A 57,671-nucleotide genomic window follows, 5' to 3' on the forward strand; every position below is an offset into this window, starting at 1 on the left:
ACCATGCCAGCAGCAATCGCTATGGTTTGGAGATGGCTATATAATTCTGACTATGGGCTGCTAAATTATCTTTTATCCCTCTTTGGAATTAAAGGTCCACAGTGGGTAAGTGATCCGAAAGTTGCACTATATTCAATAATTGTCGTAGCAATTTGGAGTGGGCTCGGTTATAACATGGTTATTTTTCTTTCAGGGCTTCAAGGGATTCCAAAAACATATTACGAAGCAGCGGAAATAGATGGTGCTGGGCCAATCAGGGTCTTCTTTAAAATAACACTACCGTTACTTTCCCCAGTTATATTCTTCGTAACAATCATGTCCTTTATTGGGGCATTCCAAGTGTTTGATTTAATTTTTATGATGATTGGGAAAAGCAGTACAGCACTGGAAAGTACTCAATCAATCGTCTATTTATTTTACCAGCACGCATTCGTGTTAAATGATAAAGGTTATGCTGCCGCAATTGCAGTTTTACTATTAATCATTATTTTAATCATTACAGCGATTCAAATGGTTTTACAAAAGAAATGGGTTCATTATGATTGAAGGAGGAGTAACCATTGGAGAAAGCAAGACTTCAGATCACAAGTAAAACCATCTTAATTCATTTAATTCTAATTGTCGGCGCCTTGGCGATGGTCTTCCCTTTTATATGGATGTTACTAACTTCATTAAAAACTTATGCTGAGTCGATTCATGTTCCGCCTGTTATTGTTCCAAAGCATTTCCAGTGGGTGAATTATAAAGATGTTTTTGATTTACTACCATTCTTTAAATTTATGTTTAACACGCTAATCATTACAGTGATTCGTACTATTGGACAATTATTATTATGTTCTTTAGCTGCATACGCATTTGCGAGAATTGAATTTCCAGGAAGAAATATTCTTTTTTTAGTAGCTTTATCGGTTTTAATGGTACCAGGACAGGTCTTTTTATTGCCACAATATATGATCATGGTGAAATTAGGCTGGTTAAACACTTTACAAGCAGTAGTGGTTCCAGGTCTATTTAGTGCATTTGGTACATTCCTTTTAAGACAGTTTTTTATGGGGTTACCAAAGGAATTAGAAGAAGCAGCTAGATTAGATGGCTGTAATCATTTCCAAATTTATTGGAAAATCATGCTTCCTTTAGCAAAGCCAGGTTTAGTTGCTTTAGGTATATTTACAACGCTATGGAGCTGGAATGAATTAATGTGGCCAATGATTGTTAATAGCTCACCTGAATCAATGACGTTATCCGTCGGTTTGTCATCACTGCAAGGACAATATCTAACAAATTACCCAGTATTAATGGCAGGATCATTCTTAGCAATTTTACCAATGCTAATTTTATTTATGATTTTGCAAAAACAATTTATTGAAGGAATTGCAGTTACAGGAAATAAATAAAAATCTTACAAAGCTTGGAGGAAACTGATTATGAAAGCAGCTTTAATAGGAGCAGGAAGTAGAGGATTTTATGCATATGGATCATATGCACTACAGTATCCACATGAAATTCAATTCATTGCTATAGCGGAGCCAAATAAAGAAAAAAGAGAAAAGTTTGCGGAAGCTCACAATATCCCTGAGAATATGAGATTTGAAGACTGGACTGAGCTGTTAGAAAAAGAACAGCTATGTGAGGCTCTACTAATTTGTAGCCCAGACCGTAATCATTATAAGCCCGTTATGAAGGCAATTGAAAAAGGATATAGCATTTTATTAGAAAAACCAATGTCACCAGAACCAATTGAGACACTAGAAATAGCAGAAGCAGCAGAAAGGCATAATACATTATTAACGGTTTGTCACGTTATGAGGTATGCGCCATTTTATCAAGCATTAAAAGAAATTGTTGATCGAAAAGTAATCGGTGACATCGTATCAATCCAGTGGAACGAGAATGTAGGTTATTTTCACCAAGCTCATAGTTTTGTACGTGGTAACTGGCGTAATTCTTCTGAATCTAGCTCAATGCTCTTACAAAAAAGCTGCCATGATATGGATATGCTTGCGTGGCTCATTGGTACTGAGTGCAAGAGTGTATCTTCATATGGAAGTTTAACTTACTTTAAAAAGGAAAACGCACCAGAAGGTTCAACATATCGCTGTTTGGATGGTTGTAAGGTGGAAAAGGAATGTCCTTATTCAGCGGCTAAATGGTATTTACATGACCGTGATGTTTGGCCAGCAAATGTCATTTCAGCAAGTTCTAGTCTTGATAGTAGACTAAAGGCAATTCAAGAGGGACCATATGGTCGCTGCGTATATCACTGTGACAATGATGTTGTTGACCATCAGGTAGTTAATTTATTATTTGAAAATGACGTAACAGTTGCATTTGCTATGACTGCATTTACAAATGAAACGTTCCGTAACTTTAAAATTATGGGAACAAAAGGCGAAATAGTTGGAAATGATGCTAAAAATGAAATTGAAGTTAATTATTTTTCAGGTAAGAAGGAATTAATTAAGCCCTCAACTGTAGATGGTGGCCATATGGGAGCCGATACAAGTATTATGGCTGATTTCATACAACGCGTAACTAAGAAGGACAAAGGCAGCTTAACATCAGCGATCGTGTCAGCTAAAAGTCATATGATCGCTTATGCAGCAGAGGAATCAAGAGTTTCGGGAACAATGGTTTCACTAGGTGATTATATGAAAAAATTAAAAATGACAGAAGAGAGAATTTTGTAGAAATTTCTGTTGCGACATAAGGTGGTATCTTTTTCAATATTATGTATAATAGATGTATATTTAACTGGTTATGACAAAGATACCACCTAAAGGAGCTAATCATGGTAGAAAAGGATTCTCGACTTCCGCTTTATTATCAATTAATGGATATTTTATTAGAAAAAATCGAATCAGGCGAACTTGCTGAGAACGATCAGCTACCATCTGAACGAGAATTATGCGATACGTATCAAGTTAGCCGAACAACGGTAAGGCAGACGATGCAAGAGCTTGAAAAACAAAGCTATATTTATAAAGTTCATGGCAAGGGGACATATGTTTCTCCAAGAACGTATAACCAAAGTCTTGTAAAATTTTATAGTTTTACAGAAGAAATGAAAAAGGCAGGGAAATTCCCAACGACAACGGTCGTTTCTTTTGAAAAAATCAATTGTGATAGTAAAGTAGCAAAGGTCATGGATATACCGGTAGAAGAAGAGGTATTTAAGATCGTTCGGTTAAGACTTGCAGATCAGGAACCGATGTTATACGAGACCTCCTATGTACCCGTAAAGGATTTTAAAAATCTTTCTAGTGAAGAATTGCAACATACGCCGATGTATGAAATCTTCAGAACCCAATATAATGTGAATATTTCTAGCGCTTTAGAAAGCTTTATGGCTGTTAGTGCAAATAAAGTGGAGTCAGAAATGCTAAACATAATCGAGGGTGCACCATGTCTAATGCTTAAACGTGTAACTTATGATCAAAGCAAAGTAATTGAGTATACAATTTCTATTGCAAGAGGGGATAAGTTTACTTATACAGTAGAGTTGAAATAGATACAAGAAGTATCTATTTAACCTAACTGGTAATGATGACATTAACAGTAAAACAGGAGGAAATAGTATGGAGCTATTAAAATCGAGTGAAAATGAGAGAATGAATGTCGGCGCAAGCCATACAGCAAAAGAAATAGCCCAGCAACCTAGATTGTGGAACGAAACAAAGGATATTCTTTTATTTAATAGAGATCGAATTCTTACATTTTTAAAGAGCATTGAAAATAAACACGAACAGTTACGCATTATTTTAACTGGTGCTGGTACATCTGCATTTGTTGGTGACACAGTCCTTCCTTATTTAAAACAAATCGTTAACAACAAAAAAATAGTAGTAGAGAGTATTGCTACGACAAATATTGTGTCAAATCCATACGCTTATTTAAGCAAGAAATTTCCAACAATCATGATTTCCTTTGCTCGATCAGGAAATAGTCCAGAGAGTTTGGCTGCTATTCATTTAGGGGAACAAGTTATAGATGATTTTTATGGAATTGTTTTTACATGTAATCAAGATGGATTACTGGCTCAAAAGAAGAAAAATGATCATAACCATTTGGTCATCTATATGCCAGAAGAAGCAAATGACCAAGGATTTGCAATGACGAGTAGTTTTACAACTATGCTTTTCTCGGCTCTACTACTTTTTAATATTGAACAGGTTCATACATGGGAGAAGAAAGTTGATGAACTTATACATGCTGGTCATTCAATTATTAGCGGGAGCGAGGAAAGTATTAAACAACTGGCGAATTCGTCTTTTCAAAAAGTTGTTTATTTAGGCTCAGGGGTTTTTGAAGGTTTAGCAAGAGAAGCGTCATTAAAATTATTGGAGCTAACAGGCGGGACAATTCCTTCTACTTTTGATACCTCACTAGGTTTTAGACACGGCCCTAAATCCATTTTAGATAAAGATACTGTTGTATTTGTATTTTTATCTTGTAACCCTTATACAAGGCAGTACGATCTTGACATTTTAGAAGAGATTTATAAAGAAACGAATCGAGGGAAAGTAGTGGCGATTTCATCTTTAAAAGATCAGGTAGCGGAAGAATATAGTGATCTTTTCTTTCATGTAGATCTACCGAATATTAGTGAAGATATTTTTCTAGCTTTCCCTTTTATCTTATACGCGCAAACTTTTGCTATGTATAAATCTATTAATCTCGGCTTTTCTCCAGATAACCCTTCTCCATTAGGAGTAGTTAACAGAGTTGTTAAAGGAGTTACGATTCACCCTTTTACAAATGAGATGAAGAATGGAGGAGATTTATCTTGATTACATCAAGAAGTACGGTACTTTTAGAGGCACAATCCAAAGGTTACGCAGTTCCAGCATTTAATATCCACAACCTAGAAACAATGAAAACAGTTTTAGAAACAGCCCAAGAGCTACGTTCACCGGTTATGATCGCAGCTACGCCAAGTACAGTTAGTTATATGGGGGAAGAATTTCTAATTAGTATGATGGAAGCCACAAAAAAAAGATACGATATTCCAATTTGTTTTCATTTAGATCATCATGAAAAAGTTATGGATATTAAAGCTTTAATTGATAGTGGAATTCACTCAGTCATGATTGATGCCTCTCACTATGACTTTGAAGAAAATATTCGAATCGTTCGTGAAGTAGTCGATTATGCTTCTTCATTTGGAGTTGCTGTGGAGGCGGAACTTGGCCGTCTAAGTGGAGTAGAAGATGACCTTGAAGTGGATGAAAAGGATCAAATTTATACAAACCCAGCTCAAGCTAAAGAATTCGTTTCTAGAACAGGAATTGACTCATTAGCCGTTGCTATTGGGACGGCCCACGGTTTATATAAAGGAGAACCTAAATTAGATATTGAACGATTAAGTGCAATCCAAAGAGAAGTTGATATTCCGCTAGTTCTACATGGGGCTTCGGGCTTACCAGATGAATTAGTACAAAAAACGATTAAAAGTGGAATATGTAAAGTAAATATTGCAACTGAATTAAAAATAGCTTTTGCTAATGGATTACGTGGTTACTTAAAAGAACACCCAGATGCCAATGACCCTAGATATTACTTTAAAGATGCAGTAAGAGAAATGAAAATAGTCGTTGCTGATAAAATTAAAATGTGCGGTAGTATGAATCGGGGTTAGAAATATGATTGCTACAATTACATTAAACCCTGCTATTGATATTCGGTATAGTCTTCCCGTCTTCCATTTAGATGGTGTAAATCGTGTTACAGATGTAGATAAAACAGCTGGTGGAAAAGGACTTAACGTTTCACGTGTATTATCTCAGCTAGGGGCTAAAGTCACTTGTACCGGGTTTTTAGGCGGAAAAGTCGGCGAGTGGATAGCTGATCAACTCCCAATTTACAATTTAACTAATCGTTTTGTAGGAATAAATGGAGAGACAAGATTTTGTTTAGCAATAGAATCAAAAGAAGGTCATACAGAAATTCTTGAACAAGGGCCTGAGATATTGGAGAATGAAAGAGAAGAATTTTTGAAAAATTTTGATACTATTCTAAAATCGAATAACTATATTGTAGGTTCTGGTAGCTTGCCATACGGGATCAACTCTAATTTTTATAGATACCTAATAGAAAAAACAAAACAAAAAGGGAAGTATTTTCTTTTAGATTCAAGTGGAGAATCACTAGCACATGGCATAAAGGGAAAGCCTTTTTTAATTAAGCCGAACAGAGAAGAGTTTTGCAAGTTGATTGGGTTAAACCAATTATCAATTGAGGATATGATCTTGCATGCCCGGGATATATGTCAAAAGGGTACCGAATACGTATTACTTTCTTTAGGAAAAGAAGGTGCTCTTTTAATTAGCAAAGATGTCACACTGCAGGCAATTGTTCCAACTTTGACAGATGTGCATCAAGTTGGATCAGGAGATAGCATGCTTGCAGGCTTTACCTTTGCGCATTCGAAAGGTTATTCAATTAAAGATATTTTAAAGTGGTCATGTGCCTGCGGGATAGCCAATGCTGCCTCAGAGCGGACTGGATCAGTAGAATTAACTAAAGTTCAACATTACTTTAATCTCATTAAGGTGAAGGAGTTAACAGGGGGTGATTAAGGTGGAAAATATAGTTTGTTTTGATATCGGGGGTACATTTATCAAATTTGGACTAATAAATCGTGATGGGCAAATGGTCTACAAAGATAAAGTACCAACACCTAAAAATAATATACAAAAGCTGCTTCCTGAACTTTTAGTTGAGAAAGTAAAAAAGCTTCAAAATGATTTTTTAATTGTAGGAATCGGAATCTCCTCGTGTGGTCTTGTAAATCATGAGACAGGTGAAATTTTATTTTCCAATAATATACCCGACTATTCAGGAATGAAGTTGGGCGAAATACTTTTCAATTTATTAAAATTACCCGTTAGTGTTGAAAATGATGTGAAAAGTGCTTGTTTCGGTGAAAAGTGGAAGGGTGCAATTCAAGGGAAGAAAAATGTAGTTTTTTTAACATTAGGAACAGGTATTGGAAGCACCATTATTATAGATGGGAATATTGTAAGCGGATCCCGTCATTTAGCAGGAGAACTAGGTCATACCGTCATCATTAATAACGGACGCTCTTGTGGATGCGGACGGAAAGGGTGCTTTGAAAGATATGCTGCTACTTCAGCGTTAGTAAGTGACTTTATTGATGAAAAGAACAAAATTGGTGAAGTTATAGAGAAAATCTCTGGAGAAGAAATCTTGTCTTTAGTAGAAAAAGGAGATCCAATTGCTACTGGCGTATATAAAAGGTTTATCCGTTATATAAGCATAGGTCTTTCAAATATAGTTCACCTTCTGAACCCAGAGGCAATTATTATTGGGGGAGGAATTGCTGAGCAGGGAGAACAGTTTATTCAGGACATCAACTCTGAGATTAAAAAGGAAACCATGCCGATTTATCATCAAGAAACAACCGTATTTCCTTCGATTCTTGGAAATGATGCAGGGCTGTATGGAGCATGTTACTTAACTTTAAAAAAATTAAACTACTTACACGTATAAGTATTAAACAAACAGGCAGCATCCTATTTTGGTGTTGTCTATTGTTCTTTTGAAAAAGTATACCTGCGAATAATAGAGGGGGAAGTGTTATGAAAGCAATTAAGGTAGATAAGGTTTATACACCCGATAAAGTAATTGAAGCTGGCTATATACTAATAAAAAACGGAAAAATAAATGGAGTAACAACGAATAGACCTGCCTGTGAAATATTAGATTATTCTACTTTTGCAGCCATTCCAGGCATGATTGATTTACATATTCATGGGATTGCTGGGAATGACACGATGGATGGGAGTATTCACTCATTACAAGAAATGTCTATGTCACTTGCACGTCATGGAGTTACAGGATTTTTGCCAACTACTTTGACTCATGATTTCGTAAAAATTAAAAAAGCTGTAAAAATCGTAAGTGAGGCGATGGGACAGACAGAAGGAGCGGAAATCATTGGATCATATGTAGAAGGCCCATACATTACTACTGAGCACCGTGGTGCACATCCGGTCAAGTATATTCGTGAACTAAATACTGATGAGTTGGTTGAACTCATAAAAATTTCCAATAATACGGTCAAAGTAATCACAATAGCTCCAGAAAAAGAGCATGCAGAGAAAGCTATTAAATTGTTAACAGATAAAGGAATTCACGTGTCTATGGGTCATACAAATGCAGACTACGACACAACGAATAACGCAATTGAACATGGGGCAAGAATTTCTGTTCACACTTTTAACGGCATGAGGGGATTTAATCATCGTGATCCTGGATGTCTTGGTGCCGTTCTAACAAATGATCAATGTTATTGTGAATGTATAGCAGATTTACAGCATGTCCACCCTGGAGCAATTAATCTTTTAGTCAAAGCAAAAGGGACAGAACGTATTTTTTTAATAAGTGACTCAATGGCGGCTGCTGATTTACCAGATGGATCCTATAATCTTGGTACATTAGACGTTATAGTGGAAAATAAAATTGCTCGAACAGTAGAAACAGGTTCATTAGCAGGAAGCACGACTAATTTAATGGAGTGTTTAAAAAATGTAAATGACATTTTAGAGGTGCCTTTAGAAACTATTTTACCGATGGTCAGCCTTAACCAAGCAAAATTACTTAAAATTGATCATGAAGTTGGAAGCATAGAGTGTGGGAAAAAAGCAAATATCGTCTTAATTGATTGTCAGTTTAAAGTTCAGGCTACTATTGTGAATGGAGAATTTGTATTTAGGAATATTCATAAAGAATATGGTGGGTTTTAATAAAGATGTAAATTTAGAAAATTGAAGTATGTACAGAAGAAATTAATAAATAATAAGGATGACCTTACTATAAGTGATGAAATGATCATTTTTGGGTGGGTCATTTTGATTATTGAGTTTACGAAAATTAGTAATTGAGATGAAATAATGATGATTTCAAACGTGGACTATTGCCTAAAAGATAAAAACGTGGTAGATTAATACAGTATATATAAATAAAAAACAAAGAGGTCATATTTTCCCTACTTTAATTTTACTATACAAATCCTCTTGAGTCAACCCCCATTTTTATCTTTTAAAGGAGTGCATGAAATGAACAACGAACTTCAAAAAGAACAAGTAAGAGTAAATGCTGTATTAGATCTAATCACGGACAAAATTAGTAAATTAACAGACGAAACAGCCCAACGTAGAAACGAAGTAATCAATGTTCGTAAAAATTTCTGGGATGAGGTTAAAGTCAACACAGATAGTTTTGATGACTATTTAGAGACGGTTATTAGTTTAAGACAACAATCTCAACTTTTGGCGATCGGCCAAATTAATCATAAGCAATCTTCTAACCGACTATCAGCACTTCGTCGGATGAAAGAGGTTCCTTATTTTGGTCGCATTAACTTTACAGAAGAAGGTGTGTCTGAAACAGAGCGTATTTATATTGGCGTTTCAACACTAATGGACGAAACTGGAGAGAATATTTTAGTTTATGATTGGAGGGCCCCAGTATCAAGTGTTTACTATGATTATCCACCTGGTCCTGCTGAGTATGATACACCTGGGGGAAAAGTGAATGGCGTATTAGACCAAAAATGGCAATACATTATCCGCAACGGTTTAATTGAATCAATGTTCGATACAAGTCTCACTATAGGTGATGAGATTTTACAGCATGTGCTTGGTAAAGGAACAAACAAGCATATGAGAAGCATAGTAGCCAGCATTCAAAAAGAACAAAATCAGATCATTCGTTATGACAAAGGTAGATTACTGATTGTTCAAGGGGCGGCTGGTAGTGGAAAGACATCTGCAGCTCTACAAAGGATTGCATATTTGCTCTATAAATATAGAAATTGGATAAAAGCAGATCAAATTATTTTATTTTCTCCTAACGCAATGTTTAATAACTATGTATCGAGAGTTTTACCTGAACTAGGCGAAGAAAATATGCAACAAGTTACATTCCAAGAATATTTAGTTCATAGGCTAAGTGATGCGTTCCAAGTTGAGGATAATTATGAGCAATTAGAATATGTGCTAACTGCTATCAATGATCCTTCCTATAAGACTAGGACTTCAAGCATTCAATTTAAAGCTTCAACTCGTTTCTTTGAGACAATTAAGGCATACAGACAATCACTGGAATCATCTGGAATGGTCTTTAGAGGATTTAAATTTAGAGGTAAACCAGTTGTTACAGCTAAACAAATATATGAAAGATTTTATAGCACCGATCCTTCTTTAAAATTTAACAACAGATTAGAGAAGTTGACGGAATGGTTAAACAAGCAAATCAATGAAATGGAAAAGCTAGAATTGAAAAAAACATGGGTACAAGATGAAATCGAGTTACTCAGCAAAGATGATTATCAAAAAGCATATAAGTACTTACAGAAAAAACAATTTAAAGATAATTCATTCGATGATTACGAACAAGAAACTAAGGTATTAGGTCGAATGGTTGTGCGTAAAAAACTAAAGCCACTACGTGAATGGGTTCGAGGATTGCGTTTCATTGACATAAAAGGAGTCTATAAACAGTTATTTTCTGATCCAACTCAAATTGAACAATGGATTGAAGGAGATACCCCTGAGAATTGGGAAGACATATGTCAGTTAACGTTAAATATGTTAGATGAAGGCAAATTGTTTTATGAGGACGCTACACCGTATTTACTTTTAAAAGAATTAGTGCAAGGCTTCCAATCAAATGTTTCGATTAAATTTGTACTTGTAGATGAAGCTCAAGATTATTCTCCTTTCCAATTTGAATTTTTGAAGAGATTGTTTCCTTCTGCAAAAATGACGGTACTAGGCGACTTTAATCAAGCAATCTTTGCTCATGCCAGTGAGATGGGTGATTTTAATGTACTTAAAGGCTTATATGGGCCAGATGAAACAAAAGTGATTAATCTGACACGCAGTTACAGATCAACAAAACCAATTGTAGAGTTCACACGTAGACTTATACCTGGAGGCAATCTAATTACGCCTTTTGAACGAGTTGGGGATAAGCCTGTGTTAACACAATTATCTAATCGAGAAGATTTGCACAGCCATATTGCATCTAAAATCGAAGACTTAAAGAAAAGTGAATTTAATACAATTGCGGTCATTTGCAAATCTGCCGAAGAAAGTTTAGATGCATATGAAGCATTAAAAGATGTAGAAGGAATCAAGCACGTGAAGAGAAACTCAGTTGAATATGAACAAGGTGTAGTCATTATTCCTGCATATTTGGCAAAAGGAATTGAATTCGATGCAGTGATTATTTATGATGCATCAGCTCAAGTTTATGGAGATGATCGTCTCCGAAGACTATTCTATACTGCGTGTACACGAGCAATGCATCAATTACATCTATATAGCTTAGGTGAAGCGACTCCTTTTTTATCTAATATTAACTCAGAGTTCCTACTACTAAATCAAACCATAGTACATGACTAAATTTCAGACTGCCCGTCAAACGCTTGCAATCAGTCTGAAAATCAATGTAAAAAAAACTTCCCTTAAATTAGTTAAGGGAAGTTTTTTTACATTGAACATTGTATCCTCTAGCTTGTAATTATTCGTAAAGAAAATTTTTATTTAAAGTTCATACTTAATTCATAATTAGTCGATATATTCATCTTGTAATAAGTCGTAAAGGAGGAAGTGAATTGGAATATTTAAATAAAAAAATAATTACCCCGAATAATGGAGATTTGGCAGTAGAAGCGAGTGGTTTAGTTAAAACATTTGGTGATAATCGTGCGGTTGATGGAGTGGATTTAAACGTTCGTGCGGGAAGTATTTACGGTGTACTTGGACCAAATGGTGCAGGGAAAACAACCACAATTAGAATGTTGGCTACACTACTTAGACAAGACGCAGGTACTGCAAGCATATTCGGTCATGATGTATTAAAAAAGGCTCATATTGTACGTCAATTAATTGGAGTTACTGGTCAGTATGCTTCAGTTGATGAGTCACTAAGTGCTACAGAGAATCTTATTATATTTTCAAGATTACTAGGTCTAGGTAGAGCGGAAGCGCGAAAGAAAGCAGCGGATTTATTAGAGGAATTTGGCTTAACAGAGGCAGCAAAACGTCCATTGAAAAATTTCTCAGGTGGAATGCGTCGTAGATTAGATTTGGCAGCAAGTTTAATTGCTCAGCCACCACTTATCTTCTTAGATGAACCGACAACTGGTTTAGACCCTCGTACAAGAAATCAAATGTGGGATACTATTCGTCGTTTAGTAAAAGAAGGTTCAACAGTTCTATTAACAACACAATATCTTCAAGAGGCGGATGAACTAGCAGATCGAATTGCAGTAATAGATCGTGGTCATGTAGTTGCAGAGGGTACTGTTGATGAATTGAAAGCTTCGGTTGGTAGTTCATCGTTACAATTAAAAGTTCAAGATTTAAGGGATGTTCAAAAGGCGCGTCAGACAGTAGAACATGTACTAAAAGTAAAATCCAATATCGCATTAGTAGAAGGAAAGATTACTGCCCCTATGGCGGATGCTGACCGAGTAACCGACCTTCTAATTGCCCTACGTGATGAAGGCATCCATCTAACTGAAATGAGTGTACAAAAGCCGACTCTTGATGAAGTATTCCTTACGATTACTGGTAACAGCGTTGAAAATGATGGAGCAAAGGAGTCAGATAAAACAAAAGAAATGGAGGGAGTGAGGGTATGAGCACATCAATAAAACCGGCTGCTTATCGTCAATTAAAAAATAAAACTAGCTTTAGTCAATCAGTAAAAAATTCATTTACGATGGCTTATCGTGGTCTACTAAAAATTAAGCGTACACCAGAACAATTATTTGATGTTACGTTACAACCTATTATTTTTACACTTATGTTTACTTATATCTTTGGTGGAGCAATCTCTGGGGATGTTAAGAGTTATTTACCAGTAATCATACCAGGAATCTTAGTGCAGACGGTCATTACTACTTCGATTGTTACAGGTGTACAATTGCGTGAAGACATGGATAAAGGTGTATTCGATCGATTCAAGTCGCTGCCGATTGCACGTATTGCACCACTGGCCGGAGCTTTATTGGCGGATACGATTCGTTATACAATCGCTACAGTTCTTACCTTCACAATGGGATATATAATGGGATATCGCCCTGAAGGTGGCTTGGGCTATGTAGTTTTAGCGGGGCTACTTGTAATTGTATGTTCATGGGCGATTAGTTGGATTTTTGCGTTTTTTGGAGTAATTGCACGTACAGCATCAAGTGTACAAGGGATTTCTATGCTAGCACTATTTCCATTAACATTTCTTTCAAATGCCTTTGTACCAGTTGATACAATGCCAAATTGGCTTCAATGGTTTGTAAAAATAAACCCAATTTCACATCTAATCACTGCTGTCAGAAATCTTACGAACGCAGGAACTGCAGGTTCAGATCTAATCATTTCGCTTATTGGAGCTGCTGTAATTGTAGCAATTTTTGCACCACTTACTGTAAAAGCTTATATGCGTAGAACATAATAGAAGGTGTTCCATTAGTTTTTTTTCTAATGGGGCACCTTTTCCTGCATTTTCTACTTGAAAATATTGAATAGCATGTGTAACATAATCAAGGTACAAATATATAAATAACTCATATAATCATGGGGATATGGCCCATAAGTTTCTACCGGACGACCAATATAATCGACCGACTATGAGTGAAAGCACATCTAGGGTTCCGCATTATTGTAAGTAAAATGGCTGGTCCGAGCGATGTGGGCACTATCCGTGCTACACCATTAGGGATAAAAACCCAGAAGGACAGGTTTCACTTGAGAGAAACATACTCAAGTGGAATCTGTCCTTTTTTGTTTTATAAAGAGTAATAACTGTACGCCAATCAATATAGATAAATTCAGCAATGACAAGGGAGAGAATCAGATTGTTAAGTAAACAAAAAGCATTTACATTAGGTTTTCAACACGTCATGGCTATGTATGCAGGTGCAGTTGTTGTGCCTCTTATAATAGGTGGCGCGCTTAAACTTACGCCAACTCAGATCGCTTATCTGATTGCAGCAGATTTATTTACTTGCGGTATAGCAACAATCCTGCAAAGCATGGGGACTAAACACATTGGTAGCAGATTGCCGGTCGTTTTAGGATGTACCTTTACGGCGGTAGGTCCAATTATTGCAATTGCATCCTCTTCAAATTTACCGACAGCATACGGTGCAATAATTATTTCCGGGATCTTTGTTGTATTAGCTGCTCCTTTTTATGGCAAGCTTTTAAAATTTTTCCCTACAATTGTAACAGGATCAGTTGTAACGATTATTGGACTTTCCCTAATTCCAGTGGCTATGAATAATGTAGCAGGAGGACAAGGGAGTCCAGACTTTGGTCAAGTACACAATTTATTACTTGCCCTTCTTACACTTATCGTAATTTTAGTCATTAACAGATGGGCTAAAGGATTTTTACGTACAGTTTCTGTACTTGTTGGTTTGGTTGTTGGAACAATTGCTGGCTACGCAATGGGAATCGTTCATTTTTCAAGCGTATCAGAAGCATCGTGGTTTAGTATCGCTCAACCATTCTATTTTGGAGCACCAAAAATCAGTATTACAGCTATTATCACAATGATTATCGTATGTATTGTTAGTATGGTCGAATCAACTGGAGTCTATTTCGCAGTTGGAAAAGCGACTGACCAAAAGGTTAAACAAGATCAAATCGTAAATGGATTGCGTTCAGAAGGTCTTGCAATTATGCTCGGTGGTATATTTAATGCATTTCCTTACACAGCTTTTTCACAAAATGTTGGTTTAATCTCACTTACAAAAGTTAAATCGAGGGAAGTTATTTATGCTGCTGGGAGTATTATGGTTGTTCTTGGATTATTACCTAAACTAGCAGCTTTAACGACTGTTATTCCAAATGCCGTTCTTGGAGGCGCTATGATTGTTATGTTCGGATCTGTCGCGGCTGCCGGTATATCAATTCTTTCAGAAGTCGATTTAGGTAAAGGAGAAAACCTATTAATCGCAGCTTGTAGTATAGCAGTAGGATTAGGTTCAGCCACACTTCCACAAATGTTCGACCAACTACCTGACTTTTTAAAAATGTTAATGCAAAATGGAATTGTGACAGGTTCATTAACAGCAATTATTTTAAACTTATTCTTAACAAAACGAAATGTGGCAGTAGAAGTACAAGCACAAGCTACGAAAAAAATATCATAACCTATACAAAGAGACCCCTATTAATCGTAGGGGTCTTTTTAGTACTTGTTACTAATAAACTTCGATTTTAAATAATGCAAAATCATGTACGAACTAACAACTAACCTAGCTGTACTCCCATAAACGCTAATAAATTTGCCTTGAATAGCTGAAATCTCGATATTAAATTGCATACGTTTCGAATATCGATCCCAACACCCAAGCAGTATGACTGTTAGGAAACCGATTTGCGGAGAGAACACGGGCTCATCAAATACCCCTGTAAACAAAATAATTGGTAGGCCGAGTAAAAAACTGTTAAAAAAACATTTTTTACTGCGCTCAAAAAAGAATAAGTGAATGCATTTTACAATATTTATACTAATTAGTGTTATAAAAGCCAATCCTCCTAATGTTCCGTATTCCGCAAACATACCCAGCAGTAAATTATGTGCATGGGGGATGAAGTGACCATATTGTATTGCATATTCTTGACCAAATCCAATCGGTGTCACACCAAAGAATGGGTGGTTTTTCCATATTGTATATGCGTTTTTCCAAATGTCCAATCTTTTATGCCCTGCTTGAATAACTGAATCGGCTCTAGGCATGATATACAGCAACCATTTCGAAAAGAGTAGTCCGAAGATTGTACAAACAAAGAAAAAGATTCGATTAAGTCGAAAGATAAAAAGTAAATAAATTAGTATCATCGTCGCAAAGCCAGCTCTTGAACCCGTAAGATAAATTCCATAACTAAGTAGTAGCTGGATTGGAAGCTGCCACGCTAAGTTAATAAAGTGTTTTCTCTCTAAACTAGAAAGTAGGCTGGCAAATACAAAAGAAATAGCAATTAATAAAATAAAAACAGTGAAATTGGGATTATATGCACAACCAATTAGACGGTTAAAATTCTTAGGTTCAACTTCCCCAAAAAGCACTGTCCCTAATAAATAACCAACAATTTTAGGAAATACAAACCATTTGGATATCCATCCAATTACACAACTATATACGCCTCCAAAGATTATAATCATACGAAATCTCTGAAATAATTGACCTTTCTCAGTTACTAAAATCCTACAATATATTCCCCAATAACCAAGAATCATGATACTGACCAATAAAAATAATATATTTCTAAATAATAGAGCAGCACCAATAGTAGATGTAAAAAGGCATAAGAAAAAGTACGAACTAAACGAATAAATAAAACGTTTATTAACAAACCATTGAGTATAGAGTGTACGTAGCCCGATGATCAATAGCAGTGAAATACCTACTGGAGGTAAGAGAAAGCATAGAAGTGCGCTTTTCTCCACTAACGAGAAACTTTTAAAAAACTGTATAAACTTTTTCATTGTATACCCCTAGTTAAGTGACATAAATATCCTTAATCATATGGAGGATGTTGTTTTTTCACTTATAAAATGAATTGTATTTAAGTTAAGTTGCCATGAGATTAACAAACATATTTTAAGTACATAGGTTTAAAATACCACATTAGTTTATTAATTATGTTTTGAAATTGTAAATTGAGACTAAACTTTTATGCCAGACAAATTAAGGTACAAACTTATCGATTTATACATCTTTTAAAAGAAAAATTTATTAGCAAGTAATTTTTATGAATATGAAATTATGTGAACAAAATTTGAATTAAAAATATGAAATTTATTCCTTATGAACTTTTAGTATTGAAATTTTATTTCAAAGATAGTTATAATAAGTATGAAATTAAATTTAGTAATAAAAAATCACTTGAGGTGAAGAAAATATGCTTGAAAATTTAACAACTGAAACAAGAAATGAAAAAACAATGAATTTAGATGAAATGTCTATAGAAGAATTTTTAACCGTAATGAACGAAGAGGATGCTAAGGTTGCCGCTGCCGTTCGAAATGAAATCCCTAATATTTCTAAAGCTGTTGAAAAAATTGTAACGGCTTTCAAAAGTGGGGGTCGCCTGATTTATATAGGTGCAGGCACAAGTGGCCGAATCGGACTTTTAGACGCAGTTGAATGTCCACCTACATTTGGGACAAGTCCAGAAGAGGTAGTTGGGTTAATTGCAGGTGGAGAAAAAGCTTTTATAAAAGCAGTTGAAGGCGCTGAGGATAGCGAAGAACTTGCAATTGAAGATTTAAAGGAAATTAAATTAAGTAAAAATGATATTGTAGTTGGAATTGCAGCAAGTGGTCGCACTCCTTATGTTATTGGTGGTTTAAAATATGCAAAAGAAATTGGTGCTGCTACTGTAGCGGTTAGTTGTAACAAGGGCTCAAAGATTGGCCAAGAGGCAGAAATAGCAATCGAAGTTGTTAATGGACCTGAGGTATTAACTGGTTCAACTAGATTAAAGGCTGGTACGTCTCAAAAGTTAGTGTGCAACATGTTATCTACAGCATCAATGGTTGGTATTGGAAAAGTATACGGTAACCTAATGGTTGATGTTCAATCAACAAATGAAAAATTAGTTGAGCGTTCAAAGCGTATTGTAATGGAAGCAACTTCATGTACGTATGAAATTGCAGAAGAGTATTTAACAAAGTCGAATCAAAGTCCAAAAGTAGCAATCGTTATGATTCTTACTGGATTTAGTTATGAGCAAGCAATTGAGCAATTGAAAAAGTCAGAAGGATTTGTTCGAAAAGCGATACAAAAATAAATTTTAGGGAGAGAAGAAGATGGATAAATATCAAAGATTAGCTTCTGAAATCGCTGATGCCATCGGCGGTACTGATAACGTCGCTTCATTTACAAACTGTATGACACGACTTCGTGTTAACGTTACTGATCGTAGTTTAATCAATGAAGAACAACTTAAAAAAGTTAGCGGGGTTTTGGGAACGGTCGATGATGAAACTTACCAAATCATTTTAGGACCTGGTACCGTAACTAAAGTTGCAGAACAATTTGGTCAGCTAAAAAACAGCTCATCAGGAAAACAAGGTACTTCATCAGCGGCTTTAAATGAAAAAGGTTCAGATCTTAAAGCTGAATTAAAAAAGAAAAATAACACACCTTTTAAAAATTTCTTACGAAAAGTCGGTAATATCTTTATTCCACTAATTCCAGCATTTGTTGGTGCAGGTTTAATTGCTGGTATAGCTTCTATTTTGTCAAACAATATTACTGCTCAAAACCTAGATGCAGCAACTTGGTCACAATATGTGACAGTTTTAAATGTAATAAAAAATGCGATTTTTGGTTATTTAGCAATTTATGTTGGTATTAACGCAGCGAAGGAATTCGGGGCGACACCATCCCTTGGTGGAGTAATTGGTGGAGTAACACTTTTAACAGGTATGCTTCCAGATCAACCAATTAAAAATATCTTTAATGGTGATCCGTTAGCTCCAGGACAAGGTGGTATTATTGGTGTACTACTTGCAGTCTATTTATTATCACTTTTAGAAAAACAATTACGTAAAGTTATTCCAGATTCTATAGATATTATAATTACGCCTATGATTGCTTTATTAGTAGTAGGTTTGCTAACAATTTTCTTCATCATGCCATTTGCAGGATTTATTTCTGATAACTTAATTGGCTCAATTAATTGGATTATTTCAAAAGGAGGTATGTTAGCAGGGTTTATATTAGGTATGGGATTCTTACCATTAGTAATGTTAGGTTTACATCAAGTATTAACACCAATTCATATCGAATTAATTAATACAACTGGTGCAACTGAATTATTACCAATGCTTGCAATGGCGGGTGCTGGACAAGTAGGAGCAGCTTTAGCATTATGGTTACGTTGCAAAAAGAATAAATCATTATCAAATATGATTAAAGGTGCTCTTCCAGTAGGTATTTTAGGTATTGGTGAACCATTAATTTATGGTGTTACATTACCTCTTGGTCGTCCATTTATCACTGCATGTATCGGTGGTGGTATTGGAGGGGCAGTAATTGGAATGTTTGGTAATGTTGGAGCAATTGCAATTGGTCCTTCAGGTGCAGCGTTAGTTCCACTTATTGCGCACGGAATGTGGCTTCAATATGTGATCGGATTACTTGCTGGTTATGCTGGTGGTTTCGTTCTTACGTATTTATTCGGTACTCCAAAGGATGCAATGGCTGAACAAGAATAAATAACAAATATAACCCGAATAATTAGACCTCTAAAGTCTACTATTCGGGTTTTTTTAATGTTCATTTGAATCAATATACTGAACGATTCTTTCACAAATTTGATGAGTGATTAAGGAATCATTTATTGAAGGGTCTGGGGTTTTATTCTGTTCTATACAGTCAAGAAAGTGATCAACTATTTGGAAAAACCCACGTTTATATAAGGTTGGTTCCCAATCACCGAATTTCTTAATATTGATTTCTTTATTATGATAATGAGTTGTTTCGACTAAACTACTTACGACATATTTATTTTGCGGTGTCATATATTCAATCATTTCTTCCGTAACACCATTGTTTCTATTCATGATTCCGATAGCCGTGCATCCTTCACCTATAAGATGAATGACTAGGTGTTCGAGCATAGTATCTTTTTTCAAGAAATTGATTTTTAAATCCACTACATTAGTGGACATTAAATACCTAAGTGTATCCACCACATGAATAAAATCCTCTACAACAAATCTTCTGGTATGTTCAGGAAAGTTAAATCTATTTTTTTGCATGATGATTAAGTTAGCCTTTTCATGCATAGTAAGCTCTCTTACTCTTGGGGTAAATCGTCTATTGAATCCAACCATCGCTATTGTTCCTTGTTCTCTGGCTAGATTTACAATTTGTTCAGTTTCTTTAAAGTTCAACGAAATAGGTTTATCAATATAAACGTGTATACCATTTAATAATAACTTTTTAGTGATCATATAATGAGCTTCCGTAGCTGTACTAACAAACGCTGCATCAATATTCTTTTCTAACAATTCATCTACTGTATTAACCGTTTCATTGATTCGATACTTGTTTGATAAATGGTCTAGTGTTTCATTTCTTCTTGTACATAGCACCAACTCAATCTTTTCTTTTTCAGAAAGAACCGGCAGATAGGCCTTCGCAGCTATGTCTCCTAAACCGATTATTCCAATTCTCATATGCTAACACCTCGCTTGTTATTAATTGAAACATAGAAAAGTGGTAAAGTAAGTAATAGTATGTAATTTTACTTAAAAAATTTTGGAATTAAACATTTCAGTTAACTTAAAATGTTTTTTAAATTTTCAAAAAACTATTTATTCATTTAAGCTTTTCCATTATAATAAGGTCTAAAGTTGATCTTGATAATGATTTACTATTCCATTTTCCATTCTATTTTTCCTTTCCACACTAAACTTGGCAATTACCTCACTTTGCAATTTACTTTCAAATAATTTAAAAAATCCTATTAAAAGCGAATAGTTTGTAAGCGGTTTCTAATGGAGTGATTATACATGAATTATTACCCTGAATTTTTTTGTTAATGACTAAAATTTCATACATATAAGAAAGACTGTCAGTATTAAAACTTAATATAAAAAAGGTATATAAGCGAAAGGGGAAAACGATGAGTACTTCACATTTTGCATATTGGCCAAAAAGGGTTTCTAAATCTTTAACTTTACCTGAGACAACAATCTATGATAATTTAGTCGTTTCGGCAAAAAGATATCCAAATAAAACTGCAATAGAGTATTATGGCGCTTCAAAAACGTATAAGCAACTTCTTGAAGAGGTTGATCATTTAGCGGGGTATCTTGAGCACAGGTTAGAAGTATCCCCAGGTGAACGCGTAATGCTTTATATGCAAAACTCACCACAATATGTCATCGCTTTTTATGCAATATTAAGAGTAAGAGGAATTGTAGTACCAATTAACCCGATGAACACCACTGATGAACTTGAATTTTACATAAATGATTGTGAAGTTAAAACTGCAATCATTGGCCAAGAACTATCCCCTCTAATTGAACCTTTACAAGCTACAACTGGATTAGAGAATTTAGTAGTTGCAGTCTACTCTGAATACTTACCATCAATTCCTTTAGTTTCCGATTTAGCGGCTGAAATAACTGAGTCAAAGAAAATTTATCAAAGCGAAAATATATTTTATTGGGAAGATGCTATACAAACACAGTTCATCCCATCACTATATGAAGGTACTTCAGAAGATGTTGCAGTTCTTCCTTATACTTCAGGAACAACAGGTTTACCAAAAGGCTGTATACACACACATAAAACGGTACAAGCAAATGTAGTAGGATCTGCCGTTTGGATGAATATTTCTGCAAATGCCGTTAGCTTTTCAACTTTACCTCTATTCCATGTAACAGGGATGGTTCATGGAATGCATACACCGATTCTTACTGGTTCAAGTATGGTATTACTAACGAGATGGAATCGAAACCATGCATGCAAATTGATTGAAAACTATCAATGTACCCATTGGGTAAATATTAGTACAATGCTAATCGACTTTTTAGCAAATCCAGTTTTAAATACAGATGATATAAACTCTCTTGTAAATATTGCAGGTGGTGGGGCACCTCTTCCGGAAGCAGTAGGTGAGCAGCTATTCCAATTAACAGGTTTAAAGTTCGTAGAAGGCTATGGTTTATCAGAAACAATTGCTCAGACACATTTTAATCCGCCAGATCGACCAAAACTTCAATGTCTTGGAATTCCATCATTTGATGTAGATGCCAGAATTATCGAGCCAATAACAATGAAACAGTTAGGTGTTAATGAGGTTGGTGAGATCGTTGTTAATGGACCACAAGTATTTAAAGGCTACTTTAACCGACCAGAAGAAACAAATGACGCCTTTGTTGAAATAGACGGAAAACTATTTTTCCGTACAGGAGATATCGGGCGGTTTGATGATGAAGGGTACTATTTTATCGTTGATCGTGTTAAAAGGATGATTAACGCGTCAGGTTTTAAAGTGTGGCCAACCGAAGTGGAAAATCTACTATATAAACATCCAGCCATTCAACAAGCTTGTGTTGTTAGTAAGCCTGATGAAAAAAGGGGTGAAACAGTAAAGGCATATGTGATCCTAAATCCTAATTATTTAGGCAAAGTAAGTGAGGATGACATTATTGATTGGTCAAAAGAGCATATGGCTAACTACAAATATCCGAGATATGTCGAATTTATTGATAAATTACCAACTACTGCAAGTGGAAAAATTTTATGGAGGACTCTTCAGGAAACAGAATGGAGTAAAGTTGAACAATTTAAAGAGTGAGAAACGTCAAAAATTCTTAAAAAGGGTAAATGAATAGTAAATAAGAAAATGAAAAGGGAAGCCTCAACATCATATGTTTAGGTTCCCTTTTTTCGTGTTGATTTTTATTTAACTAATTATCATTATCGAAACATTGCCCTTAATCGATCTGGTAGTTCTTACTAGAAAGTTGTTTTTAATATTCAGACTAATGCTAAATATAGTATGATGAATTTTAAAGAAAACCCTTACATTAACTTACTACTGAAAAGGTGATTACAATCGTAAAAATAAGATTACAGTTAAGAAAATTAAACACTTTACGAAATCAGATATTGGCTGTCTTCTTGATTGTTATGGTGATTGTTTTATCCATTGTATCCATTATGGTATATAACCAAGTTGGAACTTTAATGAAAGATACAACAGAGAAGCAAATCAAACAAACAGCCGTAGAAGCTAATGGAAGAATGGAAACCTTGTATAAGCAAATTGACACTTTATCAAATCAATTAATGACAAATGAGACGGTTCAACAAATATTACTAGGATTGAAAAACGGAGAAAGTGTTGATTTTGCCAAAAGACAATCATTAATTAGAGTAATAAATAACTCTTTAGCTTACTCAAATGGAATCTCTTCTTTTGAGTTATATTCTTCGGAAGGAAATCGTATTTTTCCATTCGGTGAAAAAAGTATATCTAGTGTAATCGATGAGAAATGGGTAAAGGAAGCAGAAGCCGAGAAAGGAAGATTAGTGTGGGTAGGGAAAGATCCTAAAAATAGTAACTATTCTTATGCAATAAGAAGGGTAAGTTTAATGGATCGATGGTTTTCAAACGGAGGATATTTAGTAGTAAGAATTCTTAATAGTTACTTTCAGGTTGAAGAAAGTAATTTATCTCCTGGGGAGAAGGATTACATGATGCTTCTTGACAGGGACTTAACACCGATAACAGATAATTATGGCATTAATATTCAAAAGTTTCTATCAGAAGGATACGAATCGATAAAGTTAAATAAAAAACATTATATGATTGTTACACAACCATCTACAAAAACAGGCTGGACCCTTGTTATTTTAAAACCTACAAGCTTTTTAAATGAGGCAGTAACACCGGTAAGAAAAGCGACTCTTTTATCTGGTGCGATTGGATTTATCATTTTTGTCGTGTCATCAATTATTCTAGCAACAATGATTACTAGACCAATAAAAAAACTTACAAATACAATGAAGAATGCGAAAATGGATGAGCTTAAAATTAACAAGGAAAGCGCAGCTTCATTAGAAATTATTGAATTAAATAGAACGTATAACCAGATGGTAGAAAATACGAATCATTTAATACAGGTCGTATATGAAAAAGAATTACTACGTAGTCAAACTGAGTTGAAGGCGCTACAAGCCCAAATTGATCCGCACTTCCTTTATAATACGCTAAATGCACTTTACTGGTCTTTAGATGATAGGGGTGAGGAAGATTTAGCTGAAATAGTGATAGCAATGTCAGGATTATTTCGCTATACAATCGGCAATGCAAACAGTAGTGAATGGGTAACTATACAAGCGGCTCTCGACCAAATTGAACGTTATTTACAGATTATGAAAATGAGATTAGGAGAAAGGTTACTATGGGAGATATCTGTTGAGCCAAATCTACTAACTATTAAAATCCCAAAATTGCTAATCCAACCTTTAGTTGAGAACGCCATCATGCATGGTATTGAAAGTAGTCGGGAACAAGGGATTGTTTTAGTGAAGATTAAAAGGATTAATGATTCATCTAATTTATTAGTGACTGTTCAGGACAATGGACCGGGGATTAATAGAGAAGCTCTTAATGCCCTTAATCTAGCAATTAAAAATGATAATGTATCATCCTTTAAGGGGATGGGTATGGCGCTTACTAATGTAAATAAAAGAATTAAATTATATTACGAGGGATATGACTTAAGTGGTCTTCGTTTAGAAAGTGAGATTGGCAAAGGTACAACTGTATTATTCGAAGTTCCAGACAAAGGTGGGGAATAATTTGGATACAAAAACAATTCTAATTGTTGATGATGAACAAGCGACTAGACAAGGTTTAAAAAAAACATTAGAGAAATGGTCAAATGGTAAATTTGAAATTCTTAGTGCGGCAAATGGTCAAGAAACATTTGAACAGATGAGCAGAACAAAAATTCATCTATTAGTAACTGATATTTGTATGCCTGAAATGAATGGTTTAGAGCTCTTAAAAAACCTAAAGGATAAAGGCCATAAGTTTGTTTCAATTATTATTTCTGGACATCCTGACTTTGAATATGCCCAGGAGGCTATTCGTCTAGGCGTTGTAAATTATTTATTAAAACCGGTAAGTAAACAAAAATTAATTGAGGCTATTGAGCAAGCGCTTGAAAAGGAAGCAAATATTGAACGGATTGAATATATGGAAAAAGTGACTGATCAAAAATTATTAAAACTAGATCAAGTTTCTAATCGCTCTAACTCAATTAACGGAGCAAAGACCTTTATTAATGAAAATATTAGCAACCAAATTTCATTAAAAGAAGTTGCGGAAGCGGTACATCTAAATGCTAGCTATTTTAGTGTGTTATTTAAAGAGCAAGTGGGGTTAACATTTAGTGAGTATTTGACTAGAAAAAGGTTGCAAATTGCAAAAAATCGACTACTGACAACAGATTTGCAAATTGAAGAAATTGCACTAGAAGTAGGCTATCAGACGGCTAAATATTTCATTAAGATCTTTAAGGATTACGAGGGTATTACCCCTAGTAAATTTAGAAAAGTGTCAGAACTTGATGATTCCCTAATCCAAAAATAGTGGAATTTTATCCAATCGTGGTTACCTTACCGCGGTTTTTTTTTAGTGCTAGAATTTACTTGTAACGAAAAATTCAAAAAAATGGGGGTTTGACATGTTTAAGAAAGCATCTTCATTAATGTTAGCACTAGTTCTTATACTGATGGTGGCTTTAACTGGCTGTGGTAAATCTAATAACGCGTCAACTGAAAGCGGTTCCAAAAAGGTAATTAAATTTATGCATCTTTGGCCAGCTGGAAGTTCTAAGCAACAAAACTTAATTGTATCTGACATTATAAAGCAGTATGAGGCTGAACATAAGGATGTAAAAATCGAAGTAGAAGTTCTTGAAAATGAGCAATACAAGAATAAGATTAAAGTTCTTTCTTCTTCTAACGAACTTCCTGACGTTGGGTTTACATGGGCAGCAGGATATATGAAACCATTTGTAAAAGGTGGCCTTTTCGCTGATTTAGATGATGTGTTAAATAACGGATTAAAGGATTCTTTTGTAAGCGGAACAACAGAAGCATATGCAATCGATGGTAAAACATATGGATTACCTCTAGAACTAAACATCGCTCCAATTTATTACAATAAAGCAATTTTTGAAAAATATAATCTTCAAGTACCACAAACTTATAGCGAATTCCAAAATGTTGTTAAAACACTTGCTAAAAATGGAGTTGCTCCAATCGCTTTAGGAAATAAAGATCGTTGGACAGGTTCACTTTGGTATATGTATTTAGCGGACAGAATTGGTGGAGCTGATGTATTAAATAAAGCAATTAACCGTACAGGAACATTCGAAGATCCTGCACTTGTTTCAGCGGCATCAGAAGTTCAAAACCTAGTTAAAGAAAAAGCATTTAATAAAGGCTTTAATGGGTTATCAAATGATGAGGGAAAATCTGAATTCTTAAATGGAAATGCAGCTATGTACTTAATGGGAACATGGGAGCTTCCAAACTTTACGACAAATGAAGAAATTCCAAAAGACTTCCGAGACAATGTAGGTTTCTTTAAATTCCCTACATATGAGGGTGGAAAAGGAAATATTAATAGCTGGGTTGGTGGTCCTGGAGTAGGTTTATTCGTAGCTGAACATTCAAAAGTTAAAGCTGAAGCTAAAGACTTTGTTAAATTTTTTGTAGAGAAGTGGGGAGAGCAATCGGTTGAAAAAGCGGGTGTAATCCCAGCGACTAAGGTTGATACTTCAAAAGTAAATTTACCACCGTTATATATTGATGTGTTAAATGAATTAAATAAAGCTAGCAACTTAACATTATTTGCTGACGTTCAAATGAGTGCTTCTGTGGCTGAAACTCACTTAAACTTAATCCAGTCTTTATTTGGAAATGAAGTAAAACCAAAAGATTTTGCTAAACAACATGAAGAAGCTTTAAAGGCAGAAGATAAATAAATTCTGATGTACTAAAGAAAGGGCATATGGATTCATTATAATATGCCCTTGATTTTTAAATATAGGGGAAGGAGTTGAATCGAAGTGAATAAAGCTATGTCAAATAAAAAAATAATTGCCTTGTATATTACACCAGCTCTCTTTCTGATCCTTGCTTTGATTTACGTTCCAATCGTACAAACTGGATACTTTGGCTTAATGAAATGGAATGGAATTGGGGAAAAGGAATTCATAGGTTTAAAGAATTACTCCCACTTATTACATGATCCTCTATTTTGGAAAAGTGCTTTCCACTCCTTTTTATTAGCAGTATTTTCGGCAGTTAGTTTAATTGGTTACTTGTTTATCTCATTTATACTTGCCGGAAAAATTAAAGGTGCAGACCTTCTTAGAAAAATATATCTTATTCCAATGCTGCTTGCTTCTGTTGCAATTGCCCAGCTTTGGCTTAAAATTTATCATCCTACTAACGGTATTCTAAATAGCTTACTTGTTTCTCTAGGAGTTAATAATCCACCAGCCTGGTTAGCAGAAACAAACTTAGCTTTATATGCGATTATTATTCCGATTATTTGGCAGTACGCTGGTTTTTATATTCTGATTTACTATGCAGCACTTAAAAATATTCCAGACTCTCTAATCGAGGCTGCAAGAATTGACGGGGCAACACCAATTCAAATTGCACTAAAAATAAAATTACCATTAATAATGAATGTTGTTAAAGTAACGATTGTTCTTGCTGTTGTTGGGTCACTTAAATATTTTGACTTAATTTATGTTATGACAGGTGGAGGTCCTAATGGTTCAAGTGAAGTAATGGCTTCCTACATGTATCAGAAAGCATTTAAAGGTTTTGACTTTGGTTATGCAAGTGCAATTGGATTTTTCTTATTAGTTATTTGTTTAATAGTTACTTGGATTATTCGCAAATTTACAGAATCAAATGATGACATTTACTAAATGAAAGGGGGATTTTAGGTGGATACGGTAAGAGCTACAGGATCTCAAGCTATTGTAACTGAAAAGAAAACTGACCGTAGCAAGATTAGTATTTTTAGTAAAATTGCTTACGGATTTATGTATCTTTTCCTTATAATCGTAGCGATTTTTCAAATATTTCCGATCATATGGCTATTTCTTTTTTCATTAAAAAATAACCAAGAAGTTTTCAATATGTCACCTTTTTCTTTACCTGAAAGCCCAAAGTGGGAGAATTATACGAAAGTTTGGACTGAAGGAAACATTAGTCAATATTTCTTTAACAGTGTAACTTATACGATCGCTGCCGTTATTTTAACGGTTGTATTAGCAAGTATGGTAACCTTCGCAATTACAAGAATGAATTGGAAAGCAAGTAAATGGGTATTGGGATTATTTATGGTAGGTTTAATGATTCCAGTCCATTCAACATTAATTCCTTTATTTAATACTTTTACAAAAATAAATTTGATTGATAATCCACTCTCGGTAATCCTTACTTACACAGCTTTTAACTTACCTATTACGATCATGATTTTAATTGGTTTTTATGAAGCTCTACCTAGAGAGGTAGAAGAAGCAGCGATTATGGACGGGGCATCAATTAACCATATCTTTTTTAAGATTACTTTGCCAATGACATCACCAGTAATTGCTACAGCAGCAATTATTAATATGATTTACAACTGGAATGAGTTTGTCTTCGTTAATACATTTATTAGTTCAGATCAATTTAAAACACTAACAGTAGGTATTCAAAACTTTATTGGCCAGTATACGACTGATTGGGGAGCAATCGGAGCTACGTTAGTTATTAGTATTCTGCCAATCCTAATTGCCTTCTTAATATTAAGTAATCGAATTGTAGAAGGAATTGCTTCTGGGTCAGTTAAAGGTTAAGAGCATTAAATAACGCTATAGATGGATTCGTAAAGGAGGGTGATTAAATGCTACTCGGAAAAACAATGGGGAAATTGTTTACACTATGTGAGTGGGTCATGAAATTAGCATATGTCAATTTACTATGGTTCCTCTTTACAATTGCAGGACTAGTCATATTTGGTTTTTTCCCTGCTACGGTAGCCCTTTTTACAATTGTTCGTAAATGGATCGTAAAAGAAACGGATCTCCCGATTTGGAGAACATTTCTAACGATCTTCCTGAAGGAATTTAAAAGTTCCAATAAACTTGGTTTGGTATTCATTCTTAGCGGAATCTTCTTAGCGTTTGATGTATTTTACATTCGAACGGTCGAAGGGGTGTTCCAATTTATATTAATCATCCCTTTATTAATCATTGCGGCAGTTTATTTAATGGTTTCCCTTTATATTTTCCCGCTATATGTACATTACGAATTTAAACTAAAAGACTATTTAAAAAATGCATTCTTTTTAAGTGTATTTCATTTTCACATTACTTTACTAATGCTAGTTAGTCTAATCGCTATCGTATTTTTGTTACTGTATCAGCCAGGACTAATTCCATTCTTTAGTGTTGTTTCAATTGCTTGGATTTTTATGTTCTGTGGTATGTATAGCTTTAGTCGAATAGATCAAAGACAAGGAAAGATTAGCAAGGTCTAAATGTAGAAATTATGACAGAACGGGGAATATAGATGAATACTTATGCTGAGGAAATCTCTTTTTTAGATGAACCGGCGATAAAAGCAGGTAATAGTGAATTGGAGATTATCATTATTCCCGGATGGGGATCAAACTTGATTTCCATGGTTCATAAAAAATCAAATACTGAGCTACTAAGAGTCCCTCAAACGAATGAGGAGTATTTGAATAATCCAGTTCTTTACGGTACTCCAATCCTGTTCCCTCCAAATCGAATCGATCAAGGTAAGTTTAGATTTGGCAAAAGAACGTATCAGTTTGATATTAATGAAATGGACAAGCAGAATCACATTCATGGTTTTGTTCACACAAGAAAGTGGAATATCTCGAGTGTAGAAGTTAATGAGCAAACAGTGAAAATTATAACTGAGTTTGATTCAAGTAAGCACGAAGATGTAATGGCTCAATTCCCGCACCATTTTGTAATAAGGATGAGCTTTATTCTGAATGATAATTTATTTGCAAAAAGAGCCGAAGTTATTAATAAAAGTAATGAAGTTTTGCCGTTTGGCTTTGGCTATCATACTAGTTTCGTATTCCCAGAAGAAACTTCAATCTTCAAGCTTCCAGTCGATAAACGTTGGAAACTAAATGATCGATTTTTACCTACTGGGGAATTAGAAGATATTGAGTACAAGTATGAATTGAGTGAAGGAATGAGCTTGTACGGGCTAGAGTTAGATGATGTTTTTCTATCTACTCCCAATGACAGTGGTCTACAGACGGCAAAAATAACGAACAAATCAACAGGAGTTGAGATTAATTACACTGTTGATCAAAGTTTTAAGCATTGGGTCGTTTATAACAAAGATGGGAGAAGCGGCTTTTTATGCCCAGAGCCCTACACATGGGTAACTAACGCTCCTAATCTTGAAGTAAATAGTGAATTGACTGGCTTACAAGGAATTATGCCAGATGATATGAAAGTATTGCGCACATGGATTGTTATTTCACATAAGTCATAAAATTTAAAACTACTATTTTAGGAGGAATTAAACATGAGTTACTTTACTAATATTAACAAAATTAAATTCGAAGGTCCTAAATCAAAAAATCCATTTTCATTTAAATATTATGATCCTCAAAGAATAGTTAACGGTCAAAAAATGGAGGATTTACTTCGTTTTTCAGTTGCTTACTGGCATACATTTACTGCAGATGGTTCAGATCCATTTGGAGCAGGTACAATGCAACGTCCTTGGAACCATTTAACGGGAATGAATCTTGCTAAAGCACGTGTAGAAGCATCATTTGAGTTTTATGAAAAGCTAGATGTACCTTTCTTCTGTTTCCATGATTCAGATGTTGCCCCTGAAGGAAATACATTAGGCGAAACTTATAAAAACCTAGATGTCATTGTAGAAATGATACAAGAATATATGAAAACAAGTAAAACAAAATTGCTTTGGAATACGGCAAATATGTTTACTCATCCTCGTTATGTAAATGGAGCCGCTACTTCTAATAACGCTGACGTATTTGCCTATTCAGCTGCAAAAGTGAAAAAAGGCTTAGAAATTGCAAAAGAGCTCGGTGCAATTAACTATGTATTCTGGGGTGGACGCGAAGGTTATGACACGCTTATGAATACAGATATGAAGCTGGAGCAAGACAATCTTGCGCGTTTCTTCCATATGGCTGTAGATTATGCAAAAGAAATCGGATTCGATGGTCAGTTCTTAATCGAACCAAAACCAAAAGAACCAACGAAGCATCAATATGACTTTGATGTGGCAACTGGACTAGCTTTCTTACAAGCTAATGGTTTAGAGAAACAGTTTAAATTCAATATTGAAGCGAATCATGCAACACTTGCTGGTCATACATTTGAGCATGAATTACGCGTTGCTCGAATTAACGGAATGCTTGGTTCAGTTGATGCAAACCAAGGTGATAAGTTAATTGGTTGGGATACAGATGAGTTCCCTACAGATCTTTATTCTACTACATTAGCAATGTATGAAATCTTAAAAAATGGCGGTTTAGGAAAAGGCGGCCTGAACTTTGATGCAAAAGTAAGAAGAGGATCATTTGATGTAGAAGATTTATTCCATGCACATATAGCTGGAATGGATAGCTTTGCAATTGGCACATTAGTAGCTAATAAACTAATTGAAGATAAAGTATTTGAAAGCTTTATTGAAGATCGTTATAGCAGCTTTACTTATGGTATTGGAAAAGAAATCGTAGAGAATAAAGCAAGTTTCCATACACTTGAAGCATATGCGTTAAATTTAAATGATATAAAAAATAAATCTGGTCGTGAAGAACGTCTGAAATCAGTGCTAAACCAATATTTATTAGAAGCGATTTCTGAGTTCGCAACAGTTTAAAAATCTTTTGACCATAAAATGTGCTGGGAAATTCATTATTTCCAGCACATTTTTCTCATACGATAGGCTCAAAAATAAAAAAAGGATGATTGTTATGAAATATGTAGTAGGGATTGATTTAGGTACAAGTGCCGTAAAAATTTTGTTAGTTAATCAGTCAGGTGAGGTATGCCATGAAGTATCTCGTTCCTATCCATTAATACATGAGAAATCAGGGTATAGTGAACAAGATCCAGAAGAATGGGTTGAAAAAACAATCGATGGTCTTGCCGAACTAGTTAGAGACTTTAATGGTCATCAAAATGATATACAAGGGATTAGTTTCTCAGGACAAATGCATGGTCTAGTGCTAATGAATAAAGAAAATGAAATCCTTCGTAATGCAATTTTATGGAATGACACAAGAACGACTAAGCAATGTGAGTTTATTAATGAAAAAGTGGGTAAAGAACGTTTACTTGATATAACGAAAAATCCAGCACTTGAAGGCTTTACTTTACCAAAGCTTTTATGGGTAAAAGAATTTGAACCAGAGATCTATCATCAGGCAGCGGTATTTTTATTACCTAAAGACTATCTTCGTTATCGTCTGACTGGAGAAATTCATACTGAATTCTCGGATGCTGCTGGAACATTGCTTTTAAACGTAAAAGAAAAGCGGTGGAGTGAAGAATTATGTACAAAACTCGATATTCCTTTCCATCTTTGCCCACCAATTATCGAGTCTCAGATTTGCGTTGGAACAATTACAAAAGAGGTTTCTGATTTGACCGGACTTAGTCGTGAAGTGAAAGTATTTGCAGGCGGAGCCGATAATGCATGTGGCGCAATTGGCTCAGGTATTTTAAAAGAAGGCAATACGCTTTGTAGTATTGGTACCTCAGGGGTTGTCCTTTCTTATGAAGAGCATGGTGAACACGACTTTAAAGGTAAAGTTCATTATTTTAACCATAGTAAAAAAGATGCTTTCTATTCAATGGGTGTAACGCTAGCCGCAGGATATTCACTAAGCTGGTTTAAAGATACTTTTGCTGAGAGTGTGAATTTCGAACAACTATTAGAGGATGTTGATCACGTTTCAATTGGATCGAATGGTTTAATATTTACTCCGTATTTGGTTGGTGAAAGAACGCCACATGCGGATTCAGTTATTAGAGGATGTTTTATTGGTATGGATGCAGCACATAAGAGAAGTGATTTTGCGAGAGCCGTTATGGAAGGTATTACTTTTTCATTGAACGAGTCAATTGAGATTTTCCGAAATAACGGTAAAAAAATTGATTCGATTATTTCAATTGGTGGCGGTGCAAAAAATCCTATATGGCTTCAAATGCAAGCAGATATTTTTAATGCAACAATTATTAAGCTTTCAAGCGAGCAAGGTCCAGGGATGGGTGCGGCGATGCTTGCTGCTTATGGATGTAATTGGTTCGAATCATTAGAGGTTTGTGCAGAGGAGTTCATAAAGCCAATCACTTCATATAAACCAGTTAGTGAGAACGTTAAACAATATGAAAAGCTTTATTCAATTTATAAGCAAGTTTATTCCAACACGAAGGAATTAAATAAAATGTTATCTGAATTTAGAAAGTAGTAAAAGACGGTATAAATAGCACTAGAGGGGGAGTTTTACTTGAATTATCGAGAACTTGGTAATACAGGTTTAATGATTAGTGAGGTTAGTTTTGGAACTTGGGCAATTGGTGGAGCATGGGGAAAAACAAATGATACTGAAGCTTTAAAATCCTTACAACAGGCAATCGATCAAGGTGTGAATTTTTTTGATACTGCAGATGTTTATGGTGACGGTCATAGCGAAGAACTACTGGCTAAAGCCACAAAAGGACTTGAAGACAAAATTTATATCGGAACAAAGTTTTGTCGAAAAGGTGATATTCATTCACCGGAAAATTACTCATATGAGGCAGTTAAGTCTTATTGCGAGGATAGTCTAAAACGCTTAAATCGAGATGTGATTGATTTATATCAAGTACATTGCCCAGCAACTGAAATTTTAAAGGATGGACATGTATTTAATGTACTTGACCGTTTAAAAAGTGAAGGGAAAATCCGCCATTACGGGGTTAGCGTTGAAACGGTTGAAGAAGGAATGATTTGTTTAGAGAACCCCAATGTGAAAAGCTTACAGGTTATCTTTAATATTTTTAGACAAAAGCCATTAGAAGTATTACTTCCGGAAGCTTATAAGCGTGGGGTTGGAATTCTTGTAAGATTACCGCTAGCAAGTGGACTCTTGTCCGGAAAGTATAAGGCTGATCATATTTTTGAAGAAGATGATCACCGAAACTTTAATGAAAATGGAGCGGCCTTTAATATCGGAGAGACATTTGCAGGCTTGGGCTTTAAAAAAGGAGTAGAATTGGCAAATCGGATTAACTGGATTGCTGAAGGAAGGTCATCAATGGCAAGTGCAGCACTTAGATGGATTTTAGATCAAAAGGAAATTACATGTGTCATTCCGGGATTTAGAAACCAAAGTCAAGTGAATGCCAATTTAGATGCAATGAATATACAATCTTTTTCGAAAGCTGAATTAGATCAATTAGAGCTTTTCTACCAAAAGAATGTTTCTGACTTTATCAAAGGTGCTAACTAAAAAAGTAAAGTATTGAACTATATAGATGCATATGGAGGAGTTTAAAATGGCTAAAATTAGTAATCCAATTTTGCCGGGATTTAATCCGGATCCAAGTATTTGCCGAGTAGGGGAAGATTATTATATTGCAGTTTCAACTTTTGAATGGTTTCCAGGAGTAGGAATCTATCACTCAAAGGATTTAAAGAATTGGCGTTTAGCATCAAGACCTTTGAATCGTTTAAGTCAATTAAACATGACAGGTAATCCAGATTCGGGCGGAATATGGGCTCCTGCATTATCTTATTGCGACGGACAGTTTTGGTTAATTTACACTGATGTAAAGGTAGTCGAAGGTCAATGGAAAGATTGTCACAACTATCTCGCAACATGTGAATCGATTGACGGAGAATGGTCGGATCCAATTTACTTAAATAGTACCGGCTTTGATCCTTCACTATTCCACGATGAGGATGGAAAAAAATATTTAGTTAATATGGTTTGGGATCATCGCGTAGGAAATCATCATTTTTATGGCATTTCACTACAAGAATACAGTGTAGAAGAACAGAAACTGATCGGAAAAGCAGAGGTTATTTTTAAAGGAACCGATATTAAACTGACGGAAGCACCTCATTTATATAAAATGAATGGTTACTATTACTTACTAACGGCAGAAGGCGGTACGAAATATGATCACCAAGCTACAATTGCTAGGTCAAAACAGTTAATGGGCCCATACGAAGTACACCCAGAAAATCCGTTAATTTCGTCATTCCATGCACCAAGAATTCCACTTCAAAAAGCAGGACATGCATCCATTGTTCAAACGCATACAGATGAATGGTTCCTAGTACATTTAACAGGAAGACCATTGCCAAGAGAAGGTCAACCGTTGTTAGATCCAAGAGGTTTCTGTCCTCTAGGAAGAGAAACGGCTATACAAAGGCTTGAGTGGAAAAATGATTGGCCGTATGTCGTTGGAGGGAACAGTCCTTCACTGGAAATAGAGGGACCAAAAATAGATGAAGTAAAATGGGAAAGTGATTACCCTGTGATGGATGACTTTAACTCAGAAATCTTAAACCCTCACTTTCAAAACTTGAGAATTCCATTAGGAGAGAATATCGTTTCACTAAAAGACAATCCAGGGCATCTACGTCTTTACGGAAGAGAATCCCTAACATCTAAGTTTACTCAGTCATTTATAGCAAGACGTTGGCAACATTTTAACTTTACTGCAGAAACAAAAGTAGCATTTAATCCGAATACATTCCATCAATCTGCTGGTTTAGTAAATTATTACAACACTCAAAACTGGACTTCATGTCAAATTACTTGGAATGAAGAAAAGGGCAGAATTCTTGAATTAGTAACATGTGATAATTTTAAGTTCGATCAACCTCTTCAAGGAAAAGAAATTATCATTCCAGAACAAGTTGAATATGTGTATCTTCGAGTAGATGTGAAAACAAATGTGTACGAGTACTCTTACTCATTCGATGGAGAAGAATGGACAGCAATACCTGTAACACTTAATTCATATAAACTGTCTGATGATTATATTCAAGGCGGCGGATTCTTTACAGGTGCATTCGTTGGAATGCAATGTCAGGATACGACTGGTCAAGGGCTTCATGCGGATTTCGATTATTTTATTTATAAGAGATAATAAGAAATGTCCCTGAAGGTTATTTTAACTAATCTTAGGGACATTTTCTTTTGTATGTTACTTAAAATTATTAATACTAAATGGATAGTGAAGTTTTTATTAATAGTAAATTCTTACGGCTTCATCGTCTAAGTGCATTAAACGTAGTTGCTTTGAAAGATAATTTTTTACTTCGATGGTTAAATAGAATATTTTTGTCCTTTTTCAGGGCTAAGCTGCTATAACAGGTCTTATAGAATGTTAAAATAGAAAACGGACATTATGAATATTTATTAATGATTAAATTATTACTTTTTGGATGAATGGTTTTAAATGTTAATATGTTTGAGCAAATTTGATCATTCCAATAACACTAGCAATATTTTTTTCGGATGTTAAAAATTTAATGAGCTATTTTTAGAAAAAAATTCAGTTGGTAAGTTAATTTATAAGGTTGTTTTTCAACAACGTAAAAAAGTTCAACCATAACAACGGTTGAACTTTTTTAGTTTCTTTCTTAGTTCTCTGCTAACTTTTTCTTAAAGTTATTACTAGTATTAGTATTTTCTTTCACTACAGGTTCCTCTGCAGCTGTTGAACGTTTGATAAAGAATGCAAGAACTAGTGCTACTGCGGCAACGAATACCGTCACATAAAATGAGAAGTTAATTCCTTCTAACATTGCCTTCATTGAGATCTCTTGCTTAATTTGAGCAAGCATTTCAGGTGTAGGTTTACTAGTCACATGCTTCATCGCTTCAGCAGCAAGCTCTTTAGCTTTTGATTCAGTACGATTCGACATTACTGTTACGAGTAAAGCTGTACCAATCGCACCAGATACTTGCTGTAAAGTATTATTCATCGCAGTACCATGTGGATAGAATCGTCTTGGTAATTGATTTAACCCATTTGTCGATACTGGCATCATAACCATCGACATACCGAACATACGTAATGAGTATAAAATGATAATATGCGTATAAGTTGTATCCATTGTTAACTTACTTAAGAAATACGTAGTAACAGTCATAATCGCTAAACCAGTTACTGCAAGTATTCTTCCGCCAATTTTATCAAATAATTTACCCGTAATTGGCGACATAATTGCCATTAATAAAGCACCTGGTAACAGCATTAAGCCTGCATCAAATGGTTTAATGCCTCGAAGCGTTTGAGTATAAATCGGTAAAAGCATCATTGCTGAAAACATAGCCATTGTAACTACAATTGAAATCGCTGATGATAAAGCAAACATAGGGTAGCGATAAATTCTAAAGTTTAACATTGGCGTATCAAGTTTTAATTGACGTACGATAAATAGTACTAATGAAATAACCCCTACAATTAATGTAACGTAAGCTTCTGGACTATCCCATCCTTTTGTTCCGGCAGTACTAAAACCGTACAATAATCCACCAAAACCTATACTTGATAAAAGAACAGAGAAAAGGTCGATCGTACTATTTGATTTCTCTTTTTTATCTTTAAGTAAGAAAAAGCCAATAATTAAAATCGTCAATGCAATCGGTGAAACAACATGGAAAAGCATTCTCCAGTCATAATGTTCAATAATCCACCCAGATAATGTTGGTCCGATCGCTGGTGCACCCATCATTACTAAACCAAAGAAGCCCATTGCAGTTCCTCGTTTTTCAACAGGGAAGCTAGTTAGCATAACATTCATTAATAATGGCATTAAAATAGCCGAACCAGAAGCTTGAATCATACGGCCCGCTAATAATAAAGGAAATACATGTGCAAATCCTGCTGTTAAAGTACCGATATTAAATAAAAGTAGTGCAGTTATAAATAAATGTCTAACAGAATATTTTTGGATCAAAAAAGCAGTAGTCGGAATTAAAATTCCATTAACTAGCATATATCCAGTTGAAAGCCATTGAACAGTCGAAGGCTCAACGTCCAAATCCTTCATAATAGAAGGTAAAGCAATATTAAGTAAAGTATTGTTTAAGAACGCAATAAAAGCCCCAATCATTAGGATTGTAATAATCCCATATGGTGGGCGAACCGATTTATTCATGGAATGATCCATGATTTCCCCTCCTTTGTACATCTAGTTCAATTTTTTGAACTGTGTTTCCATCTTCTATATAAGATAATATGATATACCATTCATTCATTAGATGCAATTATAATAACCATTAGAAATCTTTAATAAACTAATCAGATATTTACTAGTTAAAAATGTTAAAATAATGTACTATGTTTTTTAAGCAGTAATTAACTAGAACCAAGGTGATTATATGAATGATCGTAAACAGCATGTTGTAAAAATAGCTCATGAATTGTTTATTGAAAAAGGATTTCAAGCAACGTCAATTCAAGACATATTAGACTGTAGCGGTATATCTAAAGGTACATTTTATAATTATTTTTCGTCAAAAAGTGATTTAGTAGTCGCATTATTTAATATGATTTATAAAAAACTTGAGCATGAAAGAAATGAGTTGTTGATCGGACAGAGCCCTTCGAATATTGAAATTTTCATTAAACAAATAACTTTATTAATGGAGGCAAATAGAGATAATAAACTAATTTCTCTATTTGAAGAAGTAATTTATATAAATGACTTAGATATTAAACAGTTCATAAGAGAAGGTAATTTTAAGACATTAAATTGGGTGTATACACGTTTTTTAGACATTTTTGGCAGTGAGAAGAAAGACTTTTTATTAGATAGTGCCATTATGTTTTTAGGAATAATACACCATAATGTGAGATACTATGACCTCGCCAAAGATATGAATATTAGTATGGAACATGTTGTCCGATATAGTGTAAAACGTATCATTAAGATTGTTGAGGATGTTGAGGAATCTGGTGAGCAATTATTCAATTTGGGGCTATTAGATAAATGGTTACCAGTAAGAAAGACCGAAGAAAATCTTCAACAAAAGCTTTGTAGTATTATTTGTACAATGAAAAAATCAGCATTAAATAGTAATGAACAGCAAAAGTACAATGAGTTACTAGATTTTTTACAAAATGAATTATTGCAGTCAAAAACACCACGAAAATATTTAATTGAGAGTGCTCTAGTATCCTTAAACGAAGGGAAAAAGTTACTAGGAGAAAAAGAACTACAAAGGCTGAATGAACTGATCGACATTAATTTTATTCAACATGTTAAATAACCTATTTAATGAAAGAAAACCATCCTTTAGCAATTAAGCTTAGGATGGTTTTCTTTTGTTTAAAAAGATTAGTTCAAATATTACTATAGCTAAGTTGTTTTTTCCCTTGAAACTCTTCAATTAGAGAAGTTCAATATAACTTTCGTCCACTTTTATGAAGAAAAACCAGCTTAAAATCAGTATAAATGTCGTTATTATACTTTTTTTACCATTAATTGACAAAAAATTCTGAATTAATGATATACTTTCTTTTATAAATGAAAAAGGAGGTATCTTTTGTTGTGAAATCTTTAAAATCAATAGTTGTTTGGGGATTAATTTCAATACTTGGAGCTTTCTGTTTTTCTGTTTTAGCTTTAAAAAGAGGGGAAACAATAAATGCAATTTGGCTCCTCACAGCGGCAGTTTGTACATATGCAGTGGCTTATCGTTTTTATAGTAAGTTTATTGCAGATAAAGTGTTTAAACTTGATGAAACTCGTAAAACACCTGCCGAAATTAATAACGACGGTAAAGACTTTGTACCGACGAATAAGTGGGTATTATTTGGCCATCATTTTGCAGCGATCGCAGGGGCTGGACCTCTAGTTGGACCAATTTTAGCTGCGCAAATGGGTTATTTACCCGGAACAATTTGGATTATTGTAGGAGTTGTATTTGCTGGCGCAGTACAGGATTTTGTTATATTAGCTGCTTCGACGCGTAGAAATGGTAAATCACTAGGTGAAATGATTAAAGAAGAGATCGGTCCTATAACAGGGGTTATCGCTTTAATAGGTATTTTAGGAATTATGGTTATTTTATTAGCTGTTTTAGCCCTTGTTGTAGTTAAAGCACTTGCGGGAAGTCCGTGGGGAATGTTTACGATTGCGGCAACAATTCCAATCGCACTTTTCATGGGGATATATATGCGATACATACGTCCAGGCCGAGTAGGAGAAGGGTCTTTTATTGGTGTGATTTTATTACTAATTTCATTATATGCGGGACAATATGTAGCAGAAAGTCCAACATTAGCGGCAATGTTTACGTTTAAGGGAGAAACGATTGCCCTTATGTTAATTGGTTACGGGTTTATAGCATCAGTACTTCCAGTTTGGCTATTACTAGCTCCACGTGATTATTTAAGCACATTTTTAAAGGTTGGAACGATTTTAGCTTTAGCAATTGGCATTATTATTGTAGCACCGGATTTACAAATGCCGGCCGTTACAAAATTTATTGACGGAACAGGACCAGTATTTGCTGGAAATTTATTTCCATTTTTATTTATAACAATTGCTTGTGGATCTGTTTCTGGATTCCACGCATTAGTTGCTTCAGGTACTACCCCTAAAATGATTGAGCGTGAAACGCATGCACGTGCCATTGGTTATGGTGCTATGTTAACGGAGTCTTTTGTAGCAGTAATGGCTATGATTGCTGCTTGTTTATTAACTCCAGGAGCATATTTTGCCATCAATAGCCCACCTGCCATAATTGGAACTGACGTAAATCAAGTGGCTCAAGTAGTTTCAAGCTGGGGCTTTACAATAGCTCCAAATGATTTGAGCACGCTAGCCAAAGACGTAGGTGAACAAACAATCCTTTCTCGTACTGGTGGGGCACCAACTTTAGCAATCGGCATGGCGGCACTCTTCTCTAAAGTAATCGGTGGTAAGGCATTAATGGCTTTCTGGTATCACTTTGCTATTTTATTTGAAGCTTTATTTATTTTAACAACAATTGATGCTGGAACTAGGATTGGCCGTTATATGACGCAGGATATTTTAGGCAATGTGTATAAGCCATTTGGAAAAACGGATTCACTTCCTGCGAACTTAATTGCGACAGCCATTTGCGTTTTTGGCTGGGGGTATTTCCTTTACCAAGGAGTTATTGATCCGCTTGGAGGTATTAATACTTTATGGCCATTATTCGGAATTGCAAATCAAATGCTCGCCGCGATTGCATTATTGCTAGGCACAACTATATTACTGAAAATGGGGAAAAAGGCATATGCATGGATTACATTAGTGCCAACGATTTGGATCTTAATCGTAACAATGACTGCTGGTTGGCAAAAGCTGTTTCATGCATTACCAAAAATAGGATTTTTAGCGCATGCTAAAATTTTTAAAGATGGTTTAGATGCTGGCAAAATCCTTGCACCGGCAGCTAGTAAAGCACAAATGAATCAAATTATTTTAAATGACTATATTGACGCAACGATTTGTGGAGTATTTATGGTGATTGTGCTTTTAGTTCTAATTGCTTCGGTTCGAAATTGGATAAATATATTGTCCAATAAACCAATAAAATTACATGAAACTCCGTATATTAAACGCGAAGAAAGTGAACCGAAAAATTATGCATTATAAAGTGAAGGAGTTCAAAAAATATTATAAACAGTTTATTAGTTTATTAGTAGGTGTACCAAGCTATGAGAAATATGTTGAACATATGAAAACACAACACCCTGATCAACCAATTCAATCTAGAAAAGAGTTCTTTATCGAAGCACAAGAGTCACGTTTTAATTCTAAAGGCGGTAAAGTTACTCGTTGTTGTTAAAGTAACATCAAAATGATCTAATAAGCGAAGAAAATCCACAAGAGAAATAATCTTGTGGATTTTTTTTTCTATTTATTATCTCTACGATATAAATCCATCGTTTTATAACCAGCACCTAGGGCCATTTTCATTTCTTCTCGTCTTTTTGTTTTCGTTGCTTCTTGCTTAGCGCTATAGACGTGTCGTGCCCAATCTTTACGATACCCAGGAGTTAGAGACTTATAAATCGTAAGTAATTCAGGAGAATCTTCTAAATCCTTTTCGACGTTTGGAATCATTTCGATATAATCATCTACGCATTGACTTGCTTTTGCTGAGTTCATAGCTTTTGTTTTTGATTCGTCTTTTAATCCAACAACCGTAAAGACGTCATCCAGTCCAACCATACGAGCAAACTTAATTGTACTTGAACCAATATAGCCGCTCTCATCAGCACCTAATCCCTCAAATAAATCATCACGATGAATATAAGTCGGATATACTTTGTTGCCTTTTTTAGGGTAGGCAATAAAAATATAGCCATTCTTATCTAAATAATGATTTCGGGTAATCTTTGTTACTAGTTCTTTAAGCGAGTCCATATCAAGTACAAAAGCAAATATTAGATCATAAGGATGATTTAATAGATCCGTATCAAAATGTGGTAAATCTGCAAAATAATTTGCATCACTTGGCTGATTTAAAACGGTAGCTTTTTTATACTTTTTTAAGTTTAGTTTTTCAACAATCGTTTTCGTCATCCCGATCCACCTTTAAAGTAGTATGTATAAGGTTATTATAAATCAAAATAAGTAAAAAAAATAATAGAAGCTCAGATAGAGCTTCTATTATTTAGAGTAGGGAATAGGGATTATAAAAGTTTAAAGAGCTTCTTTAATCACTTTTTTATAATAAAGAACGGATAAAAGACCAAACACAGAGTATAAAACCGCATATAAAACCATGACGATAATCATTGGTGTCCACACTTCAGCACCAAATAAGAACCATCCAGATTGAACGGCAAAATAGCTATGAACTAGTCCGACTACTAATGGGATACCAAAATTAAACAATTGCTTAGAGCGTATACCTCTTAATAAGTCTCTACGGGAGAAACCTAGTTTGCGCAAAATTGTATAATTTGGTTTTTCGTCAACACTTTCATCCATTTGTTTAAAGTATAAAATACATCCTGATGTCATTAAGAACGTTAGTCCTAAAAATCCTACGATGAACATAATAAGACCCATATTTGCTTTCTGACTTTTAACGATTTCAAGTCGAGAATCATTAGGATAATTCTTTTCAAGTTGATGGTCCACAAAAATATTATTTGCTTTTTCGATTAGTTTTTCATCACTTATATTAATTCCATTGTAGACAGTAGAATCTTTTTGAATTGATGGATCAAGATTCTGTTTTAACGTTTTAAATACTTGATCGTCCACTATGACAGTAGGAAATCCGCCATTTGTGAAGTAGGAAGGTATAATCTTTTCACGTTTTAATCCTAAATAGTTAAGGTTAAACTTTTTCTTGTTGCTAGTTAATTCAATATGCCCTGAATCCTTTAAGGTCATAAATTTTTGAAGCATATCATCGTATCCAGTAAATAACACTTCATTTGAAGCAAGGTTTAGTTTAACTGACTTTTCACTTACGACCGCAAGTGGAAACTTGTCTGCATCCTTCATCATGCCTTCTAACTCTTTATCGAGTATATTCTTTATATTTGCATTAACTTGAATAACCTCGGTGTGTTTTTCTCTATATTTAATACCATTTTTATCTAGCGCAGATGTGAAAGTTTGTAAATCCTTTTTATTATTTAAGAAAAAATCAGCAGGGACGTGGCTCTCAGCTGTCTTTTCTGCAGAATAATAAGATATATAGCTTAAAGATAATAAGCCAATCGCTAGTGCTGAAACAGTTGTAATAATAGTTAGTAATAAGGCATTAGACTTCATTCTAAACATAATTGAAGATAAAGAGAGAACATCATTAATATTTAAATAGCCATTTTTCTTTTTACGAACGATATTTAAAATAAAACGAACCGAACTTTTATACACTAAATAAGTTCCAATAATGACTGACGCTAAAATATAAATCATTACCGAAAATAGTTGAGTCATAGTAGTAAAATCGCCATCAAATAATTTTGATGATAGAAAATAACCTGAGATTATTAATAAAATACCTAAAACTCCAATAGAAATCTCGAAAATAGACATTTTTTTAAGCTTTCCTTCAGTCGATGAGACTACTCGGAATAAAGATAAAATAGTTTGTCTTTTAATAAAAGCATAATTCATTAACATAATGAACGCGTAAATGACGACAAATACTATTAATGTTCGTACTAATGCTTGTGAAGAAAAATGTAAATTAGCAATCGCTTTAACTCCTACGATTTTATATAGAACCATAACGATCAGCCTTGAAATAGAAAAACCCACTAAGACACCAAGAACCAATGAACTAAAATATAGAATACAATTTTCAACTGTTAAAATACCGAAAATCCTGTTTTTAGTCATTCCGATTAATTGGAACAAACCAATTTCTTTACTTCTTCTTTTTATAAAAATCATATTTGCATATAAAAGGAATATCGAAACGATCGCAACAAGTAAAATCGACGCTGAGCGAATTGCAGCAGCTCCTTTAATCGAACCTTTTGTCGCATCCATTGAGGGATCATACTGCAGTGTAACAAATGAGAAATATAAAGCAGCACTAAATATTAAAGCAAAAACATATAGATAATAGTTTTTTAAATTCTTTTTTAAATTTCGGAATATCAAATGATTAATGCTCATGGTGAACACCACCTAATACACCTTGAGTTTTCATGATATCTTTAAAGAAATTTTGTCTCGTTTCATCACCTTTGTGTAGTTGTGAATAGATTTGTCCATCTTTAATAAAGACAACTCGATTGCAAAAGCTTGCTGCTACTGGATCATGTGTAACCATTACAATTGTCGCGTTTCTTTTCTCGTTTAGTTCGCTTAGTTTATTTAATAAATCTGAAGCAGATTTTGAATCTAATGCACCTGTAGGTTCATCAGCGAAAATAATACTAGGTTCATGAATAAATGCTCTAGCGGCTGAAGTACGCTGTTTTTGTCCCCCAGAGATTTCGTTAGGATACTTATCTTTTAATTCGTAAATACCAAGCTCTTTAGCGATTACATCAAACTTTTGATTGGCTTCACTTGGTGACGTTTTTGTTATTGATAAAGGTAGAAGAATATTTTCTTTTACAGTTAATGTGTCTAGTAAGTTGTATTCCTGAAAAATAAAGCCTAAATAGTATTTACGAAATTCTGCTAATTGCTTTTCTCTCATATCCGTTATATCTTTACCTTCAATTGCAATCGTTCCACTATTAATCTTATCGATCGAAGAAAGAACGTTTAGTAAAGTTGTTTTACCAGATCCAGATGGCCCCATGATACTAACAAATTCACCTTTTTCGATGTTTATATTAATGCCACTTAACACTTCTTGTTTATTAAATTTATTACCGTAACTTTTATGAATTTTATTTGCTTCTAAAATATTCAATTCATACACTCCCTTATTTTCATTCGATAAAATTAGTATAAATGGTTACATAGACCGTTTCCTTTGATTAACCGAACAATAAACAAAAGCATGTGACAATTTTGTCACATGCTTGTTATTTTTACAAATTCATTTCGTTTAGGGAATGTTAGCGTGAAAATTGAACCTTTATCTAACTCAGACTTTACTTGGAAAGTAATATGTAGTGACTGGGCAGCTTTCTTTGCTAAATATAACCCCATCCCTGTAGAGGCATTGTCTTGATGCTGAAACGTAGAAGTAAATCCTTTTTCAAAAATTCGCGGCAAATCTTTTGAATGAATACCACGACCAAAGTCTTCAATTTCAAGAATCACATGCTCATTAATTTGCTTACTTATAATCCGAATGTCTGAGGATGTACTATATTTCACTGCATTTGTTAATAGCTGCCGTAGTATATAGGATAGCCATTTAGCATCACTGAATACTTCTAGCTCCTCTAATTCAATGTCAAATCCAATCCCTTTATGTATACACCATGATTGCAAAGTTTTAATCTCTGGATAAATGACATCTTCCAGCTCAATTTTTTCTATATAAAGATCATTTTCAATAAAAGGTATTCTTTTTTGGTGAAGCTGTTGATCTAATAATAGGTGAATACGTAGCCATTCATATGTTAAATTTGACTTTAACTTTTCATCCTTCATACGATCAATCATTAAGTGCATTGCTGTTAAAGGCGTTTTTACTTCATGGATCCATGATAGGAGCTCATCTTTTTCTTGCTCTAAATAAGTTTGATTTTGAATAGCAATTTTTTTTAATAAGCTTGTTTGATTTGTTAAACTGTTTTCAACAATTTCTTCAAATGGGCTATTTGACTCTTCAATTCCCGTCAAATCAAGGTTATCCTCACGTTCAACAAGACTTTTATAAAATTTTATTTCTTTAGGATATCGAATGACTAAAAAAATGATAAACAATAATAGTGATAGAAAGACAATGTAAAGTAATGATTTTAAAGGAATTGACAAATCAATAAATGAAACAAATACAATGAGTACTTGTGTTAGTAGAAAAAAAAGAATCCAACTAAATCGCTCAATTAGAAATGTTTTAATCATTAAATCTCCTCTTCTAAAGCAATATATCCTTGACCAACCTTAGTTTCAATAAATTGTCCTAATTCTATTTCATCTAGTCTTTTACGCAATCGATTTACGTTTACTGTTAAGGTGTTATCACTAATAAATCGCTTATCATCCCAAAGGGCATTAATTAAATCCTCGCGACTTACGATTTTATTTTTTTGTTCAATTAGCAGTTTTAAAATATAGATCTCATTCTTTGTAAGTTCAATTGCACCATTTTCATTTGATACAGTATTTTTTTCATAGTCCACGGTTGCACCACACCAAGTTTTAAGTGCAATTTTTTCGGTATTATAATTATAGACGCGTCTAAGAGTAGCCTGGATTTTTGCAATTAGTACATCAAAATGGAATGGCTTTTGTATAAAATCATCTGCTCCAAGCTGCATCGACATGACCATATCTGAAGGGTGATCTCTTGAAGATAAAAAGATAATAGGTACGTTTGAATGGGAACGAATCATCCGACACCAATGGAATCCATCGTATTTTGGCAGTTGTATATCAATGATGACTAAATCTGGTTTTATCTCTGTAAATTCTTGGATTACCTTACTAAAGTCTGTGATCCCATAAACCTCGTAGGACCATCCTGATAGCCGATCTTTAATCTCAGTGAATAGAGAAGAATCATCTTCAATGAGTAATAGTTTAAACAAATGGTTTCACCACACTTCTTATTTACTTTCCATTAATTGTAAAATAAAAACAAATTAAGTGCCATAAACGAATATAGTATTTACCTGAATAAAAAAAGTACACTGTATTTTATACAGTGCACTTTAAAGTGATTTTTTATCGATTATCAATTTTCTCAGGATATAAATCATGGTTCATCATGCGATGTTCAGCCATTTTTTCGTATTTCGTACCTGGGCGACCATAGTTGCAGTATGGGTCAATTGAAATTCCACCACGTGGAGTGAATTTTCCCCAAACTTCAATATATCGAGGATCCATTAATTCAATTAGATCATCCATAATGATATTCATGCAATCTTCATGGAAGTCACCATGATTACGGAAGCTAAAGAAGTATAGTTTTAATGATTTACTTTCAACCATTTTCTTTTCAGGAATATAGCTAATATAAATTGTCGCAAAATCAGGTTGACCAGTTTTTGGACAAAGTGAAGTAAACTCAGGGAAATTAAACTTTACGAAATAATCACGATTTGGGTGAGTATTATCAAATGTTTCTAATATTCCTGGATCATATTCAAATAAATATTTTGTGTTGTTGCTGCCAAGTAATGATACTTCTTCTAGTGAACCTTTTGATCTTCCTACCATGTTGGTTAAACTCCCCTCTTATTTCCCCAAACAAATGCATGTAATTGAGGTAAAACTTTTACATTTTTAAAGACTTTTGATTTCATTGCTTCATCTATAAGCCATTCGTAACGATTTAACATGTATTGTAATAAAGTACCATCATCCGCATTTAGCCAACTATTTCCGACTTGTAAAAAGAACGGAACATGTGGGAATTTTTGATGAACAGTTTCTGCATAAGCTAAATCCTTTTCATCAAAAATAACAACTTTTAAGCAAAACTTTGGGTGATTTTCTAAATTTTGAATGATGCTTCCTAGCATATCAAAATCAGTATTCATGCCACTGCTAGGCGGTTTAGGCGATAAAGTAACTTCATCAATAGAAGGTAACCATGGTTGCCACTTACTACCTTGAGTTTCAAGAGCTAAAGTCATATTCTTTTCCTTTAAAAACTCAACTACAGGGCCTAAAGATGGAAGTAAGGCAGGATTTCCACCAGAAATCGTTATATGAGAGAATGTATCGCCGCCTAGACTCATTAAATTTTCCCAAACTTCTTCTGCGGCCATCCATTTTATATTTTCTTTTTCACTACCATCCCATGTGAATGATGAATCGCACCAACTACAAGAGTAATCACAACCCGCCGTACGAATAAACATCGTTTTTTGACCAATTGCCATTCCTTCACCCTGTACAGTAGGTCCGAATATTTCAAGTACTGGAATTTTACTCATTGATCATCCACTCCCTACGAGCTTCTGCATAGCTTGTAGGCGTTTCAAATAAACGAACAAACTCAACTCGAATATCTTGTGCAGGATTTGTTTCATCTTTAAGCGCATTTTCCATTTGCTCAAAAATCCAAACAACCATATTCTCTGCTGTTGTATTCATCAGAGGTAGCATCTCATTTAAATAACGATGATCTAAATAGATTTCAATTTTTTCTTTCCAAATCTGCTTAATATCACCAAAATCGATCACTAAGCCGATCTCATCAACAAAACCACTAATTCCAAAAATAACTTTATATGTGTGGCCATGTAAATTCTTACATTTACCTTCATAGCAGTGTAAGTGATGTGCAGCATCAAAGGTAAATTCTTTATTAACAAGAACTCGTTTATGGTGATATTTTAAGTCTTCTTTTTTAATATGCTCATCAATTTTATGAAGTCTTTCTACGATGCGAAAATCAAACATGCTTTGCGGCTCCCTTCGATTGTAGATAACGATCTAAACCAGCCTGACGAAGCTCACATGCCGGACATTCTCCACAACCATCAGAAATAATGCCGTTATAGCAAGTTAATGTTTTATTTTTAACGTATTCAAATGCGCCTAAATCATCAGCTAATTTCCATGTGTCAGCTTTATCAATCCACATAAGTGGAGTATGAATAACAAATGGATAATCCATTGATAGATTAAGAGTTACATTTAATGATTTAACAAAGATATCTCGGCAGTCAGGGTATCCGCTAAAGTCAGTTTCACAAACACCAGTAATAATGTGCTTTGCGCCTTTTTGTTTAGCAAGTACTGCTGCAAAAGATAGGAATAATAAGTTACGTCCATCAACGAATGTAGAAGGAAGTTCGCCTTCTTCGTGAGTTATATCAATATCTGATCTTGTTAAAGCATTTGGTGCAAGCTGATTTAACAAGGACATATCAAGGATATGGTGAGGAATATTTAATTCCTTACAAATATCTGCAGCTACATCTAATTCTAGTTTATGGCGCTGATTGTAGTTAAACGTAACAGCTTCAACTTCACCAAATTGTTGCATAGCCCAGAATAAACACGTAGTACTGTCTTGGCCACCGCTAAATACAACGATTGCTTTTTCATTTTTCATATTTCTTCTCTCCTTTACATGATTAAAAAGAAGAGGGCATCCCGAATAACAAAAATAAAAACAATACGACAAATATTGTTTTTCGCCTTATTTTTTTGTAGAGGGGAGTTTGCGACCTCTACCATAAGTAACTTATGGATTTTTTATTAAATTTTCTATTTATTAAATTGTACTAGAGAAGTACAATCATAATTCCCATTATAATCGTTTCATGAAAAAAGAACAAAAACTTTTGTAAGAAAGTAAAAATTTGCATATTTAACCTTAAAAATCACTGTGATTTATAAAATTTTAAATAAACTTCGCGGGGGTAGAGCAATTTCTTTTAGCGAAAGTAGAGGAAAGAAAATGGACTATATATTGATTGTCATGCTTCAAAAAGGAGGGAGCTAGTTGTGTAGGCACAAATGTTTTTTTGCGCCTAAAGCTGTATAGTAACTATTGTTTTTTTTCTACAAAGTGGGGGAGGGCTAGGGGAAGTAATTGAAAATCCAAGAAGTTACTCGAAATTGTGATACTCTGCTTAGTGGATTAAAAATTGTAGAATCTTCTTCTATTATAGGGGATATAAATATAACTCAACGAATGATTGGTAAAATTATGACTGTATCAGGAACAGAAGTTGCATCTTGGGAAAAAGCATTTGTAAATGTAAGGGAGGACCTAATAACAGAAGCTATCGCAGTATATTGGAAGCTTCAAGTAAGAGTTTAGGGTTGTCACTATGAACTTGGTGCAAAAATGATACTATTTAAGTAAAAGCCTATTCAAGTGTTAGTTAATCAAAATAAAAATAAGTAATCCACATGTGGATATCAAGAAATAAGGAATTTATCCACAAACGGGTAGGTAGAAGTCATCTGATTATATTTTAATTTTTAGAGTAAAGTTAATTTAAAGTAAGTTGTACACATATTTGTACACAGGAATACGTTTTGTAAACAATTGTACACATATTTGTACACAGGAATACATTTTTGTAAACGATTGTACACGATAAAGTGTACTTGTGTACAATTATGTAAACTTTACATGTTATTGAAATAATGAGATTGTCTAATCCAAATATTCTTCATTATTTTTTATTTGATCAATTTGCTCTGGTTATTTGTGTTAGATATTCGTTGATTTCCACTACGGGATTCTCGCTTTCCGTGTGGTGCGATCTGAGCCTTCCCACGTATTTCACAGGAATCAACACCCATTCATTCCATTCAAGTTCTCCGTAAAAAAAATTTAATCTTAAAAAATATCTAAAGTAATCATTACTCTAAAGAATTACCTCTTAATAATCATCGGCTTACACATCAATACAAATATTGTAAACAATTTAATGTTTTGAGCCTCTGAAAAAAGATACTGGTAGTTATTATGACACTAATTTTGTAAATATTAGTTTAGTAAGTTGGTCGAAATAATTTTATCAACGAAATTCACAACATTATGAATGAAGCTCACTTAGTGTTAGTACTTTGCGATATTGACTCCAATATATTGAAACATTCTTATTTAAATAAAAATATTCATAAGCTTTTCGTAGGTAGAAGACAGCCGTCCCAAGAATAATTTTTAAATAAAAAAAGAAATGTATACATTTTTGTATACAAGTACACGTTTTTGTGTACAGTTGTATACGTTTTTGTACACATGTACACAAAAGTGTATACAAGTTTATGTGTTTACAATTTTGTATACAAGATGACATTTCAGTTACATTTTTATAATAGTTCAGTACGGGACATTGACCGGATGACTAAAGTTAGATAATCTTAAATCAGAATTATCTATTAATATGTAAACCTATTAACGAAAGGGATGATTTAAGTGGTAAATGCTCGTATAGCTGCTATTGATGTAGGAAACGATTCACTCAAAGGAATTTTTGGGAAGATGGAATCTGAGGTTAATATTCCTAATATTATTGCAAGGGATACAGAAGATCGTCCAATCATTGGGATAGAAGAATTAGACAACCAAGATCCAGTTGATGGAATACATATTCGCGTTCACTCTCCTACTTTAAAAGAGAATAATACTGTTTACCGAGTAGGAAACTTAGCAACAAAAAGTAGTAATGCAACGGAATTAGATCCAGGAAGCAATAAGTCCGAAGAAGATCAAACACTTATTATGTTATTTGCAGCGTTAGCATTAGATGCAGCTAGAGAAGAAAATAAACAAATAGTAAAGAACTCAAATAATGTAATTGAGGCAACTTACATATTAGGAACAGGCCTACCGCTTAGAGAAGTAAAAGAAGGTAAGGACGTTGGCTATCGATCTCGATTACTAGGTTCAGTTCACCAAGTGGAATTTTTAGTAACACCTAGACATCAAGGATTAAAAGTTAATATTAAATTTGAAGACGTTAAGGTTTACCCTGAAGGTTTTGCCGCTTTTATTAACCTAGTTATGGATAGTCATCTAAACATAATTAATAAAGACCTTATAGATAAAAAGATCCTTATTCAGGATATCGGAGGGTTATCAACTGATATTGCCGTCATTAGAAATAGAAAGGTAGATGACGATAAAGCTCAAGGCTTTAATCTAGGAGTAGCAGAATCCCTAGAAGCAATTCGTGAAGAGATTCGTTCTAGACATGGAGTTGAACTCGATAGTCGTAGAGATGTTGTAGAGATAATAACTAAAAAAAGCGATAGAAATCATATTTATGTTAAGGGAAGTAGGACAAGCGTTCATGATATTGTAGACCGAATTCTATTAGAATTAGCAAAAAAACAATATCGTCATTTAAGAAATATTTGGCAGAAAAACTCTCAAACGGAGATATGCTATTTCATCGGTGGAGGATCCCTAATCTTAAAGGATTATCTTAAGACACTAAATAACAACCTAGACGGATATAATATTGATTTCTTTGAAGATGAGAAGGAAAGTATCTGGATGATGGCGAATGCTTATTATAAACTAATTGCTGATTTTGATATAAAAAGAATAAGGGAATCCCGAAGAGAAGCAAATCAAAATCAAAATCAAAGAGAAGAACAAAAAATGTCTAAATCAAAATAAGGTGATTCCATGAAGGAAAAAGAATTGACGAGGGGACAACCTATTACATTTCGTATCCCTTCCGATACGCCTGATCAGATAATAAAACATTTGCAACAGCTTAAGCAAAACGAAAGGCGAAACTTTTCAGGTAAAATTGCTGAGTACGTAATGAGCGGAGTTAATGACTCATTATCAAAGCAAAGGCAAACAATAACGATTCCACTTCCGAAAAGTCTAAGTAAAGCCCAAAGAGATTGGTTGAAACACGAACATTCTGAGGCACTATTAGGTAGTATTGTGTACCAATTATTAGCCAATCCAGTCCGTACGGCTTCTCTTATTACATCGCTAAATAGTAATAGTCTAGCAATTGAAGAAGCTCTATATCTTCAAGAAGAAGAGAATGAACTAGAACCAGAATTGGAACCCGTTCAGACAGAAAGCCGTACAAAAGAACGGAGAGTAACAGATTTAGATAATACCGGAAGCAAAAATGATCGTGATGATGATTTAGAAAACTTTAATTGGGAAGTTGCAAGCAAAAGTGAAGTCTCTGCAGCTGAAGAAGAAGTTGAAGAGGAAGATATGGGTAGTCTTCTGGGAGATTTTCTTGCACAAATGAATAAATAAGGAATCATAAAAGGGACCGTAATAAACACGGTCCCTTTGTTCATTTTTAAATAATTTTATGCAGATTGAAGTGACTTTCTTTTAAGGAATTCAGGTATAACGATACCGATTAAAATTAAAATGATACCAAAATATTGCGGAGCTCCAACTGTTTCCTTTAATACAATCGCTGACATTAATGTAGCTGTCGGTAACTCTGCTGCACCTAAAATAGAAGCAAGACCAGAACCTGTTAAAGGAACGCCCTTTGAAAACATTAAAGTAGAGAAAAATGGACCTAAAAAGCCAAGGATCAACCCATACTTTATCAAAAGTTCTGCAAATAAGTTCCAGTTTGTGAAAAATGTAGGTGGAAGGAAGATAGCACAAATTATAAAACCACCTGTTATCATTAATGCCGTTTTTGTTATAGGATTGGCTTTTAAAGCGATTCTACCGCTAAGTAAGATAAAAGTACTGTACGAAACCGCGGACAACGCTCCAAATAAAACTCCTAACCAATTCAATGAACCAATTCCATCGGTTAAAACATTTGTCGCAAAGATCGTTCCAATAACGAGTGGAATCAATGAGAGTAACTTACTTTTTTCTGGAAGTTTTCGATTGACTACTGATTCTAATAAAACGCCAATCCAAGTGAACTGGAACAACAGTACAATCGCTAATGATGCAGTAATATATTGTAACGCCAAATAATAAAACATTCCCGTTAGGCCAGTGGTAGATCCTAATACTACAAGTAATAAAACATCCTTCTTTGCAGGTTTTAAATATTGTTGATTAGTTGACTTAGCAGATCTACTTTTATTAAAAAGTACGATGGACCATAACAATACAGCCCCAACAAACATTTGAATACCGACTACATCATTTACAATAAAACCATCACCATATGCCAATTTTACAAAGGTAGACAAAACGCCATAACAAACAGATCCGATAATGATATATAGTATGCCTTTCAAAATAACACCCCATTTAATAAAAAGAAGTAAAGAGGGAAAACCAAAACCTCTTTACTTATATCTAATTTCATATTTTGTTACTGTTGAGCGAGATATTTCTCCGGTAATACTCGCTCAGGGAGCCACTCAAACACTTTCCGCATTGTCTAGCTCCAGGCGTTAGCCCCCTCGAGGTCATAAGCTGAAGCTCAATAAAGGTAAAAACCAACCTTTATCGTTCTTTGTCTTATGCTTGTCGGGGCTGATCAAACGCCTTCCGCAATTCGTATTTCGTATTTCGAATTACATTTCTTCTAAAATGCCCTTAACTAAGTTAACGAATTTTGTTCTAACCATGCTTGCTACTTCAATTACTTCTTCATGGTTTAATGGTTGGTCTAGGATGCCACAAGCCATGTTTGTTAGGCAAGAGATACCTAAAACTTTCATACTTCCGTGAACAGCTACGATTGCTTCAGGAACCGTTGACATTCCTACAGAATCAGCACCAAGTGTGCGGATCATACGGATTTCAGCAGGTGTTTCGTATGAAGGGCCACTCCACCAAGCATATACGCCTTGTTGTAATTTAAGGTCTTGTTTCGCAGCAACATCTAATGCAAGGCTACGTAATTCTTTGTTATATACTTCAGAAACATCAGGGAAGCGAGTTCCTAGTTCTGGGTTATTTGGTCCAATTAAAGGATTTGTTCCTACTAAATTAATATGATCCGTAATTAACATTAAATCGCCAGGATTAAAGCTAGTGTTAACAGCTCCACAAGCATTTGTTACGATTAATCTTTCTACTCCAAGTGCTTTCATTACACGCACAGGAAAAGTTACTTCATCTAAAGTAAAGCCTTCATAATAATGAAAACGGCCTTTCATTGCTACAACAGCTTGGCCCTTTAATTCACCGATTACTAATTCATTTGCGTGTCCAACTGCTTCAGACTTTGCAAAGTGAGGAATTTCACTGTAAGGGATTACAACAGAGTTTTCGATTTCATCTGCAAGAGTGCCTAAGCCAGAACCTAATATTAATCCAACCGTTGGACGGTAGTTTGTTTTACTTAATATAAAATCTCTTGTTTCTAAAATATGTTCAGTTTTATGCATTTATTTTTCCTCCTAAAATGAGCGATAGGGATTTAAAAAGATTTCTAATAAATAATAATGCTTTCACTATAAGTCTAATGGATAATTCCTTACTTGTAAACAGACTAAAAATCATTTTGGTAAAAAGATTATTCCTTTTTACTAAAAACACTGTGAATATAACGTATAAATAGCTATACTTAATTCATAAAATATAAAAAGTTAAATGGATATAAAATAAGATTAGAGTTTTGGAGGAGTCAATGATCAGGCAATTTATAGGCTATCAGTCGCCTAAAATCAAAAGTTTAAAGCTTTTATATAGCTTAATACGAAAATTAGGACCAATTAAAGTTAGTACATTAACTGAAATGACAGGGTATAAACATACTACATGTGTACGTTTATTAGATGAATTAGTACAGGAAGGACTTATATATGACAGTGGTTTAGGGGTTTCTAGCGGTGGAAGGAGACCAGCAATGTATGTGATTAACCCAACTGCATTCTACTTAATCGGTGTCGAAATCACGAATTTATTTACAACGGTACTACTGCTTGATTTAAATCTAACAATTGTCGATTCAAAAAAATTAAAAATGAGCAATGTGAGTACTGGAGAATATACTTTAAATTTTGTAACCAAAAGTGTAAGTGAATTATTAGATCAAAATAATATGAATAGAGAACAATTATTAGGTATTGGTATCGGAGTGTTAGACCCAATTGATCAAGAAAAAGGTGTAATGATTAAATCGGGATCATTTTTAGCAGATGGATGGGATGATTTAAATATTGTTAAGCACTTAGAAGAAGCTAATCGGTGCCCGGTGTTACTAAATAACGGTACAAATTTAGCTGCCTTAGCAGAGTACAGACTAAATTTCAGTAAAGAAAACGAGAATATTGTTTTCGTTTCGAGTGATATGGGAATACGCTGTGGAATTATTCAACGAGGTAAATTAATAAGCAATAAGAACGAGATGGACGATGCTTTTGGACATATGATCGTTGATATTCATGGAAAACTTTGTTCATGTGGTTCATATGGGTGTCTACAAGCATACAGTAGTTTGCCTGCGATTCGAGAAGAGGTTATCAAACGTGTTAAGCGCGGTGAGATGACTTCTTTGATGGGTGAATTAAACGATGTCGAAAATATTAGCTATCATCAAATTCTTGAAGCTTTAGAGAAGGAAGACCCACTTTGTTTAGAAGTCATAAAAGAGGCAGCTAATTACTTTGGAATTGGACTGACTAATCTTATTTATATCGTGCGCCCTGATATTGTAATTTGTGGAGGTACACTAGTTCCAAAGCCATTATTCTTTGATGTAGCATGCGAAACAGCACAAGGAAGATTGAAAAATTATCCAAACAGTCCTGTTCAAATCATTAAATCATCAACAGCCTATAATATCGTAGCACAAGGTGCAGGCTGTATCGTATTTGATCACTTTACAGAGGAAACTAAGTAAATAAAAGGTAAAAACCGTTAATGCTCTACCTGGGAACAGATAGAGCATTAACGGTTTTTTTATCAATATTTATGGACTATTATTAGTAAATTGATTAGCAATTTCCATGGAAATTAGTAAGAAGTGAGAACGTTTACAAAAAACGCTTGCAATCCTGTACGTACAAGAATATACTAATCTTGTACGTACAGGATGAATTTAAAATTATAAAATAAATAATAGATTGCTCAAGGAGGGGATATCATGAGCCGATTTAGTGATGAAGCAAAACAATTACTTCAATACATTGGCGGTAAAGATAACATCGCTACCGTAACTCATTGTGCAACACGAATGCGTTTTGTGTTGAAAGATGTTAAAAAAGCTGATGAAAAAATGATTCAAGAAATTAAAATAGTTAAAGGTACTTTTACGCAAGCTGGACAATTTCAAGTAATTATCGGTAATGAAGTATCTACTTTTTATAATGACTTTGCAAAATTAGCTGGGGTAGAGGAAACTTCAAAAGAAGAAGCTAAAATAGCTGCAAGGCAAAATATGACATGGATTCAAAGACTACTTGCTCACTTAGCAGAGATCTTCTCACCATTAATTCCAGCCATTGTTGTAGGGGGGCTGATCTTAGGGTTCCGTAACATAATTGGGGATATAAAACTACTAGACCATGGTACAAAAACACTTGTCGAAACCTCTCAATTTTGGGTAGGTACGCATTCCTTTTTATGGTTGATTGGTGAAGCCATATTTCATTTCTTACCAGTCGGTATTACATGGTCAATTACAAAGAAAATGGGTACGACTCAAATTCTAGGGATTGTTTTAGGTATTACACTTGTTTCACCACAGCTACTAAATGCATACGCAGTAGCAGGTGGGGCTGTACCACCAGTTTGGGACTTTGGTTTTGCTAAAATCGATATGATTGGTTATCAAGCGCAAGTTATTCCAGCTATTTTAGCAGGTTTTACTTTAGCGTTTTTAGAGACAAATATTCGAAAAATCGTTCCAAGTGCAATTTCAATGATTGTAGTACCATTCTTTGCACTAGTACCAACAGTTTTAATTGCACATGTAGTATTAGGTCCAATCGGTTGGAAAATCGGTTCAGCTGTCTCGCATTTAGTATATTCAGGATTAACGTCTTCATTTGGATGGCTATTTGCCTTAGTTTTTGGTTTCTTTTATGCACCTCTAGTTATAACTGGATT

General features: G+C 34.4%; 49 protein-coding genes and 1 riboswitch (2 of these 50 cut by a window edge). Of the genes, 35 read left to right on the forward strand and 14 right to left on the reverse strand.

Annotated elements, in window-relative coordinates:
• From ACFWM3_RS06050 to ACFWM3_RS06110, 13 genes are all read left to right on the forward strand, one after another.
• A protein-coding gene (locus tag ACFWM3_RS06050) for a carbohydrate ABC transporter permease (protein ID WP_390310836.1) crosses the window boundary here: on the forward strand, window positions 1–546 show its 3' portion. The gene continues 393 nt to the left of window position 1, outside the view; only the last 546 of its 939 coding nucleotides appear in the window; the start codon falls outside the window, past its left edge; its stop codon occupies window positions 544–546.
• 89 nt (window positions 547–635) lie between these two features.
• Entirely contained in the window at window positions 636–1,394 is a 759-nt protein-coding gene (locus tag ACFWM3_RS06055; RefSeq protein WP_390310837.1) for a carbohydrate ABC transporter permease, read from the forward strand.
• A gap of 27 nt (window positions 1,395–1,421) precedes the next feature.
• On the forward strand, window positions 1,422–2,687 hold the full coding sequence (locus ACFWM3_RS06060) for a Gfo/Idh/MocA family protein (RefSeq protein ID WP_056467223.1): 1,266 nt from the start codon (window positions 1,422–1,424) through the stop codon (window positions 2,685–2,687).
• A gap of 101 nt (window positions 2,688–2,788) precedes the next feature.
• Window positions 2,789–3,508: a GntR family transcriptional regulator gene (locus ACFWM3_RS06065; protein ID WP_390310707.1), complete on the forward strand. Its 720-nt coding sequence runs from the start codon at window positions 2,789–2,791 to the stop codon at window positions 3,506–3,508.
• Window positions 3,509–3,575: 67 nt separating this feature from the next.
• Window positions 3,576–4,787 carry an SIS domain-containing protein gene (locus tag ACFWM3_RS06070; RefSeq protein ID WP_056467225.1) on the forward strand — a complete coding sequence of 404 codons (1,212 nt, stop codon included), beginning with the start codon at window positions 3,576–3,578 and terminating at the stop codon, window positions 4,785–4,787.
• Window positions 4,784–5,635, forward strand: a complete 852-nt coding sequence (gatY, locus tag ACFWM3_RS06075) for a tagatose-bisphosphate aldolase subunit GatY (protein ID WP_056467228.1) — start codon at window positions 4,784–4,786, stop codon at window positions 5,633–5,635. Before ACFWM3_RS06070 ends, gatY begins: the two co-directional genes overlap by 4 nt.
• A gap of 4 nt (window positions 5,636–5,639) precedes the next feature.
• Window positions 5,640–6,575 carry a 1-phosphofructokinase family hexose kinase gene (locus ACFWM3_RS06080; RefSeq protein ID WP_390310709.1) on the forward strand — a complete coding sequence of 312 codons (936 nt, stop codon included), beginning with the start codon at window positions 5,640–5,642 and terminating at the stop codon, window positions 6,573–6,575.
• A gap of 1 nt (window position 6,576) precedes the next feature.
• The gene (locus ACFWM3_RS06085; RefSeq protein WP_390310710.1) at window positions 6,577–7,509 is read left to right on the forward strand and encodes an ROK family protein; all 933 of its coding nucleotides are present in this window, start codon (window positions 6,577–6,579) and stop codon (window positions 7,507–7,509) included.
• An 89-nt stretch (window positions 7,510–7,598) separates the two neighbouring features.
• Entirely contained in the window at window positions 7,599–8,765 is a 1,167-nt protein-coding gene (gene nagA / locus ACFWM3_RS06090) for an N-acetylglucosamine-6-phosphate deacetylase (RefSeq protein ID WP_390310712.1), read from the forward strand.
• A 312-nt stretch (window positions 8,766–9,077) separates the two neighbouring features.
• Window positions 9,078–11,429, forward strand: coding sequence for an RNA polymerase recycling motor HelD (gene helD, locus ACFWM3_RS06095; RefSeq protein WP_390310714.1), 2,352 nt, complete (start codon window positions 9,078–9,080; stop codon window positions 11,427–11,429).
• Window positions 11,430–11,641: 212 nt separating this feature from the next.
• Window positions 11,642–12,673: an ATP-binding cassette domain-containing protein gene (locus ACFWM3_RS06100; protein ID WP_390310716.1), complete on the forward strand. Its 1,032-nt coding sequence runs from the start codon at window positions 11,642–11,644 to the stop codon at window positions 12,671–12,673.
• Window positions 12,670–13,482: an ABC transporter permease gene (locus ACFWM3_RS06105; RefSeq protein ID WP_056467245.1), complete on the forward strand. Its 813-nt coding sequence runs from the start codon at window positions 12,670–12,672 to the stop codon at window positions 13,480–13,482. Before ACFWM3_RS06100 ends, ACFWM3_RS06105 begins: the two co-directional genes overlap by 4 nt.
• A gap of 92 nt (window positions 13,483–13,574) precedes the next feature.
• A riboswitch (purine riboswitch) is annotated at window positions 13,575–13,678 on the forward strand.
• Between the two features lie 207 nt (window positions 13,679–13,885).
• Window positions 13,886–15,187 carry a nucleobase:cation symporter-2 family protein gene (locus tag ACFWM3_RS06110; protein WP_056467248.1) on the forward strand — a complete coding sequence of 434 codons (1,302 nt, stop codon included), beginning with the start codon at window positions 13,886–13,888 and terminating at the stop codon, window positions 15,185–15,187.
• 38 nt (window positions 15,188–15,225) lie between these two features.
• Here ACFWM3_RS06110 and ACFWM3_RS06115 read toward each other — a convergent pair whose 3' ends face one another.
• On the reverse strand, window positions 15,226–16,527 hold the full coding sequence (locus tag ACFWM3_RS06115) for an O-antigen ligase family protein (RefSeq protein ID WP_390310718.1): 1,302 nt from the start codon (window positions 16,525–16,527) through the stop codon (window positions 15,226–15,228).
• A gap of 416 nt (window positions 16,528–16,943) precedes the next feature.
• Here ACFWM3_RS06115 and murQ point away from each other — a divergent pair, with 416 nt between their 5' ends.
• Together murQ and ACFWM3_RS06125 are read left to right on the forward strand one after the other, a co-directional pair.
• Window positions 16,944–17,834 (forward strand): N-acetylmuramic acid 6-phosphate etherase, encoded by an 891-nt coding sequence (murQ, locus tag ACFWM3_RS06120; protein WP_056467251.1) that lies wholly within the window; start codon window positions 16,944–16,946, stop codon window positions 17,832–17,834.
• Window positions 17,835–17,853: 19 nt separating this feature from the next.
• The gene (locus ACFWM3_RS06125; RefSeq protein WP_390310719.1) at window positions 17,854–19,266 is read left to right on the forward strand and encodes a PTS transporter subunit EIIC; all 1,413 of its coding nucleotides are present in this window, start codon (window positions 17,854–17,856) and stop codon (window positions 19,264–19,266) included.
• A gap of 54 nt (window positions 19,267–19,320) precedes the next feature.
• Here the strand turns inward: ACFWM3_RS06125 and ACFWM3_RS06130 are convergent, their stop codons facing one another.
• On the reverse strand, window positions 19,321–20,232 hold the full coding sequence (locus tag ACFWM3_RS06130) for a Gfo/Idh/MocA family protein (protein ID WP_390310720.1): 912 nt from the start codon (window positions 20,230–20,232) through the stop codon (window positions 19,321–19,323).
• A 449-nt stretch (window positions 20,233–20,681) separates the two neighbouring features.
• Between ACFWM3_RS06130 and ACFWM3_RS06135 the strand changes: the two genes are divergently transcribed.
• The 12 genes from ACFWM3_RS06135 (at window position 20,682) to ACFWM3_RS06190 (ending at window position 35,775) form a co-directional block, all read left to right on the forward strand.
• The gene (locus ACFWM3_RS06135) at window positions 20,682–22,364 is read left to right on the forward strand and encodes a long-chain fatty acid--CoA ligase (protein WP_390310721.1); all 1,683 of its coding nucleotides are present in this window, start codon (window positions 20,682–20,684) and stop codon (window positions 22,362–22,364) included.
• Window positions 22,365–22,756: 392 nt separating this feature from the next.
• A complete protein-coding gene (locus ACFWM3_RS06140) occupies window positions 22,757–24,376 on the forward strand; it encodes a sensor histidine kinase (protein WP_390310722.1) in 1,620 nt (539 codons plus the stop codon).
• Between the two features lies 1 nt (window position 24,377).
• Complete coding sequence (locus ACFWM3_RS06145; RefSeq protein ID WP_056467259.1) at window positions 24,378–25,172, forward strand: response regulator transcription factor; 795 nt, start codon at window positions 24,378–24,380, stop codon at window positions 25,170–25,172.
• A gap of 94 nt (window positions 25,173–25,266) precedes the next feature.
• Window positions 25,267–26,574, forward strand: a complete 1,308-nt coding sequence (locus tag ACFWM3_RS06150) for an extracellular solute-binding protein (protein ID WP_098859893.1) — start codon at window positions 25,267–25,269, stop codon at window positions 26,572–26,574.
• Window positions 26,575–26,658: 84 nt separating this feature from the next.
• Entirely contained in the window at window positions 26,659–27,534 is an 876-nt protein-coding gene (locus ACFWM3_RS06155; RefSeq protein ID WP_056467266.1) for a carbohydrate ABC transporter permease, read from the forward strand.
• 84 nt (window positions 27,535–27,618) lie between these two features.
• On the forward strand, window positions 27,619–28,452 hold the full coding sequence (locus ACFWM3_RS06160; RefSeq protein ID WP_390310838.1) for a carbohydrate ABC transporter permease: 834 nt from the start codon (window positions 27,619–27,621) through the stop codon (window positions 28,450–28,452).
• A gap of 47 nt (window positions 28,453–28,499) precedes the next feature.
• Window positions 28,500–29,135: a YesL family protein gene (locus ACFWM3_RS06165; RefSeq protein WP_390310724.1), complete on the forward strand. Its 636-nt coding sequence runs from the start codon at window positions 28,500–28,502 to the stop codon at window positions 29,133–29,135.
• Between the two features lie 32 nt (window positions 29,136–29,167).
• The gene (locus tag ACFWM3_RS06170; RefSeq protein ID WP_056467272.1) at window positions 29,168–30,139 is read left to right on the forward strand and encodes an aldose 1-epimerase; all 972 of its coding nucleotides are present in this window, start codon (window positions 29,168–29,170) and stop codon (window positions 30,137–30,139) included.
• A gap of 33 nt (window positions 30,140–30,172) precedes the next feature.
• Window positions 30,173–31,507 (forward strand): xylose isomerase, encoded by a 1,335-nt coding sequence (gene xylA, locus ACFWM3_RS06175; RefSeq protein ID WP_390310727.1) that lies wholly within the window; start codon window positions 30,173–30,175, stop codon window positions 31,505–31,507.
• Between the two features lie 94 nt (window positions 31,508–31,601).
• Entirely contained in the window at window positions 31,602–33,101 is a 1,500-nt protein-coding gene (gene xylB, locus ACFWM3_RS06180; protein WP_390310728.1) for a xylulokinase, read from the forward strand.
• Between the two features lie 39 nt (window positions 33,102–33,140).
• Window positions 33,141–34,124, forward strand: coding sequence for an aldo/keto reductase (locus ACFWM3_RS06185; protein ID WP_390310729.1), 984 nt, complete (start codon window positions 33,141–33,143; stop codon window positions 34,122–34,124).
• Window positions 34,125–34,170: 46 nt separating this feature from the next.
• A complete protein-coding gene (locus ACFWM3_RS06190) occupies window positions 34,171–35,775 on the forward strand; it encodes a glycoside hydrolase family 43 protein (protein WP_390310730.1) in 1,605 nt (534 codons plus the stop codon).
• Between the two features lie 496 nt (window positions 35,776–36,271).
• Here the strand turns inward: ACFWM3_RS06190 and ACFWM3_RS06195 are convergent, their stop codons facing one another.
• Window positions 36,272–37,807, reverse strand: coding sequence for a DHA2 family efflux MFS transporter permease subunit (locus ACFWM3_RS06195; protein WP_056467286.1), 1,536 nt, complete (start codon window positions 37,805–37,807; stop codon window positions 36,272–36,274).
• Window positions 37,808–38,018: 211 nt separating this feature from the next.
• Here ACFWM3_RS06195 and ACFWM3_RS06200 point away from each other — a divergent pair, with 211 nt between their 5' ends.
• From ACFWM3_RS06200 to ACFWM3_RS06210, 3 genes are all read left to right on the forward strand, one after another.
• On the forward strand, window positions 38,019–38,909 hold the full coding sequence (locus ACFWM3_RS06200) for a TetR/AcrR family transcriptional regulator (protein WP_390310731.1): 891 nt from the start codon (window positions 38,019–38,021) through the stop codon (window positions 38,907–38,909).
• A gap of 257 nt (window positions 38,910–39,166) precedes the next feature.
• A complete protein-coding gene (locus ACFWM3_RS06205) occupies window positions 39,167–41,269 on the forward strand; it encodes a carbon starvation CstA family protein (RefSeq protein ID WP_429898723.1) in 2,103 nt (700 codons plus the stop codon).
• Complete coding sequence (locus ACFWM3_RS06210) at window positions 41,259–41,462, forward strand: YbdD/YjiX family protein (protein WP_056469068.1); 204 nt, start codon at window positions 41,259–41,261, stop codon at window positions 41,460–41,462. The genes ACFWM3_RS06205 and ACFWM3_RS06210 overlap by 11 nt, the downstream gene beginning before the upstream one ends.
• Window positions 41,463–41,530: 68 nt before the next feature.
• Here the strand turns inward: ACFWM3_RS06210 and ACFWM3_RS06215 are convergent, their stop codons facing one another.
• The 9 genes from ACFWM3_RS06215 to queC all read right to left on the reverse strand — a co-directional run bounded on the left by ACFWM3_RS06215 (window position 41,531) and on the right by queC (window position 49,295).
• On the reverse strand, window positions 41,531–42,202 hold the full coding sequence (locus tag ACFWM3_RS06215) for a YdeI/OmpD-associated family protein (protein WP_390310734.1): 672 nt from the start codon (window positions 42,200–42,202) through the stop codon (window positions 41,531–41,533).
• A 120-nt stretch (window positions 42,203–42,322) separates the two neighbouring features.
• Complete coding sequence (locus ACFWM3_RS06220) at window positions 42,323–44,266, reverse strand: FtsX-like permease family protein (protein ID WP_390310736.1); 1,944 nt, start codon at window positions 44,264–44,266, stop codon at window positions 42,323–42,325.
• Complete coding sequence (locus ACFWM3_RS06225; RefSeq protein WP_098426301.1) at window positions 44,256–45,017, reverse strand: ABC transporter ATP-binding protein; 762 nt, start codon at window positions 45,015–45,017, stop codon at window positions 44,256–44,258. The genes ACFWM3_RS06220 and ACFWM3_RS06225 overlap by 11 nt, the downstream gene beginning before the upstream one ends.
• A 104-nt stretch (window positions 45,018–45,121) precedes the next feature.
• Entirely contained in the window at window positions 45,122–46,126 is a 1,005-nt protein-coding gene (locus ACFWM3_RS06230; RefSeq protein WP_390310738.1) for a sensor histidine kinase, read from the reverse strand.
• Window positions 46,126–46,812: a response regulator transcription factor gene (locus ACFWM3_RS06235; RefSeq protein WP_056469083.1), complete on the reverse strand. Its 687-nt coding sequence runs from the start codon at window positions 46,810–46,812 to the stop codon at window positions 46,126–46,128. The genes ACFWM3_RS06230 and ACFWM3_RS06235 overlap by 1 nt, the downstream gene beginning before the upstream one ends.
• A 136-nt stretch (window positions 46,813–46,948) precedes the next feature.
• Window positions 46,949–47,446 (reverse strand): preQ(1) synthase, encoded by a 498-nt coding sequence (gene queF, locus ACFWM3_RS06240; RefSeq protein ID WP_390310741.1) that lies wholly within the window; start codon window positions 47,444–47,446, stop codon window positions 46,949–46,951.
• A gap of 5 nt (window positions 47,447–47,451) precedes the next feature.
• Window positions 47,452–48,168: a 7-carboxy-7-deazaguanine synthase QueE gene (gene queE, locus ACFWM3_RS06245; protein ID WP_056469088.1), complete on the reverse strand. Its 717-nt coding sequence runs from the start codon at window positions 48,166–48,168 to the stop codon at window positions 47,452–47,454.
• Entirely contained in the window at window positions 48,161–48,637 is a 477-nt protein-coding gene (gene queD / locus ACFWM3_RS06250) for a 6-carboxytetrahydropterin synthase QueD (protein ID WP_056469092.1), read from the reverse strand. Before queD ends, queE begins: the two co-directional genes overlap by 8 nt.
• Window positions 48,630–49,295 (reverse strand): 7-cyano-7-deazaguanine synthase QueC, encoded by a 666-nt coding sequence (gene queC, locus ACFWM3_RS06255; protein ID WP_331224284.1) that lies wholly within the window; start codon window positions 49,293–49,295, stop codon window positions 48,630–48,632. Before queC ends, queD begins: the two co-directional genes overlap by 8 nt.
• Before the next feature lie 483 nt (window positions 49,296–49,778).
• On the opposite strand from queC, the gene ACFWM3_RS06260 reads away from it, so the two are divergent.
• The 3 genes from ACFWM3_RS06260 to ACFWM3_RS06270 all read left to right on the forward strand — a co-directional run bounded on the left by ACFWM3_RS06260 (window position 49,779) and on the right by ACFWM3_RS06270 (window position 52,940).
• Entirely contained in the window at window positions 49,779–50,009 is a 231-nt protein-coding gene (locus ACFWM3_RS06260) for a hypothetical protein (protein WP_390310743.1), read from the forward strand.
• Between the two features lie 1,110 nt (window positions 50,010–51,119).
• Window positions 51,120–52,328, forward strand: coding sequence for an Alp7A family actin-like protein (locus ACFWM3_RS06265; protein ID WP_390310745.1), 1,209 nt, complete (start codon window positions 51,120–51,122; stop codon window positions 52,326–52,328).
• A gap of 9 nt (window positions 52,329–52,337) precedes the next feature.
• Window positions 52,338–52,940 carry a hypothetical protein gene (locus tag ACFWM3_RS06270; protein ID WP_056469102.1) on the forward strand — a complete coding sequence of 201 codons (603 nt, stop codon included), beginning with the start codon at window positions 52,338–52,340 and terminating at the stop codon, window positions 52,938–52,940.
• Window positions 52,941–52,996: 56 nt separating this feature from the next.
• On the opposite strand, the gene ACFWM3_RS06275 is transcribed toward ACFWM3_RS06270, so the two are convergent.
• The gene (locus tag ACFWM3_RS06275) at window positions 52,997–53,905 is read right to left on the reverse strand and encodes an EamA family transporter (RefSeq protein WP_056469105.1); all 909 of its coding nucleotides are present in this window, start codon (window positions 53,903–53,905) and stop codon (window positions 52,997–52,999) included.
• Between the two features lie 282 nt (window positions 53,906–54,187).
• Entirely contained in the window at window positions 54,188–55,006 is an 819-nt protein-coding gene (locus ACFWM3_RS06280; RefSeq protein ID WP_390310747.1) for a purine-nucleoside phosphorylase, read from the reverse strand.
• Window positions 55,007–55,248: 242 nt separating this feature from the next.
• On the opposite strand from ACFWM3_RS06280, the gene ACFWM3_RS06285 reads away from it, so the two are divergent.
• Both ACFWM3_RS06285 and treP read left to right on the forward strand, forming a co-directional pair.
• On the forward strand, window positions 55,249–56,463 hold the full coding sequence (locus tag ACFWM3_RS06285; protein WP_390310749.1) for an ROK family protein: 1,215 nt from the start codon (window positions 55,249–55,251) through the stop codon (window positions 56,461–56,463).
• A gap of 243 nt (window positions 56,464–56,706) precedes the next feature.
• Window positions 56,707–57,671: the 5' portion of a PTS system trehalose-specific EIIBC component gene (treP, locus tag ACFWM3_RS06290; protein WP_390310751.1), read on the forward strand. It continues 454 nt past the right edge of the window; the window shows 965 of its 1,419 coding nt (coding positions 1–965); it begins with the start codon at window positions 56,707–56,709; its stop codon lies beyond the right edge, outside the window.

The sequence above is a fragment of the Gottfriedia sp. NPDC058432 genome (genome assembly GCF_042721555.1).
In the GTDB taxonomy this organism is placed as follows: Bacteria; Bacillota; Bacilli; order Bacillales; family Bacillaceae_G; genus Gottfriedia.

Bases quoted from the DNA above. Each gene is read 5' to 3' on its own strand.
- ACFWM3_RS06055 (WP_390310837.1), top strand. From the start codon at position 636: ATGGTCTTCCCTTTTATATGGATGTTACTAACTTCATTAAAAACTTAT.
- ACFWM3_RS06270 (WP_056469102.1), top strand. From the start codon at position 52,338: ATGAAGGAAAAAGAATTGACGAGGGGACAACCTATTACATTTCGTATC.
- ACFWM3_RS06115 (WP_390310718.1), bottom strand. From the start codon at position 16,527: ATGAAAAAGTTTATACAGTTTTTTAAAAGTTTCTCGTTAGTGGAGAAA.
- murQ (WP_056467251.1), top strand. From the start codon at position 16,944: ATGCTTGAAAATTTAACAACTGAAACAAGAAATGAAAAAACAATGAAT.
- nagA (WP_390310712.1), top strand. From the start codon at position 7,599: ATGAAAGCAATTAAGGTAGATAAGGTTTATACACCCGATAAAGTAATT.
- ACFWM3_RS06080 (WP_390310709.1), top strand. From the start codon at position 5,640: ATGATTGCTACAATTACATTAAACCCTGCTATTGATATTCGGTATAGT.
- ACFWM3_RS06205 (WP_429898723.1), top strand. From the start codon at position 39,167: ATGAAAAAGGAGGTATCTTTTGTTGTGAAATCTTTAAAATCAATAGTT.
- ACFWM3_RS06105 (WP_056467245.1), top strand. From the start codon at position 12,670: ATGAGCACATCAATAAAACCGGCTGCTTATCGTCAATTAAAAAATAAA.
- ACFWM3_RS06165 (WP_390310724.1), top strand. From the start codon at position 28,500: ATGCTACTCGGAAAAACAATGGGGAAATTGTTTACACTATGTGAGTGG.
- ACFWM3_RS06130 (WP_390310720.1), bottom strand. From the start codon at position 20,232: ATGAGAATTGGAATAATCGGTTTAGGAGACATAGCTGCGAAGGCCTAT.
- ACFWM3_RS06140 (WP_390310722.1), top strand. From the start codon at position 22,757: ATGAAAGATACAACAGAGAAGCAAATCAAACAAACAGCCGTAGAAGCT.
- ACFWM3_RS06125 (WP_390310719.1), top strand. From the start codon at position 17,854: ATGGATAAATATCAAAGATTAGCTTCTGAAATCGCTGATGCCATCGGC.
- ACFWM3_RS06150 (WP_098859893.1), top strand. From the start codon at position 25,267: ATGTTTAAGAAAGCATCTTCATTAATGTTAGCACTAGTTCTTATACTG.
- ACFWM3_RS06195 (WP_056467286.1), bottom strand. From the start codon at position 37,807: ATGGATCATTCCATGAATAAATCGGTTCGCCCACCATATGGGATTATT.
- ACFWM3_RS06190 (WP_390310730.1), top strand. From the start codon at position 34,171: ATGGCTAAAATTAGTAATCCAATTTTGCCGGGATTTAATCCGGATCCA.
- ACFWM3_RS06210 (WP_056469068.1), top strand. From the start codon at position 41,259: ATGCATTATAAAGTGAAGGAGTTCAAAAAATATTATAAACAGTTTATT.
- ACFWM3_RS06220 (WP_390310736.1), bottom strand. From the start codon at position 44,266: ATGAGCATTAATCATTTGATATTCCGAAATTTAAAAAAGAATTTAAAA.
- ACFWM3_RS06215 (WP_390310734.1), bottom strand. From the start codon at position 42,202: ATGACGAAAACGATTGTTGAAAAACTAAACTTAAAAAAGTATAAAAAA.
- ACFWM3_RS06170 (WP_056467272.1), top strand. From the start codon at position 29,168: ATGAATACTTATGCTGAGGAAATCTCTTTTTTAGATGAACCGGCGATA.
- ACFWM3_RS06200 (WP_390310731.1), top strand. From the start codon at position 38,019: ATGAATGATCGTAAACAGCATGTTGTAAAAATAGCTCATGAATTGTTT.
- ACFWM3_RS06285 (WP_390310749.1), top strand. From the start codon at position 55,249: ATGATCAGGCAATTTATAGGCTATCAGTCGCCTAAAATCAAAAGTTTA.
- queD (WP_056469092.1), bottom strand. From the start codon at position 48,637: ATGTTTGATTTTCGCATCGTAGAAAGACTTCATAAAATTGATGAGCAT.
- helD (WP_390310714.1), top strand. From the start codon at position 9,078: ATGAACAACGAACTTCAAAAAGAACAAGTAAGAGTAAATGCTGTATTA.
- ACFWM3_RS06070 (WP_056467225.1), top strand. From the start codon at position 3,576: ATGGAGCTATTAAAATCGAGTGAAAATGAGAGAATGAATGTCGGCGCA.
- xylB (WP_390310728.1), top strand. From the start codon at position 31,602: ATGAAATATGTAGTAGGGATTGATTTAGGTACAAGTGCCGTAAAAATT.
- xylA (WP_390310727.1), top strand. From the start codon at position 30,173: ATGAGTTACTTTACTAATATTAACAAAATTAAATTCGAAGGTCCTAAA.
- queC (WP_331224284.1), bottom strand. From the start codon at position 49,295: ATGAAAAATGAAAAAGCAATCGTTGTATTTAGCGGTGGCCAAGACAGT.
- ACFWM3_RS06230 (WP_390310738.1), bottom strand. From the start codon at position 46,126: ATGATTAAAACATTTCTAATTGAGCGATTTAGTTGGATTCTTTTTTTT.
- queF (WP_390310741.1), bottom strand. From the start codon at position 47,446: ATGGTAGGAAGATCAAAAGGTTCACTAGAAGAAGTATCATTACTTGGC.
- ACFWM3_RS06065 (WP_390310707.1), top strand. From the start codon at position 2,789: ATGGTAGAAAAGGATTCTCGACTTCCGCTTTATTATCAATTAATGGAT.
- ACFWM3_RS06135 (WP_390310721.1), top strand. From the start codon at position 20,682: ATGAGTACTTCACATTTTGCATATTGGCCAAAAAGGGTTTCTAAATCT.
- queE (WP_056469088.1), bottom strand. From the start codon at position 48,168: ATGAGTAAAATTCCAGTACTTGAAATATTCGGACCTACTGTACAGGGT.
- ACFWM3_RS06280 (WP_390310747.1), bottom strand. From the start codon at position 55,006: ATGCATAAAACTGAACATATTTTAGAAACAAGAGATTTTATATTAAGT.